The organism is Pseudomonas sp. P5_B3, assembly GCF_056400405.1.
In genome coordinates, this window is sequence record NZ_JBFULI010000028.1 from 55,922 (window position 1) to 96,941 (window position 41,020).

A 41,020-nucleotide genomic window follows, 5' to 3' on the forward strand; every position below is an offset into this window, starting at 1 on the left:
GCGGTTGCCCTTTCACTCCTCTTTGCCCGCCGTGGTGAAGTAGCCCGTCAGCGAGCGACAGATCGACTGCGCGAGGTCCTCCTGGGTGGCGATGCCATAGGGTCGATCACGATCGAACTGCGCCGACCAGCGAATCCGCCCCTGCGCCACATCCACCAGGCGCAATGACGCTCGCACCCGCGAAGGCTCGACCCGCACGCTGCCCTCCAGGCAATAGCTGTAACGCCCGCCACGCTTGAAGTCCGGTACCGGCTCGCTGTTGCGTGCCACCCGCATCAACACATGATTGGTCCCGGTCTGCGTCTGCTCGAACGACTCGAACAGTCGGCAACTCAACTCCTCGCACAAGCCCCGGGTAAAGTCATTGCCATCGCGGGTGAGGCAGGTAAACGGCTGGATCTGGACCACAGGATGGCGAGTGCCGACGCCCTTGGGCCGCAGCCGCTGATAGGTCAAGCGATAGCACCCGGGTGGAATGCACAAGCGCACCGGGTCCTGCTGGCCGTTGCCGGCGTAATGCGCTGCGAGCTTGCGCCGCAAGCGCCCCACCTGCACTCGCACCACCGGATCGTCGCCCGTGCAATACACTGCCGGGTCACGACGAAACACCTCGATGCCGATGGCGTGTTCGGTCAGCGGCGTTTTGCAAGCCTGAAGGTCGTGCTCGACCAGAAAGCGCAACAGACTGCCCATGCGCCTGGACTTGGCAAACAACGGGCTGACCAGCAACAGCGCCAGCACCCGCTCGATTTCTTCCCGATCGAGCGGCTCGGGAACCCCCGCCGCAGTCGAATCGGCCATGCTTTTGATCACCATCGCCTGCCTCCGTGCAGGTTGCCGACAGGAATGGATGTCGCACTCCGTGATAACCCTTGCAGCGTGAGCAGGAATGGAACTCGGGCACTGCAACGACCAAGCGTAGCAGCCGTGTTGATATCGGCAGGCAATTGCGATGGTAGCAACCCGCCATCCGACGAACGTTCAACCTAGACGCCTGAAAAATTTGCAGGACTTGTCGGGACAGACCCTATTAGAAGTTCGCCGGGGTGTTGGCACTGATGATTTCCGCCTCATCCGCCCCGATATTGCGAAACCGGTGCGGCAAGGTTGTCGGGAAGTAATAGCCATCCCCGGCGTTGAGCACGCTCACCTGGCCGTCCACGGTCAACTCCACCGTGCCACGGGTCACCAACCCGCACTCCTCGCCTTCGGAATGCACGATCGGCTCTTCCCCGGAACTGGCGCCCGGTGCGTATTGCTCGCGCAGCAAGCGCATCTGCCGGCTTGGCACGGACGCGCCGATCAGCAGCAGGCGCAGGCCGTGGCGGCCGAGGTCGGGCTGTTCGTTGGCGCGGAAGACGTACTGGTGTTCGCGCGGTGGCTGATCGAAGGTGAAGAAGTCGGCCAGGGACATGGGGATGCCCTCCAGCAATTTCTTCAGGGAGCTGACGGAAGGACTGACCCGATTCTGTTCGATCAGGGAGATGGTTGCATTGGTGACGCCGCTACGCCGGGCCAGCTCGCGCTGGGACATTTTGTAGCTTTCGCGTACTAATTTGAGTCGTGAGCCCGTGTCCATGACAGCCTTATGTGCCAACCCGTAGGAGCGAGCTTGATCCGGGCGGCGATCCGACGATTGCGATTTTAGCCGCAACATTGATGTCGACTGAACCAACGCCTTCGCGAGCAAGCTCGCTCCTACAGGGATAATGGAGGGGTGGAGTGCAGGCGCGGATCACGCCGTTTTCCGGTCCCGGAAACGTGAAAGGCGGCTATTAAATCACGTTTGTTCGTAATGCTCAGCAGGTTCGATAAACGGCAGAAGAAATAGCCGTTTGCCATGAAGTTACACCCCCTTGTGGGAGCGAGCTTGCTCGCGATGGCGGAGTGTCAGGCGACTTCATTTTGTCTGATATGGCCTCATCGTCGGAACGCCGCCCGGAKCAAGCTCGCTCCYACAGGGATTTGCGGTGTTGCTTATGTAAAAAACCGGCGGCACCCTTTGGGGGCGGCCGCCGGCGAGGTAAAGCTTAGATGCCGAAACGGTCGCGCAGCGAGTAGTACACGGCGCCGAGGGCGGTCAACGGTGCCGAGAAGGTGCGCCCGCCGATCATCGGCATGTGCGGCAAGGATGCAAACGCATCGAAACGCTCGGCGTCGCCACGGATCATTTCCGAGATCAGTTTGCCGGCCAGGTGCGAGCAGGTGACGCCGTGGCCGCTGTAGCCCTGCATGTAATAGGCGTTTTTCTCGATACGACCGAATTGCGGCATGCGCGACATGGTCAGCAGGAAGTTGCCGGTCCAGCGGTAGTCGATCCTCACGTCCTTCAATTGCGGGAAGGTCTTGAGGATTTTCGGGCGGATCAGTTGTTCGATGTCGTCCGGCTCGCGCGCACCATAAACCACACCGCCGCCGTACAGCAGGCGGTTGTCAGCGGTCAGGCGGTAGTAGTCGAGCAGGTAGTTGCAGTCTTCGACGCAGTAGTTGTTCTTGATCAGGCTGCGGGCCTGCTTCTCCGACAACGGCTCGGTGACGACGATCTGCGAACCGCACGGCATGCTCTTGCTGGTCACGCGGTTGTCCAGGCCCTGCGGCAGGTAGGCGTTACCGGCCATCAGCAGGTACTTGGCCTTGACCACACCTTTTGCAGTGCGCACGGTGATGGGCTCGCCGTAGGTGATTTCCACCGCCGCCGATTGCTCGTAGATCTTGCCGCCCAGGCCGATGATCGCCGAGGCTTCGCCGAGTGCCAGGTTCAGTGGGTGAATGTGGCCGCCCTGCATGTCCAGCAGGCCACCGACGTAGGCGTCGGAACCGACTTCGCGCTTGATGTCGGCCGCGTCGAGCATTTTCAGGTTCTTGTTGCCGTAGCGTTCCCAGCTCTTCTTCTGCTCGGCCAGGCCCTTGAGTTGCTTCTTGTTCATCGCCGCGAAGATACCGCCGGGACGGTAATCGCACTGGATGTCGTAGTGCTGTATGCGCTGACGAATGATGTCGGCGCCTTCGAAAATCATGCTGCCGAGGATTTCAGCAGTCTTGTCGCCATAACGCTCTTCGATGACATCGACGTCGCGGCTGTAGGAGTTGACCAGTTGCCCGCCGTTGCGACCGCTGGCGCCGAAGCCGACTTTCGCTGCTTCGAGCACAGTCACGCTGTAGCCCGCTTCAGCGAGGAACAGCGCCGAGGACAGGCCGGTGTAGCCGGCGCCGATCACGCAGACGTCGCAGTCCACCGCCCCTTCCAGTACCGGGAAATCGCCGGTGAAGTTACGGGTGGCGGCGTAGTAGCTGTTTACATGCTGTTGGTGAAAAGAGTCTTGTTTCATACATTTCTCCGATGGCCGCCGACAGAGCCGGCGACCGTCGCTTTATTGTTATCAGAGCTTGATCCAGGTCGCCTTGAGTTCGGTGTACTTGTCGAACGCGTGCAGCGATTTGTCCCGACCGTTACCCGACTGCTTGAACCCGCCGAACGGGGCGGTCATGTCGCCGCCGTCGTACTGGTTGACCCAGACGCTGCCGGCACGCAGGCCACGGGCGAAGGTGTGGGCCTTGCTCAGGTTGCTGGTCCACACGCCGGCGGCCAGGCCGAAGATGCTGTCATTGGCAATCGMCAGGGCTTCTTCAGTGGTGTCGAAGGTGATGACCGACAGCACCGGGCCGAAGATTTCTTCCCGGGCGATGGTCATGGCATTGGTCACGCCATCGAAAATCGCCGGTTCCAGGTACAGGCCACCAGTGTCTTCGAGGGTGCGGCTGCCGCCGGCGATCAGTTGACCGCCCTGCTGCTTGCCGACTTCGATGTAGCGCAATACGTTTTCCAGCTGACGCTGATCGACCACTGCGCCGACGGTGGTCGCAGGATCCAGCGCGTGGCCCGGTTTCCAGGCTTGCAGGGCTTCCACCAGCAATGGAATGAACTGCTCGCGAATCGAACGCTCCACCAGCAGACGCGAACCGGCGGTGCAGACTTCGCCCTGGTTGAACGCAATGCCGCTGGCCGCAGCCTGTGCTGCTGCGCGCAAATCCGGCGCGTCGGCGAACACCACGTTCGGGCTCTTGCCCCCGGCTTCGGCCCAAACGCGTTTCATGTTGCTCTGCCCGGCGTAGATCATCAGTTGCTTGGCGATCGCCGTGGAGCCGGTGAAGGCCAGCACATCGACGTCCATGTGCAACGCCAGCGCCTTGCCGACGGTGTGGCCATAGCCCGGCAGGACGTTGAACACGCCTTTCGGGATACCGGCATCCAGTGCCAGCTGGGCGATGCGGATCGCGGTCAGCGGGGATTTTTCCGAAGGCTTGAGGATGAACGAGTTGCCCATCGCCAGGGCCGGGGCGAATTTCCAGCTGGCCATGATCAGCGGGAAGTTCCACGGCACGATGGCCGCGACCACACCGACCGCTTCGCGGGTCACCAGGCCCAGTTGATCGTGGGGCGTGGCGGCGACTTCGTCGTAGACCTTGTCGATGGCTTCGGCAGTCCAGCGGATCGCGTTGGCGGTCGCCGGAATGTCGATGCTCATCGAATCGCTGATCGGCTTGCCCATGTCGAGGGTTTCGAGCAGGGCCAGTTCTTCCTGGTTCGCCAGGATCAGATCAGCGAAGCGGATCAGGATGCGCTTGCGCTCGGCCGGGGCCAGGTTGGCCCACACGCCGGATTCGAAGGTACGGCGTGCGACGGCGACTGCTGCATTGGCGTCGGCTTCGTCGGTGCTGGCGACGTTCGCCAGGAAACGACCGTCCACGGGGCTGATGCATTCGAACGTGGCGTCACTGGCGGCCGCGCAGTATTGGCCGTCAATGAATGCGCGACCTTCGATAGAGAGGGACTGGAAGCGTTGCTCCCAGTCGCTGCGAGTGTTTGTCATGGTTGTGACTCGACGCAGGGGAATAGGTGATCGTCGGACCGAGGTCCGTCAATTCAAGACTTGAAATGCGATCCCCTGTAGGAGCGAGCCTGCTCGCGAWGGCGGAGTGTCAGACGACATAAGTGCTGACTGATCCGCCGCCTTCGCGAGCAGGCTCGCTCCTACAGTTGATCGGTGTGGTTCGTCTTAAACGGTATGCAGGTACCAGTTGTACTCAAGGTCCGAGATGGAGTTCTCGAACTCGGCCAGCTCGCTTTCCTTGCACGCCACGAACACGTCGATGTACAGCGGGTCGATGTACTTGGCCATGACTTCGCTGTCGTCCAGCTCGCGTAGTGCATCGCGCAGGTTGTTCGGCAGGCTCTGCTCGTTTTGCTCGTAGCTGTTGCCTTCCACCGGTGCGCCCGGTTCGATCTGGTTGGTCAGGCCGTGGTGCACGCCCGCCAATACCGAAGCCATCAGCAGATACGGGTTGGCATCGGCACCCGCTACACGATGCTCGATGCGCACCGCGTCTGACGAACCGGTCGGCACACGAACAGCCACGGTGCGGTTGTCGATGCCCCAGCTCGGCGAGTTCGGCACGTAGAACTGTGCGCCGAAACGACGGTACGAGTTGACGTTCGGGCAAAGGAAGGCCATCTGCGCCGGCAGGGTCTCGAGCACACCGCCGATCGCGTGACGCAGCGCGGCGTTCTGCTCGGGATCCTCGCTGGCAAAGATGTTGTTGCCTTCTTTATCGAGAATCGAAATGTGCACGTGCAGACCATTACCCGCCTGGCCCGGATACGGCTTGGCCATGAAGGTGGTGTCCATCTCGTGGTCGTAGGCGATGTTCTTCACCAGACGCTTGAGCAGGACCGCGTAGTCGCACGCCTTGATCGGGTCAGCCACGTGATGCAGGTTGACTTCGAACTGCGCCGGGGCACTTTCCTTGACGATGGCGTCAGCCGGGATGCCCTGCTCTTTCGCGCCTTCGAGGATGTCTTGCAGGCAGTCGACGTATTCGTCGAGGTCGTCGATCAGGTACACCTGGGTCGACATCGGACGCTTGCCGGACACCGGCGAACGTGGCGATTGCGGACGACCGTTCACGTTGTCCTGGTCGATCAGGTAGAACTCCAGTTCGAACGCCGCGCAGATGGTCAGGCCCATGTCGTCGAACTTGCGCACGATATTGGCCAGCACTTCCCGCGGGTCGGCGAAGAATGGCTCGCCTTCGAGTTCGTGCATGGTCATCAGCAGTTGCGCAGTCGGGCGCTTCTGCCAGGGTTCGATGCTCAGGGTGCCCGGGATTGGGTAGCAGATCCGGTCGGAGTCGCCGATGTCCAGACCCAGGCCGGTGCTTTCCACCGTGGAGCCATTGATGTCCAGAGCAAACAGAGACGCCGGCAGGTTGATGCCTTTCTCGTAAACCTTATGAAGACTGGTGCGCTCGATGCGCTTGCCGCGCACCACACCGTTCATATCCGCAATCAGAAGGTCGACGTACAAAACCTCAGGATGTTTCTTAAGGAATGCGTTTGCTTCGTTGAGTTGAACGGCACGCAGAGGGACCGACATGATGCACCTATTTTTTACTGTTAATTATTATGTTCACCGCCCTTTCACGAGCCCAGTCAATCCGAAAGGCAAAGTGAAGTCAATAGCGAACACCTGGCCTTTCAGCGTTTATTTTCGGGCCTCTCAGAAGGACGAGAGTGCCATATACGCCCTCAAACACGCGTAAAGCCTGAAGATCGGACGCACGGCGTTTAGAATTTTTTACATGAGAGTTGTTAATTAAAATCAACAAGGCTAAGCTCCGGAAAAGCTCGTTCAAGTGTGAAACTTCGAGGTGATAAAAATGGCACTCAAGCCATTGATCGGCGTTACTGCGTGCGTCAAACAGATTGGCCTGCACCCCTACCACATCAGCGGTGACAAGTACTTGCGTGCTGTCAGCGTTGCGGCGCTGGGGCTGCCTGTCGTTATTCCTTCATTGGCTGAACTGACCGAAATCGATGACCTGCTGCCGCAGCTCGACGGTCTGTTGCTGACCGGCTCGCCGTCGAACGTGGAACCCTTCCACTATCAAGGCCCCGACAGCGCCCCCGGCACGGATCATGATCCGGCACGGGATGCCACCACCCTTCCCCTGATCCGCGCAGCCATTGCCGCCGGCGTTCCGGTCCTCGGCATCTGCCGTGGCTTCCAGGAAATGAACGTGGCGTTCGGTGGCAGCCTGCATCAGAAAGTCCATGAACTCCCCGGTTTCCTTGATCACCGTGAGGCCAACCATCCGGACCTGGCCGTGCAATACGCTCCCGCTCACGCGGTGAATGTGCAGCCCGGTGGCGTGTTCGAAGCGCTGGACCTGCCAGCGGCATTCCAGGTCAATTCGATTCACAGCCAGGGCATCGACCGCCTCGCGCCCGGCCTGCGCGCCGAAGCCGTCGCGCCCGATGGCCTGATCGAAGCGATCTCGGTCGAGCACAGCAAGGCCTTCGCCCTCGGCGTGCAATGGCACCCGGAATGGCAAGTGCTGGATAACCCTCCTTACTTGAGTATTTTCCAGGCATTCGGCGAAGCCTGCCGGCAACGGGCGGCACTGCGTCACTCGAGCTGACGACCTGACACCCACATTCAACGATTGACTGCCCACCGCGAGCGGGCAGGCGCTTGTGCGTGCCCCGCCCGCGAAAACAACACACTGCAATAACAACAAGTACTACCAGGCAGCCAGGACGGCGGCGCCGAATAAACCCGGGGTGGGAAACGCAATTCCCTGTAGGAGCGAGCCTGCTCGCGATGGATGTCCGGACACCGCGGGCATTCAGACTGCCAGCGTCATCGTTGGCGACCATCGCGAGCAGGCTCGCTCCTACAAGGGATCAGCGCGGACCGGCTTCACGGGTTTGCAATCCACTATTAAGCCGGGCCGTGTTGGCCGGGCGACTGAAACCTGTTGGGAGTTTCACATGGCAAACGCCTCCAGCATCTACAGGAAGGCTCTTGAAGGTCACYAGGCACCGAAAAAGGTATTGGTGAAAATCGATCGCGTCACCAAGAAGTTCGACGAAACCACCGCCGTGGACGATGTGTCCCTGGAAATCCACCAGGGTGAAATCTTCGCCCTGCTCGGTGGCTCCGGTTCCGGCAAATCGACCCTGCTGCGCATGCTCGCCGGCTTCGAGCGCCCGACCGAAGGCCGGATTCTGCTCGACGGTGTCGACATCACCGACATGCCGCCGTACGAACGACCGATCAACATGATGTTCCAGTCCTACGCGCTGTTCCCGCACATGACGGTGGCGCAGAACATCGCCTTCGGCCTCAAGCAGGACCGTTTGCCAGCGGCCGAAATCGAAGCCCGTGTGCAGGAGATGCTGCGCCTGGTGCACATGACCCAGTACGCCAAGCGCAAACCGCACCAACTGTCCGGCGGCCAGCGTCAGCGCGTGGCCCTGGCCCGTTCCCTGGCCAAGCGTCCGAAGCTGCTGCTGCTCGACGAACCGATGGGCGCACTGGATAAAAAGCTGCGTTCGCAGATGCAGCTTGAGCTGGTGGAGATCATCGAGCGCGTCGGCGTGACCTGCGTGATGGTGACCCACGACCAGGAAGAGGCCATGACCATGGCCGAACGCATCGCGATCATGCACCTGGGCTGGATCGCCCAGATCGGCAGCCCGGTCGACATCTATGAAGCACCGGTCAGCCGCATGGTCTGCGAGTTCATCGGCAACGTGAACGCCTTCGACGGCACCGTTGTAGAAGACCTGGAAGGTCACGCGATCATCCACAGCAAGGATTTGGAGCAGAAGATCTACGTCGGTCACGGCGTCAGCACTTCGGTGCAGGACAAGTCGGTTACCTACGCGATCCGTCCGGAAAAATTGCTGGTCAGCACCGTCAAGCCCGAGCACCGCTACAACTGGTCCAGCGGCAAGGTGCATGACATCGCCTACCTCGGCGGCCACTCGGTGTTCTACGTCGAGCTGCCCGGCGGCAAGATCGTCCAGTCGTTCATGGCCAACGCCGAACGCCGTGGTGCGCGCCCGACCTGGGACGATCAGGTCTACGTGTGGTGGGAAGACGACAGCGGCGTGGTACTGCGCGCATGAAAACCTTCAATCAGCAATTTCTGAGACTGGTCCCCAGCGGGCGCAAGCTCGTCATCGGGATTCCATTCATCTGGCTGTTCCTGTTCTTCATGCTGCCGTTCTTCCTGGTGATGAAGATCAGCTTCTCGGAAGCAGCCCTGGCCATTCCGCCGTACTCGGAGATCTACACCTTCGCCGAGCAAAAATTTCAGCTGCTGTTGAACCTCGGTAACTACAGCCTGCTGACCCAGGACGAACTGTACATCTCGGCGTACCTCGGCTCGTTGAAAGTAGCGTTGCTCAGCACGATGATGTGCCTGGTGATCGGTTTCCCGATGGCCTACGCGATTACCAAGGCCAACAAGGAAGCGCAAAACGTCCTGCTGCTGTTGATCATGATGCCTACCTGGACCGCGATCCTGATCCGCGTTTACGCGTGGATGGGCATCCTCAGCAACAACGGTTTGCTCAACGCATTCTTGATGTGGACCGGGCTGACCTCGGCGCCGATCGAGATCCTCAACACCAACACCGCCGTCTACATCGGGGTCGTTTACGCCTACCTGCCGTTCATGGTGTTGCCGCTGTACGCCAACCTGGTCAAGCACGATGGCAGCCTGCTGGAAGCCGCGTCGGACCTGGGTTCGAGCAACTTCAACAGCTTCTGGAAAATCACCGTGCCGTTGGCCAGGAACGGCATCATCGCCGGCTGCATGCTGGTGTTCATTCCGGTGGTCGGTGAGTTCGTGATTCCGGAACTGCTGGGCGGCCCGGAAACCCTGATGATCGGCCGTGTGTTGTGGCAAGAGTTCTTCAACAACCGCGACTGGCCGGTGGCGTCTGCCCTGGCGGTGGTGATGCTGTTGATCCTGATTGTGCCGATTCTGCTGTTCAACCGCAGCCAGGCCAAAGAGATGGAGGCACGGGGATGAAACGCTTCGGATTTTCAAAGTTCATGCTGATTTTCGGCCTGTCGTTTATCTACCTGCCGATGCTGATTCTGGTGATTTACTCGTTCAACGCATCCAAGTTGGTGACGGTGTGGGGTGGCTGGTCGATCAAGTGGTACGCCGGTTTGCTCGACAACAGCCAGCTGATGGGCTCGGTGGGGCGCTCGCTGGAAATCGCCTGCTACACCGCCGTCGCAGCAGTCGCACTAGGGACGTTAGCCGCGTTCGTCCTGACTCGCGTTACCCGCTTCAAGGGCCGCACGCTGTTCGGCGGCCTGGTCACCGCGCCGCTGGTGATGCCTGAGGTGATCACTGGTCTGTCGCTGTTGCTGCTGTTCGTGGCCATGGCGCAATTGATCGGCTGGCCGCAGGAACGCGGCATCGTCACCATCTGGATCGCCCACACCACCTTTTGTGCGGCCTACGTGGCGGTGGTAGTCTCCGCCCGCCTTCGCGAACTGGACCTGTCCATCGAAGAAGCGGCCATGGACCTGGGTGCGAAGCCATTCAAGGTGTTTTTCCTGATCACCATTCCGATGATCGCGCCGTCTCTGGCGGCCGGCGGCATGATGTCCTTCGCCCTGTCGCTGGATGACCTGGTGCTGGCGAGCTTCGTGTCGGGTCCGGGTTCCACGACCCTGCCGATGGAAGTGTTCTCGGCGGTGCGTCTGGGCGTGAAACCCGAGATCAACGCCGTGGCCAGCCTGATCCTGTTGGCGGTGTCCATCGTGACCTTCATGGTCTGGTTCTTCAGCCGCCGTGCCGAAGAAAGCCGCAAGCGCGCGATCCAGGAAGCCATGGACCAGACCACCAGCGAATCCTGGCAACAACCTAAAAAGCAAATGGCAGAAGCGACTGCCTAGTGCCGCCCCTGTAGGAGCGAGCTCGCGATGGACGTTAACGATAACGCGTGTTGTCTGGATGAACGCGTCGCCCTCAGGTCCATCGTCGGATCGCCGCCCGGAGCAAGCTCGCTCCTACAAAGGAGCACTCTTGCCACAAATGTTTGCCGTGTGATTTGGAATAAATAAGAAATGGAGTTGTACCGATGAAAATGTTTGGCAGGACTCTGCTGACACTGTCCTTATTGGGCGCAATCGCCACTGGCGCCCAGGCCAATGACAAGGTTCTGCGCGTCTATAACTGGTCGGATTACATTGGCCCGGATACCGTCAAGAAGTTCGAGGACGAGACCGGCATCCAGGTGACCTACGATGTCTTCGACAGCAACGAAACCCTTGAGGCACGCCTGCTGGCAGGTAAATCCGGCTACGACATCGTGGTGCCGTCCAACAGCTTCCTGGCCAAGCAGATCAAGGCCGGTGTCTATCAGGAACTGGACAAATCGAAGCTGTCGAACTGGAAAAACCTCAATCCGGTGCTGCTGAAAAACGCCTCCGCGAGCGATCCCGAAAACGCCCACGCCATCCCGTACATGTGGGGCTCGATCGGCATCGGTTTCAACCCGCAGAAGGTCAAGGAAGTGCTCGGCGCCAATGCCCCGACCAATTCCTGGGACTTGCTGTTCAAACCGGAAAACGCCGAGAAGCTCAAGGCCTGCGGCATCAGTTTCCTCGATTCGCCCACTGAAATGCTCCCGACCGCCCTGCACTATCTGGGCTACCCGGTGAACGATCAGGACAAACAGCACATCGCCCAAGCCCAGGCGCTGTTCATGAAGATTCGCCCGAACGTGGCGTACTTCCATTCGTCGAAATACATCTCGGACCTGGCCAACGGCAACATCTGCGTGGCCGTGGGTTACTCAGGCGACGTGCTGCAGGCCAAGGCCCGCGCCCAGGAAGCCGGGGACAAGGTGAAGATCGACTACAGCATCCCGAAAGAAGGCGCCGCCAGTTTCTACGACATGCTCGCCATCCCCCGCGATGCCGCCAACGTCGAGAACGCTTACCTGTTCATGAACTTCCTGATGCGCCCCGACGTGATTGCCGACATCACCAACAATATCGGCTACAGCAACGCCAACGCGGCGGCCACGCCGTTGGTGGATGAAGCCATCCGTAACGATCCGGGCTCCTACCCGCCGGAAGCGGTAATGGCCACGCTCTATGCCGTGCCGGACCAGCCGATTGCCATCCAGCGGATCATGACCCGTGGCTGGACCAAGGTGAAACTCGGCCAGTAATTCACTCAATTGATCTACTGAGTCTGACATTGCCATCGCGAGCAAGCTCGCTCCCACAGGTACCGCATGTACCTTGAAGTTCGCGCTATCCCTGTGGGAGCGAGCTTGCTCGCGATGAGGCCAGAACCTCCAGCACACATTTCAGCTTTACCCATTTCCGTTCACGCAGCGTCTTACCACCGCTGCCTCTCCTGCAAGTAGAACGGTCTCACCTGGCTCTCTCGGTTCAGGTGAAGTTTGGCGCCCATGGGCGCCTTTTTTATTGGGGATCAATCAACGGCCATTCGGCCAGCGCCCGATAGCGTCCCTTGTGGGATTCGAACAGAGTGAATCGATCAGCCCGCAGGAAGAACTCAGGCGGTGTCGCGGACTCCGGCACCGACGCCCGATACTGCCGTGCCAGGGTCAGGTGCGGACGGTATTCCCTTGGTGCTTCCTCCAGACCGAACGGCAACATCGCCTGCTCCAGGGCATACACCAGGCGCAGCAATGCCGGGGGCGCCTGCTGCGGCGCTAGCACCAACGCCCCTGCCCTGCGCCACACGTCCAGCCGATCCAGCACCACCGTCAAGCGCTCGCCCGGTGTACGGATGGACGCCGCAGCGTTGCAGAGCTCGGCGATCTGCGCCACACCCACCGCCCCCAAAAACTTCAGCGTCAGGTGAAAGTTTTCCGCCGGCACCGGCCGTCCGTTGCGCAGTTGCAGCGCACTGCGCCACTGGGCAATATCCCGGCGCAGGGCGGGGGCGCAGTTCAGCGCAAAGAACAGGCGCTTGAACGGCTCGCGGGTTTCGTCGTTCATGCCGGACACCTCCTGGGAAGACTGCCAGAGTGTACTCAACACTCGCGTACCGGCCAGCGCATTTCTGGCGCCACGGGGCATGCGAGTTATAGTTTCAGCATCCCGAAATACCGGAGGGGACCATGCGACAGATCATCAGCAAGGAACCATGGTGGGCCAGACCGCCCGAGCCAGGCCAGGATGAACTCAAGCTGGAATGGGGCTGGCTGGTGCATTACAGCGAAGGCGAGCCGCGCTTCGAGTTCATCCGCGAGCGGCCGACGGACGACGAGATCCGCCAGCGCAAGAGTTGCAGGATCACCCCGACGCCGGAGTGATCCCGCGTGCAGCGTCAGGCCTGGAGGAGCACTTCGAACCCGCCGTAGACCATGCGCTGGCCATCGAAGGGCATTGGATTGACGTCCGGTTTCATGCGCGGGTCCTGCATCATCCTGCCCATTCCGGCATTGCGGGTGGCCTTGTCAGGCCAGATGATCCAGCCAAAGGCAACGGTTTCGCCTTCCTTGAGCTTCACCGACATTGGAAACGAGGTGACCTTGCCTTCCGGGACATCCTCGCCCCAGCATTCGACCACGCTCAAGGCACCGTTTTCCTTGAAGACCAAGGCGGCGACTTTGGCGTGCATGATGTATTGCTCACGGTTGGCGGTGGGTACGGCAGCGATGAATCCATCGACGTAAGACATGCGTTTTTCTCCTTGGGTCATGGGGTGTGCTGCAGGTTAGTCGGTTGCGCTGGCGTCCGATCGACAGTGCCGGCGCTCAAACCGACCGGCGGTTGTGCGCTGCCGCCCAGGCTGCCTTCGATCTGCGCCGCCATGTAAAGCGTGGCGGCCATGACGCCGCTGGTCGGGTCCTGCACCAGTTTGAGCCAGGCCTTGTCGAAGGTATTGCCCAGGCTACGGCGAATCAGCGCCTCGCTATCGGGCCGGTCAAAGGCCTGGATGAATGCGCGAATGCCAGCCACCCCTAGCGTGATCAAGCCACCGGCCAGTTTCCCGGTCGCTGCGGCCACGGCGCTGGCGGCCCCGCGCGGGGCCATCTCGGCTTCCATCCGCCGGCTGGCGCGCCTGGCCACCGGCGCCATCGCGGTGTCGGTCGAGCCCACCCCCTTGTTGCCACCGGCCCTATGGACTTTGTCGATCAGCGCGGCGAAGGCCGGCAAGGAGTTCAGCGGTTCGGTGTGCACGATCTGGTACAACGAGGCGTCCCTCGTCGGCGGAGGCCCGAGGGCGATGGCCGGGACTTTCTGGATGCGCCCGTTGAGCTGGGGCATCGGCACGCCGTTGCGGCTGGAGATTTTCTGCAGCTCTTCCTTGAGGATGTCGACATAGAACGCCGCTGCCAGGCCGAGAATCGCATCGGGATCGAGTTCCACGGCCGCCGGGGCCAGGACCTTCTCCTGATAGGCTTCGAGCAGGTACGCCGCCAGGCGTTTTTCCACGGCGTCCTGCTCACCCTTGGCGCTGATGGTGTACCAGCTGACCTTCATCGACAGCCATTCCTGGGTCCAGTAACTGCTGAACCACGGAATGAAATTCTGCTCGGTCAATTCATAGACCCGTGTGCGCCAGTAATCCATGGCGCCGCGGGCGTAGATTTTGGCCTGCTCGGTGGCCGTCTGCGAGGCGGTGACGATCTCCCGGTCCACTTGTTGCCAGGTGCTGGCAGGAACGATGACCGGTGCCACTTCCACCGGCGCACGCACAGGCGTGGCACACCCCGCCAACACCACCAGCACGGCAATGATCAGCGAACGCAGGTTCAAGATGGCGGCTTCCTGAAGTGGGTACCGGGCGAAATGCCCGACACGCGAAACTTTGGGCATAAGTATAGGTGGCGATGTCCCGGAGCCCGTGAAAAGGCCCGCATCAACAGAGAAAAAACCACCATCACTTGCATCGATATTCACCATCGCCGCGATTGCCTTCCGCTTGATGGCCGTCAGCGTAGGATCAATCCCAAGCCAACACGAAACCCCGAATCGGAGGGGGACATCATGCTGATCCATCTGCTGACCTGCCTGGCCCTGACGGCTTTCACTTTGGGCGTATTTTCCTGGTACGTCCTGAGCGAGGAGCAAACATCATGATTCACACCGTCACCCTCGCCGTGCGTTTTCCGGTGTTCGGCAACAATTTCTACGCGCAGAAATTCGAGTCTCGTAAAGAGTTGACTCTGCTGTTCGACGAGAAGTTCGAGGCGTTGCTGATCCCGGCAGCCGATCATCACTTCAGCAACGAAGTGGTCGGGCTCAATGATCAGTTCCGTTTTTTGAATGACGTGCTGGTCGAGCATCTGCTGGATGTCGAGCTGGCAAAAGGCTCGGCCCGTTCGTTCGGGTTCTGACAGCGACCGCCGGTCGCCCGGGCTCACAACGTTCGCTGGCTATTGCCAATCCCCTTGGCAATATCGATCCCCCAATCCATCGCCGCTTCCATGTCCAGCATGTGCGGCCGTGGATCATGGTTTTCATCGATGGCCGAGCCGTCCGGCCGATAGACACCGATGAACATGCCCAACGAACCGTCCTTCAATATCTCGGCCTTAACCTTGATGTTGCATCCGTTCGATAGCGTTTCCTTGTGCTCCATATGGCGCTCGGTCATGACTGCATTGCTCCCCTGACTGAATTCAAACCCTACTGGCCATGCTAGCTCAGCCCCCGGAACTGCGCCGATTGGCAGGACCGGAGGCCTGCACTGACAGCGGCGCAATGCCACCTATACTGAAGTCCACCTCCCCTCAGGGGATCTGCATGCCCAACAATAAAAAGCAGAGGTGGAACATGGTCTGGCAGCAAGTCTACGATCCGTTCGGTAACCCGGTGCTTTCAACATTCATGGCGGCTGTGCCGGTGGTGGTGATGCTGGCGTCCCTGGCGTTCTTTCATGTCAAGGCGCACCTGGCGGCATTGCTCGCCCTGGTTTCGGCCTTGCTGATCGCGATTTTCGCCTTCGGCATGCCGGCGAACATGGCGGGTACCGCAGCGCTGTTCGGTGCAGCCAACGGTCTGCTGCCGATTGGCTGGATTGTGTTGAACATCATCTTCCTGCACCGCCTGACCACCGAGAACGGCTCGTTCAAGGTGTTGCAAGACTCCCTGGCGCGCATCACCGATGACCGACGCCTGCAATTACTCCTGATCGCCTTCTGCTTCGGTGCGTTTTTCGAAGGCGCGGCCGGCTTCGGTACGCCGGTGGCGGTGACCGGGGCGATTCTGATCGGGCTGGGCTTTTCGCCGCTTGCCGCGTCGGGGCTGGCGCTGATCGCCAACACCGCCCCCGTGGCGTTCGGTGCCCTCGGCACGCCGATCATCACCCTGGCCAGGGTGACCGGGCTGGATGAAATGGAGCTGTCGATGATGGTCGGCCGGCAGTTGCCGTTCTTCTCGGTGCTGGTGCCGTTCTGGCTGATCTGGGCCTTTGCCGGCTGGCGCAAGATGCTGGAAGTCTGGCCGGCGATCCTGGTGGCCGGGGTCAGTTTTGCCGTGCCGCAGTTCCTGGTGTCCAACTATCACGGGCCGATGCTGGTGGATGTGATCGCCGCGCTGATTTCCATGGCCTGCCTGACTGGTTTCCTCAAGGTTTGGAAACCGGCCACGGTGCACACCTCGGCTGCGCTGTCCGGCCGGGTCGATAATTCGAAGATCGACGCCGAACACGACGAAAAGCCCGTACCGACTGCAACCTTCGCCAATGAGGCGAACCCGGCAGTGATGCGCGCGTGGATGCCATGGATCATCCTCACGATCTTCGTGTTCATCTGGGGTACGCAAGGCTTCAAAAACACCTTCGACACCCGTCCGGCGATTGACCCGCAAACCAGCTCAGCCAAGCTCGACCCTCAGGGCAAACCGCTGCGCGAGGCGAACCCGGTGTTCGCGCCGGTCCTGATCTTCACCACCCTGCACTTGCAAGTCGAGAAAGTCCCGCCCGTGGTGCCTGCGCCGAAAACCGAAGAGGCGGTGTACAAGTTCACCTGGTTCACCGCCACCGGCAGCGGCATTCTGCTGGCGGCGATCGTCGGCGGCTTGCTGATGGGTTACTCGATCCCGCAATTGATTCGCCAGTACCTGCGCACCCTGTGGGTGGTGCGCTACTCGCTGACCACTATTGCGGCGATGCTCGGTCTTGGCTTCCTCACCCGCTACTCGGGCCTGGATGCGACCATGGGCCTGGCCTTCGCCGCGACGGGCATCTTCTATCCGATGTTCGGTACCTTGCTCGGCTGGCTCGGCGTGGCGTTGACCGGTTCGGACACGGCTTCCAACGTGCTGTTCGGCGGCTTGCAACGAGTGACGTCCGAGCAGTTGGGCATGAGCCCGGTGTTGATGGCCGCCGCCAACAGCTCCGGCGGGGTCATGGGCAAGATGGTCGATGCCCAGTCGATCGTGGTTGCCTCCACCGCCACCCGCTGGTACGGCCATGAAGGGGAAATCCTGCGCTACGTGTTCTTCCACTCGGTCGTGCTGGCGATTCTGGTCGGTGGCCTGGTGACGTTGCAGGCCTATGTCGCGCCGTTCAGCCACATGGTGGTGGGCGGGCATTGAATCGAATACAAGCGTAATTCTGCGTAAACCTGATCCACGCCCGGGTTAACCACCCGGGCGTGGCGTACTGCACACCCAAATCCCTGTGGGAGCGAGCTTGCTCGCGATGGCGGAGTGTCATTCAACATAGATGTCGACTGTTCTGCCGCYATCGCGAGCAAGCTCGCTCCCACATTAGTAGACGGTGGTTTATTGAATGAATCGTCCGTCGAGCAGACAACGATCCCATGGACAGCTGAGCTTTGCGGACCAATGATTAATACAGTGGACCGCGAAAACAGACCTCATGTAACAACAGAACGAGTGTCGAGCGCCGATGAACATTCTCTACGATGAACGCGTTGACGGTGCCTTGCCCGGCGTCGACAAACGGGCGCTGTTGCAGGCCCTGCAAACCCGCTTGCCGAATCTGGAAATCCTGCATCAGCAGGAGGAACTCAGGCCCTACGAATGCGACGGACTGTCGGCCTATCGCACCACGCCGATGCTGGTGGTGTTGCCCCGCTATATCGACGAAGTGCAAGGGGTGCTGCGCGTCTGCCATGAGCTGCACGTCCCCGTGGTGGCCCGTGGCGCGGGCACCGGTTTGTCCGGCGGGGCGCTGCCCCTGGAGAAAGGCGTGCTGCTGGTGATGGCGCGCTTCAACAACATCCTGGGCATCGACCCCGCCGCCCGTACCGCACGGGTTCAGCCCGGCGTGCGCAATCTGGCGATTTCCCAGGCGGCGGCACCCTTCGGCCTGTATTACGCGCCCGACCCTTCCTCGCAAATCGCCTGCTCCATCGGCGGCAACGTCGCGGAAAATGCCGGTGGCGTGCATTGCCTGAAGTACGGCCTGACCGTGCACAACGTGCTCAAGGTCGACATCCTTACCGTCGATGGCGAGCATTTGAGCCTGGGCTCCAATGCCCTCGACTCTCCCGGTTTCGACCTGCTGGCGCTGATCAACGGATCCGAAGGTTTGCTCGGGGTAATTACCGAGGTCACGGTCAAGCTGCTGCCCAAACCGCAGACCGCCAAAGTGCTGTTGGCAGCGTTCGATTCCGTGGAAAAAGCCGGGCGCGCGGTCGGCGACATCATCGCCGCCGGCATCATCCCCGGCGGCCTGGAAATGATGGACAACCTGGCCATCCGCGCCGCCGAGGATTTTATCCACGCCGGTTATCCGGTGGACGCCGAGGCCATTCTGCTGTGCGAACTCGATGGCGTCGAAGCCGATGTCTCTGATGACTGCGACCGGGTGCGCCAGGTACTGCAACAGGCCGGCGCGACTGAGTTGCGCCAGGCGAAGGACGAAGCCGAGCGCGTGCGTTTCTGGGCCGGACGCAAGAATGCCTTCCCGGCGGTGGGCCGCCTCTCGCCGGACTATTACTGCATGGACGGCACCATCCCCCGTCGTGAATTGCCCGGCGTGCTGCGCGCCATCGCCGAACTCTCGAACGAATACGGCCTGCGAGTGGCCAACGTGTTCCATGCCGGCGACGGCAACATGCATCCGCTGATTCTGTTCGACGCCAATCAACCCGGTGAACTCGATCAAGCCGAAGCCCTGGGCGGCAAGATTCTGGAGTTGTGCGTGAAAGTCGGCGGCAGTATCACCGGTGAACACGGCGTGGGGCGCGAGAAGATCAATCAGATGTGCGCGCAGTTCAACAGCGATGAGCTGACCCTGTTCCATGCCATCAAGGCCGCCTTCGACCCCGGCGGCATGCTCAACCCCGGCAAGAACATTCCGACCCTGCACCGCTGCGCGGAATTCGGTGCCATGCACGTGCATGGCGGTCAACTGCCCTTCCCTGAGCTGGAGCGTTTCTGATGCGCCGCCCTGAAGATTTCGATGACAGCCCGTCACTGCTGGCACAGGTCAATCAGGCGCTGGAAAACGCCACGCCGTTGCGCATCCAGGGCTCCAACAGCAAGGGCTTCCTCGGGCGCACCACGGCCGGGGAAATTCTCGACACCCGCGCGCACCGGGGCATCGTCAGTTACGACCCGACCGAGCTGGTGATCACCGTCCGCTGCGGCACGCCGTTGTCGGAACTGGCGCAAGTGCTGGACGCCGCGCAACAGATGCTGCCCTGCGAACCGCCGTCCTTTGGCGATGGCGCCACCGTCGGCGGTATGATCGCCTGCGGGCTGTCCGGGCCACGGCGCCCGTGGGTCGGTTCGGTGCGGGATTTCGTTCTCGGCACGCGGGTCATCACAGGGCAAGGCAAGCTGTTGCGCTTCGGTGGCGAGGTGATGAAAAACGTCGCCGGCTACGACCTGTCGCGTCTGATGGCCGGCAGTTATGGCAGCCTCGGGCTGATCGCCGAAGTTTCCCTCAAAGTGCTGCCAAGACCCCGGCAAGCCTTGAGCATCAGCCTGGAAATGGACGCCGAGCGGGCCTTGCTGCGCCTGGCGGAATGGGGCCAGCAGCCGCTGCCGATCAGCGCCGCCTGCCACGACGGTTCACGCCTGCACCTTCGGCTTGAGGGCGGTGAAGGTTCGGTGGCGGCGGCCCATGAGCGCCTCGGTGGTGAGCAGTTGGACGCTTCCTGGTGGGACGATCTCAACGAACAGCGCTTGAGTTTCTTCGATGAAGACCAGCCGCTTTGGCGCCTTTCACTGCCGCACAACACGCCTCGTCTGTCGCTGCCAGGTCGCCAGTTGATCGATTGGGGTGGCGCCCAGCGCTGGCTGAAATCCGATGCCGACGCGGCGTTCATCCGCCAGGTGGTCGACGAGGTCGGCGGCCATGCCACCTGCTTCAGCCACGGCCTGACCGACACCCCGTTCCATCCGCTGCCGCCAGCGCTGATGCGCTATCACCGCAACCTGAAACAACAACTTGATCCACGGGGCATCTTCAACCCCGGACGCCTGTACGCGGAGCTTTGAACCATGCAGACGACCTTGAGTGAAAGCGCCAGCCAACTGCCCCGCGCCGCAGAAGCCGAAAGCATCCTGCGCACCTGCGTGCACTGCGGGTTCTGCAATGCCACGTGCCCGACCTATCAATTGCTCGGCGATGAACTGGACGGACCACGAGGCCGCATCTACCTGATCAAGCAAGTGCTGGAAGGCAACGAGGTCACGCAAAAGACCCAGCAGCACCTGGATCGCTGCCTGTCGTGCCGCAACTGCGAAACCACCTGCCCGTCGGGCGTCGACTACCACAACCTGCTGGACATCGGTCGCGCGGTGGTCGATGCGGCGGTGCCGCGCCCCCTCGGTCAGCGTCTGTTGCGCGAGGGGTTGCGTCAGACCGTGCCCCATCCAGAGCTGTTCAAGAGCCTGGTCAATAGCGGTCAGGTGTTCCGCGCGTTACTGCCCGGCACCCTGCAAAGCAAGTTGCCGCGCAATGTCTACCCGGCCAAGCCGCGGCCCATGACCCTGCGTGAGCGTCAGGTGCTGATGCTCGAAGGTTGCGTGCAGCCCAGCCTGTCGCCCAACACCAATGCCGCGGCGGCGCGGGTACTGGACCGGTTGGGGATCAGCGTCATCGCGACCCGCGAAGCCGGTTGCTGCGGCGCCGTGGACTACCACCTTGGCGCCCAGGTCGCCGGCCTCGATCGCGCCCGGCGCAACATCGACGCGTGGTGGCCGGGCATCGAAAAAGGCGCCGAAGCGATTGTGCAGACGGCCAGCGGTTGCGGCGCCTTCATCAAGGATTACGGCCACCTGCTCGCCAGCGACCCGGCCTATGCCGACAAGGCAAAAAAGGTCAGCGAACTGGCCCGGGACCTGGTGGAAGTGTTGCGCGACGAGCCACTGGAAAAACTTGGCATTCACGCCTCGCAACGCCTGGCCTTCCATTGCCCCTGCACCTTGCAGCACGGACAGAAACTCGGCGGTGCCGTGGAGGCGCTGCTGACCGGCCTCGGTTTCAACCTGACGTCCGTCCCCGACGGGCATCTGTGCTGCGGCTCGGCGGGCACCTATTCGCTGACCCAGCCCGAACTGTCGCGACAACTGCGCGACAACAAGCTCAACGCCCTGGAAAGCGGCCATCCCGAGGTGATTGTCACAGCCAACATCGGCTGCCAGACGCACCTCGACGGCGCGGGCCGAACCCCGGTGCGCCACTGGATCGAACTGGTCGAAGCCGCCCTGCCTTAACCGAATCCTGGAGATACCCATGAACAGCAAAGCCGTCCTGAGCCAAGCCGAAGTCAGCCAGATCCTTGCCGCCGCCCGCGCCGAAGCACAGGCCAATCAATGGGCCGTGACCATAGTGGTGGTCGATGACGGCGGCCACCCGCTGGCCCTCGAACGCCTCGACGGCTGCGCGCCGGGCAGCGCGTACATCGCCACCGAAAAGGCCCGGACCTCAGCCCTCGGGCGGCGTGAAACGAAAAGCTATGAGGACATGGTCAACGCCGGGCGCTACGCTTTCCTGTCAGCACCGTTGCTGACTTCGCTTGAAGGTGGCGTACCGATTGTCTTCGATGGCCAGGTGATTGGCGCTGTCGGCGTGTCGGGGGTCAAGCCCGAACAGGATGCGCAAGTGGCCAAGGCCGGGGCGCAGAACCTGAAATGAACAGAATGCATACCAAACATCCACCATAGATCCCTGTGGGAGCGAGCTTGCTCGCGATGGCGGAGTGTCATTCAACATAGATGTCGAGCCGAGAGGAGTTGCAGCAATGACCCGCCTAACTGCCAAAGACTTCGCCCCTGAACTGCTGGAACTGTACGACTACTACGCCCACGGCAAGATCAACCGCCGGGAGTTTCTCGACCGCGCGGCATTATTCACCTTCGGCGGATTGACGGCTGGAGCCCTGCTCGCCGCGCTAAGCCCCAACTACGCGCTGGCCGAGCAGGTCGAGTTCACCGATCCGGACATTCTTGCCGAGTACATCACCTACCCCTCGCCCAAGGGCCACGGCGAGGTTCGCGGTTATCTGGTGCGTCCGGCCAAGGCCACCGGCAAGGTGCCGGCGGTGGTGGTCGTGCACGAAAACCGCGGGCTCAACCCCTACATCGAAGACGTGGCCCGGCGTCTGGCCAAGGCCGGTTTCATCGCCCTCGCCCCTGACGGCCTGAGTTCGGTCGGCGGTTATCCCGGCAATGACGACAAGGGCCGCGAACTGCAGGCCACGGTCGACCCGGAAAAGCTGATGAACGACTTTTTCGCCGCCGTCGAGTGGATGATGAAACACCCCGCCGCCACTGGAAAAGTCGGCATCACCGGGTTCTGCTACGGCGGTGGCGTGGCCAATGCCGCTGCCGTGGCCTATCCGGAACTGGGTGCCGCCGTGTCGTTTTATGGCCGTCAGCCAACGGCCGAGGAAGTGCCACGGATCAAGGCACCGGTGATGCTGCACTACGGCGAACTGGATACGCGGATCAACGAAGGCTGGCCGGCCTATGAGAAAGCGTTGAAGGCCGGGGGCAAGACCTATGTGGCCTACATTTATCCGGGCTGCAATCATGGCTTTCACAATGATTCGACGCCGCGTTATGACGAGGCGGCGGCGAAGCTGGCGTGGGAGCGGACGTTGGGGTGGTTTAAAAAGTATCTGGTTTGAATAAAAATTCTGGGCCAGCAGGACTGGCCCCATCGCGAGCAAGCTCGCTCCCACAGGGACCGAGTCGAAGCACATATCTGTGAACGACTCAGGAACCTGTGGGAGCGAGCTTGCTCGCGATGGCGATCTCACGGCTGGTGACTACTTCGGCTGAGCCACCGTCCGCAGATACGGCTTCAGGGTCTTGAAGCCATCCGGATACTTCTTCTTCGCGTCTTCGTCAGACACCGAGGTCGGGATGATCACGTCTTCACCCGGCCGCCAGTTCACTGGCGTGGCGACGGTGTGTTTGGCATTGAGTTGCAGGGAATCGAGCAGGCGCAGCACTTCATCGAAGTTGCGCCCGGCGCTCATCGGGTAGATCAGCATGGCCTTGACCTTCTTGTCCGGTCCGACGATGAACACCGAACGCACCGTGGCGTTGTCCACCGCCGTGCGCGCGCCGCCGCTGGCATTGGGGTGGATCATGTCGTAGAGCTTGGCCACCACCAGGTTTTCGTCGCCGATCAGCGGATAGTTGATCGCCGTGCCCTGAGTCTCGGCGATGTCACCGACCCAACGGTTATGGTCACTGACCGGGTCGACGCTGAGCCCGACAACCTTGGTGTTGCGCTTGTCGAATTCCGGCTTGAGTTTGGCCAGGTAGCCCAGTTCGGTGGTGCACACCGGGGTGAAATCCTTGGGATGGGAAAACAGGATGGCCCACCCATCGCCGATCCATTGGTGAAAGTTGAGGGTACCTTCAGTGGTGTCGGCGGTGAAATCCGGTGCTTCGTCGCCAATGCGGATAGCCATGTTCGATCTCCTTGCAGTGATGGACAGGGACGCCGTCAGGGCAGCGAATGCGCTTTCAACGGCATGGACGCGAGACATTATAGGATAGGTTCCGGCACTCGCCGGCCTGCGTTGGCTGAGTCGCTAGCCCACCAGCGCAATCAGTTGCTGGCGCTGGGCGTCGGTCAGCATCGGGCCGAAACCGGCCCGGGCATTTTCCGCCATGTAGCGCGGGTTGCCGGTGCCCGGAATCACGCAGGTCACCGCCGAATGCGACAGCAGGAACTTCAGCGCCAGTTGTGGCCAGCTCTTTACCCCGACTTGCGCCGCCCAGCCCGGCAGCGGTTTATCTTTCAGTTTGGCCAGCAAGCCGCCACCGCCAAACGGCCGGTTGCAGATCACCGCCACCCCCCGCTCGCGGCACAACGGCAGCAGGCGATTCTCGGCACCGCGATCATCCAGGGCATAGTTGATCTGCAAGAAATCCAGGGGCTCGGCCTTGAGTACCGCTTCCACTTCTTCATAGGCTGATGCGGTGTAATGGGTGATGCCGATGTAACGAATACGCCCTTTTTCCTTCCAGTGGCGCAGGGTCGGCAAGTGCGTCTGCCAGTCCAGCAAGTTGTGGATCTGCATCAGGTCGATCCGGTCGGTCTGCAACAGGGCGAAGGATTGCTCCATCTGCGCGATGCCTTCTTCGCGGCCCCGGGTCCACACTTTGGTGGCGAGGAAGGCCGGTGAGCGTGGCTCATGGATCGACAGCAACTCGCCGACGGTCTGTTCGGCACGACCGTACATCGGCGAGCTGTCGATCAACTTGCCACCCTTGTCGAACAACGCATCGAGCACCGCGGGCAAGTCTTTGTAGGCCGGTTGCGCAGGCTCGACATCGAATCCGCGATAAGTGCCCAGCCCTACGATCGGCAAGGACTCGTTGCTGGAAGGAATGGCCCGGGTCTGCATGGTCTTGCCTCCTGTTCCCATCGACGGCGCGGGTTGCGCAACCGCCAGACCGAACGTGAAGACCGCCGAAGCACCGGCAGCCAGCGTGAGTATTGCTCTACGGGTGTAACCCTCAGGATGGCTCATAAAACGCTTCTCACCAGTCGCACGGGTCCGGCCCGTTGCACCAACAACCCGGATAACCCGCGCCAAGGGTCAATTGACTACACTTTGAAAGCCTTGCGGCGCCAGCCACTTTCACTCCCAGAGCAGTCAATGCCGCCCACTAACGTTAGTCGAATGTCACGCACCCTGGTGTTACTCGTCGTCATCGTCGCTGCGTTGTACCTGGCGCTGTGCGTGGCGCTGTTCGTGTTCCAGCGGGCACTGATTTATTACCCGCAACCGCGTACCGTCGGCGGCGCCGAGACACTGCTCACCCTGCCGGCCGCCGACGCGCAGGTGCTGGTCTCCACCCGACCTCACGAGGGTCCCAACGCGCTGATTTATTTCGGCGGCAATGCCGAAGACGTCTCGCGCAACCTGCCCGGGTTCACCCAAGCGTTCCCTGACTACGCGCTGTATCTGCTGCATTACCGCGGCTACGGCGGCAGTTCCGGCTCGCCTTGCGAAGAAGCCATTGCCCGCGATGCCATGAAGTTGTTCGACCTGGTGTATGCCACCCATCCGCATGTGGCGGTGGTCGGACGCAGCCTGGGTTCCGGGGTTGCCGTGCGCCTTGCCAGCGAACGCCCGGCCGCGCGACTGGTGCTGATCACACCCTACGACAGCCTCGAAGAGCTCGCCGCCCGTCAGTTCCGCTGGTTTCCGGTGCGCTGGTTGTTGAAGGACAAATACCCGTCCTGGCAGTACGCCGCCCGCATCACGGCGCCTACTCGGCTGATTGCGGCAGAGCATGACGAGGTGATTGCGCGCCAGAGCACCGAACGTTTGTATACACACTTCGCCAAAGGCGTGGCGTCACTGCAGGTGATACCGGGGACGGGGCATAACTCGATCAGCGAAAGCCCTGAGTACCTCAAGGTGCTGGGGGGTGGGTTGTAACGGCAACACCAGTCTTTGTGACGAGGGGGGCTGTGGCCGTTCATCCGAGAATTCACCAACGCCCAATAAAAACATATTTTTATGTCTATATTGACATTGTCGAACGTTCCCACTCTCAGAGGGTACCGTCATGAACGTTGAGATTCATTAGAAATTGAATTCGGTTCATTAAAAGCTGAATTACGCCAGACCAGTTTCATTCGAGCGACGAACTTGTCGTTCATAGCTCGGTGTGCGCTGCCTCATCGCTGATCAGCTCAGTTAAGCGATTTGATGCTTTGTTTTTATTTGTCCGATTCACGGAGGTGCCATGATGAACAATAAAATCGCAATCTACCTGCTCCTCGCCTTGCTTGCCCTTCCAGCCTGGAGCCACGCAGCTCCATCGCCCGCGTCCACGGATGCCGACTCGCCTGCACTGACCACGCGCCTAGCGCTGCGGGATCTATGGGTCGAGCATATTTTCTGGATCCGCGACTATGCGCTGGCCAACCAGTCCGGCGATCAGAAACAAGCCAAGGTCGCGGCCGACCTGGTGGTCGACAACGCCACCAAAATCGCCAACAGCATTGCCCCGCTCTATGGCCAGCCGGCGGCTGATCAACTGCTCAAACTGCTGGCCGGTCATTGGGGCGCGGTGAAACACTACAGCGATGCCACCGTCGCGAAAGACGCCAAGGGCAAGCAGGCTGCCGTCACCGAGTTGACCAGCAATGCCAAGGCGATTGCGGCGTTTCTGGCCACCGCCAACCCCAATCTGCCTGAAGCCACACTGGTCAATATGTTGTCAGCCCATGGCGGTCACCACATCGCCCAGATCGACGAGTTTGCCGCGCACGATTACGCTGGCGAAGCCCGCACCTGGGCAATGATGCGTACACACATCCTGGCCCTGGCCGACGCGTTGACCGGCGCGCTGGTCAAGCAATTCCCGGACAAGTTCTGATATCGCGCGAGGGCACACCATGCTGGAAGGACTGGGCCGAACACAGCAGGACCTGCTCAATGCACTGCTGCACCATGGGGGCGGCATGAGCATTGACGAGTTGGCCGAACACCTGGCCGTCACGCGCACGGCGATCCGCCAACACCTGGCGGCGCTGGAGCGTGACGCTCTGGTGCTGCGCGGCGACACCCGGCCGACGGGTCGTCGCCCCGAGCAGCTGTATCGGCTCACCGACCACGCGCGGGAGCAGTTCCCTCGCCACTATCAGCTACTGGCCAGCGTATTGATCGATGAGGTGGCGGGCATCATCGGCCCCGAAGCCCTGGCCTCGCTGATGCGCAGCATGGGCCGCAAACTGGCTTCTGATCGTGAACAGCAGGTCGTGGATGAAGCCAGGATCGTGCAGCACATGAACCAGGCGGGCTACGAGGCCGAGGTGTTTTTTCGCTCAGGCGACACGCCGGAAATCGTCGCGCATAACTGCGTGTTCCATCGCCTGGCCGCCGAGCACCCGGTGGTCTGCGAACTCGACCTGGCCTTGATCGGCGCGTTGGGCGGCGGCGAAGTCGAGCACAGCGAGTGCATGGTGCGTGGCGGGCATGTCTGTCGCTTCAGGTTGCGACCGAGTGAAACCCCGGACCTCGCGACTGACGCTGCTCCAGCCGATACCGATCAGCCAGCCTAGCGTTTGCGTGACAGCCGTTGCTGCCAGTTTCCGGCGTTGTCCCGCTGGCAGGCTTCTTCAGAGTCGAGCATCGCTTGGGGCGACGTTCTGTGGCAGTGAGAAAATGCCACCGCCGACCATCGAACCAATCACCAAAGCGATCAGTTACCCAACCTTGAGTTTGTCTCTGGAGGCCGTGACTAGGGTTTGTTTGTCGGGCTCGAAATCTTTATCCAACTTGCCTACAGAATCGACCATTAGATCACCTTACCGAATGGGTATCGCTAAGGTAGAAAACAGACCACCCCGTAAAGTCGCTTTTGCACTGCATGACCTTTCAAGTGGTATGTGCAACGGAACGGAAAGCACCTGGGAACAGCAATCAAATGGTAATCAGTACTAAGAGCGTCGCAGAACTCGAAAATGCTCTGCGGTTCAGTACTTCTGAATCTCTGGTGGAAGAACATGAGGCGTATTTACGCGTTCTTCCAGTTTCGCCGCGCACTGCTCGGCGGAAATGTGATCGGAAAACTTCAATGTCATACCATAGGCCTCAACCAGCCAGATTGGCTTAGTCGATCCGGTGAACTCATCAGACTGCGCTCCCCCACTCCAAGCCTCAGTACCTCTTGCCTGAAGCGCCTTCTCTCCACGAGTGGCTTCTGATCAGACGGCAAGCGACTGAACCCAAATTAGCCGGAACTAATTGACCAGAACTGACATATTACTGATTCAAATGCGCAGCGTCCCTTGGCAAGGGCCGGCATGGTCCCTACCCGGCACGCGAACCGGCCATGAGTTTTCACTTCGATTGGAACTCTTTTCATTAAGAATGGAATCAACGCGAGCAGTAAGTAGGCTGGAGATGAATGAGAGGCAGGAACCCTCTCTCCAAAACGACCCAGGCATCTTGCTGATGGAAGATCACCCCTTTCAGCGCATCGCTGCCTTCCAACGACCACGTCTGACCTCCAGAGAGATTCATTAGATTTTGAACCAGGGTCATTAAAAGCTGAATCGGCCCGTAATGGCCCTACCCTTCACCGACATTTAATTTGACTGAAGCAACCATTGCAGAAGCTGCGCTTGATCGATTACAACCCTTGCCAACGGGCAGAAATCGGCCAATAGCTGACTGTCGAATAATCATCGAAAATGACTCAAATAGATAACCGTCCGGTAGACACGTCTTGACGAATTCATCTTAGGGCGACGGCGTGAGCAAGGTGCCCTTGTTGACGATTGCGGTGGGTGGTCAAGTCCATGCACTTACGCAGCTGGGATAAAGCGAGTGAGCCTCGCGACCGATGTTAGGTTGCGCGCCCTTTCCCGCTGAAGCGAGCGATTCACCTCAATCGAACCAATGCAGCCAGACCCCCCCATAAAAAAATTTACCTAACGATCGTTAGATAGGTGTTGACGTGCATCGAATCGTTCGCTAAGGTTTGTCTACCTAACGTTTGTTAGGTGGCTCAACCACCAACCTGTAGGATCGACCATGACTACTAAACTTCAGCTTTTCACTTCGCCTTCGGCCTTTCCGAACCCACAGCGTCTGCGTCTGTTCATGCACGAAAAAGGCATCGCTGACCAATTTGCCGAGACCATCTATGACATGTCCCCTGTAGGCGAACAGCGTGGCTGGCGTCATTTGAATATGAACCCGTGGGGCGAAACTCCCACCCTCCAACTGGCTGACGGTAGCTACATTTCCGAAACGGCTGCCATCGTTCGTTATCTTGACCAAGAGTATCCTGGTCGCAAGATCATGGGAGAGACCGCACTGGAACAGGGTCTGGATAACATGTGGGATAACCGGGTGTGGGTGCACATCCTGTACCGCATCGTTACAGCGTTCCACGTGTTGCACACCGGACTCGGCTTCAAGCTAGAACTGACCAAGAATGAGGCTTGGGGCGAACACTGCCGGAAGGAAGCTTTGGCTCACGCTGCACTGGTCAATCGTCATCTGTCAGACGGCCGCGAATGGCTGCTCGGCGGAGATGCCCCGACCTTCTCGGACATTACCCTGGCAACCGCGATCGCCTTCTCGAAATTCCCGGTCAATGCCACTCCACTGGACGAGCGTTTTGAGTTCCTAGATGCGTACTGGCAGCGCTGGACAAAACGTCCAAGCTTCCAGGCTGCCTACGCTGATCACAACAGCGGCATTCCTGAGCTGGATTCGCCAGCCCAGTAACAGCTTCTCAATGGAAACTCCGGTACGCCGAGATCGCCACACCCCTAGCTTTCTCGGTGACCGTAGTGATCTCGCTAGTGTCGGCTGGCGGTGCCGCTTGCTAAACCATGATGGAACGACTTCTGCCTGAGCACCCAAGTCGCATTGAACTCACTGCTCTCACTGACAATCTACCTGTCACACGGTAGGCCTTTGCTGTAAATTAGCTTTCCCTATTTAAGAGATCGTCCCAAGACGAAAGGCACCAAGATGAGCGTCAACTCCAAGGAAGCCATCCTGTTGGCGGCCAAGAAAATTGCCCAATCGCAGGGCTACAATGGTTTGAATTTCCGCGACCTTGCGCAAGATGTAGGTATCAAAGCGGCGAGCATTTACTACCATTTTCCAAGCAAAGCCGATCTGGGTATTGCCGTTGCCAAACGATATTGGGAGGACGGTGCGCTCGCGCTCGAAATGATCGAATCAGAAAGTGCGTCTCCGATTGACGCTCTGCGTCGCTTTCCTGAAATTTTCCGCCGATCACTTGAGGCCGACAATCGTCTCTGCCTGGGCAGTTTCATGGGCGCTGAAACCGATACTTTACCCATTGAAATGACGCAAGAAATTCAGACCTTTGCTGATGTCAACATTGCATGGTTAAGCAAGCTTCTATTGGCTGCGAAGTTGTGCGAATCAAGTGAGAGTGAATCTAGAGCACGTGCAATTTTCGCAGCTATTGTCGGTGCCCAGCTCTTTGCTAGAAGTCGCTCGGATATCTCGCTTTTCGATGCCCTGGTCGATTCATACCGCGCGTTCGGACCTCTGCCGACTTAGCAACTGACTGCGACTCGGTTCGGCGAACGGGCGGCTTCGGCGCATGCGCGTCCAATGCGAAGCGGCGTAGCTGTTGCGAAATTGCACTCCACCTGACCACCTGATTACATCGGTACTGACCGCTCGATTGAACTGCACTTGACCAGGCGTTTGCATTCGATCTGCCAAGCACGCTTAGTAACCATGATCGACTGAGAGCTGCTCGTTGCTGTCGGTAGCGACAGGCAGAAATCGGCCGATTCTGTTGAAAAAGTCGGTTCGCCCAAACAGCCCGGTCATCGACTGGTTAAAACGCCTTTTTTGCACACTGCTACGTGAAATCCGAGTCCGCAAGCCTCTGTCGAAAGTAAAGATTTCAATCTCGGACGCATACTTTTCTGCTGCGCAAACCATGGTCGACTTTTTCAACAGAATCGGCCAATAGCGGACGCCAACGGATGTCCTCTACCAGAGGCGATTCAGTATGTGATGAAATCTGGTTCACACTCGGAAAAATTCACCTGAGGGAATCTATGACAGACGATGAATTTGAAACACTTCTGATGATGGTGACGGATGAACTGTCACTGAAACAAGCGGAGCTAACCCGGATTTATGCGCTAGGAGAGTGGGCGCGCTGGGGGTTTGAGCAAAGCACTGGCACACTCCAATTCTTCAATAACAGTGACAGGCTGGTAGTCGAGGCAGAGGTCGTGAGGATAGGAAGCTTTTCGATCAAAACGTGTAGTTGGAAATGGGCATGGAGCAATCCCTCGATTGAACCTGCATTACGCCAAGCAGCGCTCCCACTGAAGCAACTCCAAGCCATTACGGGGATTGATCTATTTGGGAACGAACAGGCATTTTCAATTCAAGACGAAACGATGGCATGGGAGTTGGCAGCCTTGGCGGTTCATTACTTAAAGGCCGAAGGGTGCTACCTGGCACCAGCTTCATCCGAGGGCCCCAACTACTATCTGGCAATCACGTCTATAAAGGTTCTTGGCGACTGAAGTGTTTGGTTAGCCACCAATCGCCAGGGACTGCTATGGGTCGACTTAAGCCGATCGCCACCGGCTGAGACCGGCCAGAAGCGACAATCCCTCATTCTCTTCCGTGTAGGGAGCACAACCTGGACAAAAGCACTACCTACCATACACTTGGCAAACAAAGGCACGTTTTTGTTTTCTGGCTAGCTAGCCTAGGTTAGGCCTATGAACCCTCGCTATCACGAGATACACCGGGCCGAGATCAAACGACGGCTGTATCGCTACGCTGATCAACAGTGGGATGCTCTTCTTGGTGCATTCGCCACAAGCATTATCCTTGCGGGCTTTGGGGTCAGTTTCTTTTTTTCGCCCATACCAGGAAGCTGGATTATAGGGCTCGTATTCTTTTCCTTGAGTGCACTTTTTTTCGCCATGTATAGGTGGTTGCTTCGTACCCTGAGAAAGCGGGGAATAGACAGCGGATGGCTCAATACATCTGATCAATTAATTTTCATACTGCTTACTTGTCTGGCTATATTTTTATCTGGCACTAATGAATGGATATATTTTTTTGTCTTTCTTTGCGCTAGTGCATACAGTACTTGGCGTCTACGACAGAACCTGCGAACTCATTTGATGCGCTACTATTTTCGCGAAGCGCGCGAGTACATTCGAGAGGTAGAACGTTACAGCCCTCCCCCTAGACGCCCAACCGTGCTGAAAGCGCCACCATAGGGAAGGAGTACTTTGGGTCGAATAGCGACGGTCTAGCATCGACCGTCACTATGGATGCTCAGACTTCAGTCTGTTCCGCCATTTCCAGGGCATCATCGACCTCGATTCCCAGGTATCTGACGGTGCTTTCAAGCTTCGTATGACCAAGCAGGAGTTGGACAGCTCTCAGGTTTTTCGTTCTGCGATAGATCAACGATGCCTTGGTTCTCCTTAGCGTGTGAGTACCGTACATGGTTGGGTCAAGTCCAATGGCGGTCACCCAAGCTTTCACTATTCGAGCGTATTGTCTGGTCGATAGGTGTTCTGAGTCGTGCAGCCGGGTTGGAAACAAGAAGTCCTCACTTCTAAGGTGGGCCCGATGCATCCAAGCCTCTAGAACCGTTCTGGTTTGCTCAGTGATTTCAAATTGCACTGGATGCTGGGTTTTCTGCTGCATCACGATGGCCCGTGACGACACATGTTCTCCATGGGCTATATCTCGCACTCGCAGCTTGGTTAAGTCACACGCACGCAGTTTGCTGTCGATAGCCAAGTTGAAGAGTGCCAAATCCCGTGTCTTCTCCGCGAGCTGGAGTCTGACCCGAATGGCCCAGATATCTCTGACTCGAAGTGGTGCTTTCTGCCCGACAATCTTTCCCTTGTTCCAAGGCTGATGGCTGTGTGCGGCATTAGTGTTCATGGCTGATCCTCCACGTTGAGGGAGGATAAGGGTGGATCAGTCACAGTGAGTGAGGGGCGCAATCCGACCCAAGTCGGGCAGTCGGGGGCGTAGTGACAGGGGCTTAACCGTTGATGGCGATCGTGCCCAAGGATCACCGATTGAAATTGAAGCTATGCTGGAAAAAAAGACATCAGATTTGTACATGCCGGACAGCCAGTTACGCTGAAAGTCGAAACATTCTTATTTTGGTGGCGGAGAAAAGAATGGGTACTAATGCATCAAATCGTTCTAGAGATTCCTATAAAAATTATGCGATAACTAGTGCTGTTGGTTATTTCGGGTTTGTGATTATTATGTTGTGGTATCAGCTGTCATCACAGATTCCAAATACATTGAATGAGTCGTCAGGTGTGCTTTCGGAGGAATGGGTTAGCGGTAAGCTCATGACGAAAATTACCGATGGCGAGGATGTGTATTTGTTCACCTGTGCTTCGAGATTGAGAGGGTTTTCGGATTGCATCACGAAGCAAAAAAGTTCTGAGTTGTTGGGCAGGCATGCGAGTGTTTTTTGGTATGATCAGAAAGTTTTTCCTGCAATAGAGCAGAAAAAATTGGTCGTTTTGGTGGTGGAGGGGAAAGAAATTATCAGTAGGGCGATGTCGGAAGAGAGGCAGGCTACCGGTAATAGAATTAGTTTTTGGATATACGGTGTCGTTGGTTTTTTTGTGCTTAGCGTTTCTGCTTGCTTTTTAAAGAGGGCAAGGAAGAGTTAAAGTGGATCAGAAAACAGTAGATGCTATTTCCAGTGTCTTGTCTTACCTAAGTACTCCAGAGGGTTCGGCGCCAGTTATTAACTAGGGTTTATTTTGGCATAGGGTATCTAACGATTAAGCTAATAATGGGTTTAAAAGCCCGAGGATAGGGGGCTTTCGCGATAACTTGGCGCTGAGCGTTATGGGGCTTTCAACTCGCGGCAAGCACCTTGCAAGTTGATATGAGCCTCCTTAAAGAAAGAATAGAGGAGTGTAGCTAATGGCTGATTTCGCGGTGTTCTTGTTAGGTTTCATACCCGCGCTGGCATTCGCGACCCACTCATTTGTCGATTACAGAAAGGCTGCAGGAAAACATGTAGGTGAAGCATTAGTGCTTTTTAATAGGGCGCTGGCTGTTATGGTTGTAATAGAGATTATTTTATTTGCCTGGTTGTTTTTCGCTAGGCTCTAATACTGGCGATTAAGGTGGTGGCCGAGCAAAAATGTAACTTTTTGCGAGTTAAGTGAGCAAGGAGAGTATTTTGAATCGATTGTTAGAAATTTCTTCACTCGGTTCTTTTTGGTGTGGCTAGTAATGATGTGTTTATATGCATACTGGGCCCGTAGCGCAACCTAGCAATAAAATTATTGGAAGGCATGAAACGTAAAATATTGCGCCGCCGCATATTGTGTGGATAATGCGTGTAATTAGTTTTAGTTTTAATTTCGCTAGAAGAAAAGACGCTGTTGCTAGGTAGAAAGCAAGTGAAGCGAAAATAGCTACACTGATTGGATGCTTATGAATTGTTAGATGAAAAATTAGTTCTAGGGTGGTAAAGGCTAAAACAGAAACCAAGATTGCAAAGGCTATGTAGAATGGCGTCTGGTTGCTCTTTAGTGTTTTGGCAAATCTGAATGCATGAAGTGACGAGATTGATAAGGCCGCTATTATCAGCGCTGTGAGTGCTAGGATATATGGTGTAATTGGGTAATACACGTGCAACTCCTAATTCCTATTAGGCGACATCGCTGTCGCGTTCAAACGCGACGGTAATGCCCGATAACGTTTTTTGTCGTCCTGGAAGCCATTGTCTAGCCTGGAAGGAGTCGCAGTAAATGCAACATAGCCCAGAGAGAAACGCAACTGGGATGATGTCAAGCTCATCTGCGCTAAAGATTCTGCGCAGAGGGTCGAAGCTACCTATTTGAGACTCGTCTATCCACCGACCGCTGTTGGCCGGTTTTTGCCTGTTGCGACCGGCTAAAAACGACCCATTGCTGCCGGTCGCGATAGTCAAAACCGCCATTAGTGGCCGTTTGAACTTAAAAGACTTACAAAGAATTCGATCCAACCTCCCTAATTGTCTCCCAGTTACTATTCGACCTTCACAGCGCCTGAACCTAGCAAATCCGTTACCAGATTTTCCTCAGCATCCTTGCAGGTTTGGCGGCCAGTCGGGCTGATCTGTGTACTGCGCAATGTTGCTTTTTCTTGCTGAATGAAGAGGGGATTTTCGATTGCCAATGGCACCTATCGAGCTGAAATTTGATCCCTCTTAGATCTGAGTTCGTTTACCAAATGCTCTACCAAGGGATTGGCTCGTGCGGGATTCCAGGCCACGGCAGTGGTCACCACGCTGAGCTTTGGGCTTAACTGTTTTAGTACGACATTGGGTGGTGCAAGCTTTTCCAGTGACATCGGTACCAGCGCGACTCCTTGCCCGCAACTGACAAATGCAATTTGTGAAACTACTGAACCCACTTCATGGATAACGCGTGGTGAGAATCCGCTTTCGCGGCAAGCGGATATCAAGCTATCAAAATAAACAGGACTAACCTTTCTAGCAAAGAGTACAAAAGGTTCATTCGCCAGTTTGGCAAGACTTACGCGCGTTTGGCTGGCGAGTGGATGATCAACTGGTACGGCGATGGCCATCCGATCTTCTGTCAATGGCATGGAGCAAATGGTATTGCCAAGTTCGCCCTCAAGCCTGGCAAAGGCTAAATCAACATCACCTGACTCCAATGCTGGAACAGCTTCTACGCTGTCAATCTCACGTACCGAAACAGTGAGTTGTGGATGTGTGTGTTTCAGTTGTTCTATCAAGGGAGGGAGGACATCCATCATCGCGGTTGTGATCGCGCCAATAGTTAATACGCCTGAATGACCAGCTACAGCCTCGTAGACAGCAAATTCCAGACGCTCCATCTGCTCAACGAATTTTCGCACCGCTGGCAAGATCGCTTTGCCTACAGGTGTCAGTTGAGAACCTTTGCGTGAACGGTCAAAAAGCTTGACCTTCAGGAGTTGCTCTAAGGTTTGGATTTGCTCGGTGAGAGGCGGCTGGCTCATGCCCAAGCGCTTAGCGGCTCTGCCGAAATTCTGCTCTTCGGCAACGATCAGAAACAAATACAGGTGCCGGACGAGGCGGAAATTGATCATGATTTTTACCATAGGTTTGGCGTATGTTTTTGTTCCGTTAATACGAATATACCTATTGTAAATCCTCTGTGAAACTGGAGCCTCAATCACAACAGGGGCCCACCCCATGACCGCAACAATTCTGCTCCAGCGCCTGGCTGAGCTCGATACCAATACCGTCTCCGATGCGCTGGATTTTCTGCAGCTTCCGGGCGCAGCTGTCGGAATAAGGCCGCTATGGAACTGCCCAAAAATTGTCGGCAGAGCAAGCACTGTGAAGGTTGGGCCCAAAACTGAAAGTGCCCCCGCCGTGCATATGATTTCTCCCGTCATCGATGCAATTAGACATGACGATCGAGTGTTGGTGATCGCCGGTGGCATTGATGGTGTTTCCTGCTGGGGAGACATCATCGCCAACGCCGCGGTAGCCAAGAAAATTCGCGGGACGGTGATTGACGGATTTAGCCGGGATATCGATGGAAGCGAATCTATCGGCTATCCGGTTTATGGGCGCGGCGTGACCATGGTTAGCGCACGTAATCGACTTGTGCAGATTGATTCTGGTGTGACCATCAGTGTCGCCGGGATCAACGTATCAGAAGATGACTACGTCATTGCTGACAAATGCGGAACGGTGTTCATACCGGTGGCACATATTGAAAAGGTCTTGAATCTCGGTGAGCGTATCGCTCAACGCGAGGAAGGAATGGTGGCCGCGGTCCGTAGCGGACGTTCGGTAGCTGATGTGATGCACGACACCCAATTCGAAGCCATCCGCGTGGAGTCCGGTCAATGAATAACGAAGATCAAAAACTTGTGGTTCTTTTTGAAGGGCTGGATACGCCAGGCGTTTCCGATGCCATGGATAAGCTAGGTATCCCGGGCCAATGCCTTGGTGTCATGCCCTTGGATAATTACCGCACTGTGATTGTCGGCCCTGCATTCACTGTTCAATACGTTCCTGCAAGCATGCCTGCCGGTACAGTCGGTGACTTCATTGAAGATGTTAGCCCTGGTGATGTGGTGGTGATCTCAAATGAAGGGCGCACTGATTGCACCGTTTGGGGCGACATCATGACCCAATACGCTGGGGTGCGAGGCATCGCAGGTACGGTGATTGATGGCGTCTGTCGTGATGTGAGCAAAGCGCTTGGCGACGGTTATCCCATGTTCACCAAGGGTCGCTACATGCGGACCGGTAAAGATCGGGTTGAAGTGCTTTCCGTGAATGAGCCCGTGTCGGTCAGCGGTACTCGCGTATGCGCTAGGGACATTGTGGTCGCCGATGCCAATGGCGTCATTGTAGTGCCACGCGCTCGTGCGGCAGAGGTGGCTGAACGTGCCCGGCAGATCGAAGAAGTAGAAGGCCAAATACGCTCGCTGATCAATCAGGGCAAAACGCTTAAGCAAGCTCGGGCATCCCTTGGCTATCACACGCTACAGAGGAAAGAACAATGAGCCTGATTAATGATGGTATGAGCCCTGAACTACAGGCACGTATCAAGGTGCTTGGCTCTTCGACTCTTTACGAAGCTTCGAAGTTGCCGTGTGCGGTAGACCCTTCCATTCGCCCGATTTGGGAAGGATCCTTTATTGCGGCGCCTGCTTACCCGTTGGAGTGTTCACCAGGTGACAATCTATCCATTCATATTGCGATGGAGCGAGTGCCACGCGGCAGCGTTCTGGTCGTGGCGACCGGCAATCATCTGGCAGGTTATTGGGGCGAGGTGTTGACGGTGGCTGCCGAAGCCGCTGGAGTCGTAGGGCTGGTGATTGATGGTGGGGTTCGAGACATTGCTGCCCTTGTCGCTAGAAAATTCCCGGTGTTTGCTCGCGGAATTTCCATGAAAGGAACCGTGAAGGCCAGCTCTCCATCGGTTGGCCAACCTTTTCAATTCAATGGTGCTCAGGTGGCGGTCGGCGATCTTGTCGTTGCCGATGACGATGGTGTCCTCATCATTCCGCAGGGCTCAGTCGCGCAGACGATTGCCGAAGCTGAAAGGCGAGCTGCAAAAGAAGCTGAAATGATGATCGCCCTAAGCCAAGGTCGCTCGACTCTGGAATTGATGAATCTGACAAGTTGGAGAAATGGCCATGGGTCGTAATGTCCAACGGCTCAATATTCGCCTTGTCCAAGCGCAACCGTCAGCCACTTATCGCATCATGGATCGGGTTGCTGCGCGTCGAGCCGAAGGAGCGAACATCATCTCCTTGTGTGCGGGTGAACCAGATTTTGATACCCCAGAACATGTATGCCAGGCGGGTATCGAAGCCATCAGGCAAGGCCATACGCGATATACGCAGGTCGCGGGTGTTCGCTCGCTCCGCGAAGCGGTCGCAGCCAAGTTTCGAAATGAAAATGGCTTAGATATCAATTGGCAAGACACCATCGTCTGCAGTGGTGGCAAGCAGGTTATCTATAACGCCCTGGCGGCGACGCTAAATGAAGGGGATGAGGTCATCATTCCTGCGCCTTACTGGGTTAGCTACCCGGAAATGGTCGAACTGTGTAGCGGTACCTCTAAGATCCTTGCATGCACCGCTGACAATAACTTCAAGTTGTCACCGCCGGCGTTGGCCGCGGCAATCACTGACAACACCCGGTGGTTGATCCTTAATTCGCCTTCCAATCCGACCGGCGCCGTTTACAGTCAGGAGGAGTTAAGAGGGTTGGCGGATGTGTTGATGGACCATCATCATGTGCTGGTACTTGCCGATGACATCTACGAGCATCTGCTGTTTGATGGCCAAGTTTTCCATACCTTGGCGCAGGTCGAGCCGAAACTCGCTTCGCGCATTCTGACCATGAACGGCGTATCCAAGGCCTATGCCATGACCGGTTGGCGCATTGGTTTTGCCACCGGTCCACGCTGGCTGCTGGCGGCAATGGAAAAGCTACAAGGACAACAAACTTCCGGCGCATGTGCCATTTCGCAGCAAGCGGCTATCGCGGCGTTGACGGGGCCACAAGACTTCATTTCCCAATCTTGCGCGGCCTTCGAGAAGCGTCGGAATCTGGTCGTTGCGCATCTGAACGACACACCGGGTCTGGAGTGTATGAATCCTTCCGGGGCGTTTTATGCATTTGCTTCTTGTTCCGGTCTGTTGGGACGCCGAACGCCAGCCGGAAAGCTGCTCGAAACAGACGAAGATGTGGCTATCGCTCTGCTCGATGAGGCTCAAGTGGCCGTTGTACCTGGTAGCGCATTTGGTCTTGCTCCCTATATTCGAATTGCTTACGCGCTAGATGATGATTCTTTGCTACGAGCCTGCGAATCGATCAGAAAATTTTGTACATCGCTTAGATAAGACTTTGCAAAGCTAATAGAGCGAAGCAAGCGAAAGCAGAAATGCCGTGACACCTACAAATAATCGCGACTACATATTAGCGAGGAGATAGTCAAAAATAATAACGCTGCATTGATGTCTTGAAATCTGCCCCAAGTTACAGAGAACAAAAAGCTAGCGAAGTATTATGGTGTTTTTACCGTACTCGTAAGGTAGTGGTCACAAGATGACCCCATAGATAATTTGAGGATAAAACATGCGTACTTTTCCTACATTTCTCAGTACAGCCTTGTTGGTCTTGCTGTGTATCCCCGCAGCTAATGCCAATGAGTTGACGGGCACGCTGAAGAAAATAAAAGATTCTGGCGCGATCAGCGTTGGCTTTCGTGATGCTGCCATCCCATTTTCGTACTATGGGGACTCCTCCGGAAAGCCTATTGGCTATTCTCAGGATATCCAGAGGAAAATAATTGAAGCCATCGAAAAGCAACTCAACATCCCGAGCCTGACCGTAAAGTATAATTTGGTTACCTCACAAACCCGTATACCGCTAGTTCAGAACGGCACGATAGATCTGGAATGTGGTGCGACGACCAATAATATTGAGCGACAGCAGCAAGTTGCTTTCTCAATTGGCATATTTGAAAGCAATACACGGTTTTTAACAAAAAAAGCCTCACCGTATAAAGAATTCTCTGATCTTAAAGGCAAGAATGTTGTGACAACTGCCGGCACGACGTCAGAGCGATTGCTAAAGTCCATGAATTCGGACAAGCAAATGGGTATGAACGTAATCGCAGCCAAAGACCATGGGGAATCTTTCCAAATGTTGGAAACGGGTCGTGCCGTTGCCTTCATGATGGACGACGCTATGTTGGCGGGTGAGATGGCCAAGTCTAAGAAGCCAGATGAATGGGCTATCACAGGCGCCGATCAGTCTCGTGAAATCTATGGCTGCATGCTCCGCAAGGATGATCCATCGTTCAAAAAAGTGGTCGATGACGCGATTATTGCGACATTTGCTTCAGGTGAAATTGGCCAAATTTATTCTAAGTGGTTCGAACAGCCGATCCCCCCAAAAGGTTTGAGTTTAAATTTCCCAATGAGTGCAAAACTCAAAGAGCTCATTGCTAACCCTAACGACAAGCCCGCGCCCTAACAAATGCTACAGAAAACATGCAGTGTCTAACTGGGCTCGTCTAGTCGGTTAGACACTCAATTTGTGAGCAGGCCTCTGAGGAGGAGTTCGAATGAATTACAATTGGGACTGGGGGATTTTCTTTAAGTCCACCAGTATCGGCAATGAAATTTACCTGGACTGGTTTATTTCTGGCTTCGGCTGGACCATCAGTATTGCGTTAATGGCGTGGTGTATAGCTTTGCTGTTAGGGGCGCTTCTCGGTGTAATGCGCACGTTGCCCAATCGTTGGTTGTCTGGTTTTGCGACTATTTATGTGGAGATTTTCCGCAATGTCCCTTTACTGGTACAGCTTTTCATCTGGTACTTCTTGGTTCCCGATGTTTTACCTGAGGGGATTGGCAATTGGATTAAACAGGACCTCAATCCGACGACCTCCGCTTATATTTGTGTGGTGCTCTGTCTTGGTTTGTTTACGGCAGCTCGTGTCTGCGAACAAGTACGTACGGGTATCCAGGCTTTACCAAATGGACAGCTGGGAGCTGCTCGCGCTATGGGTTTTCGCTTACCCCGAATTTACCGATATGTGCTGCTACCCCAAGCTTTTCGAATCATCATCCCGCCGCTCACCAGCGAGTTCTTAAATATCTTCAAGAATTCGTCCGTGGCTTCGTTGATCGGGCTCATGGAGTTGTTGGCACAGACTAAACAAACCGCCGAATTTTCCGCCAATC

Annotated in this window: 40 protein-coding genes and 1 pseudogene; 27 read left to right on the top strand and 14 right to left on the bottom strand. The window is 57.5% G+C overall.

Annotated features, from left to right (window positions below; translation table 11 throughout):
- Window positions 1-12: 12 nt before the first annotated feature.
- The 5 genes from AC1DRN_RS17495 to AC1DRN_RS17515 all read right to left on the bottom strand — a co-directional run bounded on the left by AC1DRN_RS17495 (window position 13) and on the right by AC1DRN_RS17515 (window position 6,434).
- The gene (locus tag AC1DRN_RS17495; RefSeq protein ID WP_223457634.1) at window positions 13-816 is read right to left on the bottom strand and encodes a hypothetical protein; all 804 of its coding nucleotides are present in this window, start codon (window positions 814-816) and stop codon (window positions 13-15) included.
- 214 nt (window positions 817-1,030) lie between these two features.
- The gene (locus AC1DRN_RS17500) at window positions 1,031-1,579 is read right to left on the bottom strand and encodes a cupin domain-containing protein (protein ID WP_046042404.1); all 549 of its coding nucleotides are present in this window, start codon (window positions 1,577-1,579) and stop codon (window positions 1,031-1,033) included.
- Window positions 1,580-2,030: 451 nt separating this feature from the next.
- Window positions 2,031-3,329, bottom strand: a complete 1,299-nt coding sequence (locus AC1DRN_RS17505) for an NAD(P)/FAD-dependent oxidoreductase (RefSeq protein ID WP_223457633.1) — start codon at window positions 3,327-3,329, stop codon at window positions 2,031-2,033.
- A gap of 51 nt (window positions 3,330-3,380) precedes the next feature.
- Window positions 3,381-4,871, bottom strand: a complete 1,491-nt coding sequence (locus AC1DRN_RS17510) for an aldehyde dehydrogenase (RefSeq protein WP_477786761.1) — start codon at window positions 4,869-4,871, stop codon at window positions 3,381-3,383.
- Window positions 4,872-5,057: 186 nt separating this feature from the next.
- Window positions 5,058-6,434, bottom strand: coding sequence for a glutamine synthetase family protein (locus AC1DRN_RS17515; protein WP_223457631.1), 1,377 nt, complete (start codon window positions 6,432-6,434; stop codon window positions 5,058-5,060).
- Between the two features lie 283 nt (window positions 6,435-6,717).
- Here AC1DRN_RS17515 and AC1DRN_RS17520 point away from each other — a divergent pair, with 283 nt between their 5' ends.
- The 5 genes from AC1DRN_RS17520 (at window position 6,718) to AC1DRN_RS17540 (ending at window position 12,049) form a co-directional block, all read left to right on the top strand.
- The gene (locus AC1DRN_RS17520; protein ID WP_223457629.1) at window positions 6,718-7,479 is read left to right on the top strand and encodes a gamma-glutamyl-gamma-aminobutyrate hydrolase family protein; all 762 of its coding nucleotides are present in this window, start codon (window positions 6,718-6,720) and stop codon (window positions 7,477-7,479) included.
- A gap of 352 nt (window positions 7,480-7,831) precedes the next feature.
- A complete protein-coding gene (locus tag AC1DRN_RS17525) occupies window positions 7,832-8,974 on the top strand; it encodes an ABC transporter ATP-binding protein (protein ID WP_477786762.1) in 1,143 nt (380 codons plus the stop codon).
- Complete coding sequence (locus tag AC1DRN_RS17530) at window positions 8,971-9,885, top strand: ABC transporter permease subunit (protein ID WP_223457627.1); 915 nt, start codon at window positions 8,971-8,973, stop codon at window positions 9,883-9,885. Before AC1DRN_RS17525 ends, AC1DRN_RS17530 begins: the two co-directional genes overlap by 4 nt.
- Window positions 9,882-10,766, top strand: coding sequence for an ABC transporter permease subunit (locus tag AC1DRN_RS17535; RefSeq protein WP_223457626.1), 885 nt, complete (start codon window positions 9,882-9,884; stop codon window positions 10,764-10,766). The genes AC1DRN_RS17530 and AC1DRN_RS17535 overlap by 4 nt, the downstream gene beginning before the upstream one ends.
- 185 nt (window positions 10,767-10,951) lie before the next feature.
- The gene (locus AC1DRN_RS17540) at window positions 10,952-12,049 is read left to right on the top strand and encodes a polyamine ABC transporter substrate-binding protein (protein WP_223457625.1); all 1,098 of its coding nucleotides are present in this window, start codon (window positions 10,952-10,954) and stop codon (window positions 12,047-12,049) included.
- 259 nt (window positions 12,050-12,308) lie between these two features.
- Here AC1DRN_RS17540 and thpR read toward each other — a convergent pair whose 3' ends face one another.
- Window positions 12,309-12,851, bottom strand: a complete 543-nt coding sequence (thpR, locus tag AC1DRN_RS17545) for an RNA 2',3'-cyclic phosphodiesterase (RefSeq protein ID WP_223457623.1) — start codon at window positions 12,849-12,851, stop codon at window positions 12,309-12,311.
- A gap of 122 nt (window positions 12,852-12,973) precedes the next feature.
- Here thpR and AC1DRN_RS17550 point away from each other — a divergent pair, with 122 nt between their 5' ends.
- The gene (locus tag AC1DRN_RS17550) at window positions 12,974-13,168 is read left to right on the top strand and encodes a hypothetical protein (protein WP_056727280.1); all 195 of its coding nucleotides are present in this window, start codon (window positions 12,974-12,976) and stop codon (window positions 13,166-13,168) included.
- A gap of 14 nt (window positions 13,169-13,182) precedes the next feature.
- Here AC1DRN_RS17550 and AC1DRN_RS17555 read toward each other — a convergent pair whose 3' ends face one another.
- On the bottom strand, window positions 13,183-13,536 hold the full coding sequence (locus AC1DRN_RS17555) for a DUF1428 domain-containing protein (RefSeq protein WP_108216019.1): 354 nt from the start codon (window positions 13,534-13,536) through the stop codon (window positions 13,183-13,185).
- A gap of 17 nt (window positions 13,537-13,553) precedes the next feature.
- A complete protein-coding gene (locus AC1DRN_RS17560; RefSeq protein WP_223457621.1) occupies window positions 13,554-14,618 on the bottom strand; it encodes a hypothetical protein in 1,065 nt (354 codons plus the stop codon).
- A 320-nt stretch (window positions 14,619-14,938) separates the two neighbouring features.
- Between AC1DRN_RS17560 and AC1DRN_RS17565 the strand changes: the two genes are divergently transcribed.
- Window positions 14,939-15,199 (top strand): hypothetical protein, encoded by a 261-nt coding sequence (locus AC1DRN_RS17565; RefSeq protein ID WP_223457620.1) that lies wholly within the window; start codon window positions 14,939-14,941, stop codon window positions 15,197-15,199.
- A 23-nt stretch (window positions 15,200-15,222) separates the two neighbouring features.
- On the opposite strand, the gene AC1DRN_RS17570 is transcribed toward AC1DRN_RS17565, so the two are convergent.
- Window positions 15,223-15,459, bottom strand: a complete 237-nt coding sequence (locus AC1DRN_RS17570) for a hypothetical protein (RefSeq protein WP_090456183.1) — start codon at window positions 15,457-15,459, stop codon at window positions 15,223-15,225.
- 179 nt (window positions 15,460-15,638) lie between these two features.
- Between AC1DRN_RS17570 and AC1DRN_RS17575 the strand changes: the two genes are divergently transcribed.
- From AC1DRN_RS17575 to yghX, 6 genes are all read left to right on the top strand, one after another.
- A complete protein-coding gene (locus AC1DRN_RS17575) occupies window positions 15,639-17,402 on the top strand; it encodes an L-lactate permease (protein ID WP_223457663.1) in 1,764 nt (587 codons plus the stop codon).
- Between the two features lie 316 nt (window positions 17,403-17,718).
- Entirely contained in the window at window positions 17,719-19,218 is a 1,500-nt protein-coding gene (glcD, locus tag AC1DRN_RS17580; RefSeq protein ID WP_223457618.1) for a glycolate oxidase subunit GlcD, read from the top strand.
- Window positions 19,218-20,282: a glycolate oxidase subunit GlcE gene (gene glcE, locus AC1DRN_RS17585; RefSeq protein ID WP_223457616.1), complete on the top strand. Its 1,065-nt coding sequence runs from the start codon at window positions 19,218-19,220 to the stop codon at window positions 20,280-20,282. Before glcD ends, glcE begins: the two co-directional genes overlap by 1 nt.
- Before the next feature lie 3 nt (window positions 20,283-20,285).
- On the top strand, window positions 20,286-21,503 hold the full coding sequence (gene glcF / locus AC1DRN_RS17590; RefSeq protein ID WP_223457614.1) for a glycolate oxidase subunit GlcF: 1,218 nt from the start codon (window positions 20,286-20,288) through the stop codon (window positions 21,501-21,503).
- A gap of 19 nt (window positions 21,504-21,522) precedes the next feature.
- Entirely contained in the window at window positions 21,523-21,924 is a 402-nt protein-coding gene (locus AC1DRN_RS17595) for a heme-binding protein (protein WP_223457612.1), read from the top strand.
- 106 nt (window positions 21,925-22,030) lie between these two features.
- Window positions 22,031-22,918: a YghX family hydrolase gene (gene yghX / locus AC1DRN_RS17600; protein WP_223457610.1), complete on the top strand. Its 888-nt coding sequence runs from the start codon at window positions 22,031-22,033 to the stop codon at window positions 22,916-22,918.
- 141 nt (window positions 22,919-23,059) lie between these two features.
- Here yghX and AC1DRN_RS17605 read toward each other — a convergent pair whose 3' ends face one another.
- Together AC1DRN_RS17605 and AC1DRN_RS17610 are read right to left on the bottom strand one after the other, a co-directional pair.
- Window positions 23,060-23,713 carry a peroxiredoxin gene (locus AC1DRN_RS17605; protein ID WP_223457608.1) on the bottom strand — a complete coding sequence of 218 codons (654 nt, stop codon included), beginning with the start codon at window positions 23,711-23,713 and terminating at the stop codon, window positions 23,060-23,062.
- A gap of 123 nt (window positions 23,714-23,836) precedes the next feature.
- On the bottom strand, window positions 23,837-24,781 hold the full coding sequence (locus tag AC1DRN_RS17610) for an aldo/keto reductase (protein ID WP_223457607.1): 945 nt from the start codon (window positions 24,779-24,781) through the stop codon (window positions 23,837-23,839).
- A 129-nt stretch (window positions 24,782-24,910) separates the two neighbouring features.
- Here AC1DRN_RS17610 and AC1DRN_RS17615 point away from each other — a divergent pair, with 129 nt between their 5' ends.
- The 3 genes from AC1DRN_RS17615 (at window position 24,911) to AC1DRN_RS17625 (ending at window position 27,330) form a co-directional block, all read left to right on the top strand.
- Window positions 24,911-25,699: an alpha/beta hydrolase gene (locus tag AC1DRN_RS17615; protein WP_223457606.1), complete on the top strand. Its 789-nt coding sequence runs from the start codon at window positions 24,911-24,913 to the stop codon at window positions 25,697-25,699.
- Between the two features lie 313 nt (window positions 25,700-26,012).
- Complete coding sequence (locus AC1DRN_RS17620; RefSeq protein WP_095944709.1) at window positions 26,013-26,645, top strand: hypothetical protein; 633 nt, start codon at window positions 26,013-26,015, stop codon at window positions 26,643-26,645.
- A gap of 19 nt (window positions 26,646-26,664) precedes the next feature.
- Window positions 26,665-27,330, top strand: coding sequence for a helix-turn-helix transcriptional regulator (locus tag AC1DRN_RS17625; RefSeq protein WP_223457605.1), 666 nt, complete (start codon window positions 26,665-26,667; stop codon window positions 27,328-27,330).
- 72 nt (window positions 27,331-27,402) lie between these two features.
- Here the strand turns inward: AC1DRN_RS17625 and AC1DRN_RS17630 are convergent.
- Window positions 27,403-27,567, bottom strand: a pseudogene (locus tag AC1DRN_RS17630) (arginine-ornithine antiporter); the annotation flags it as partial.
- 1,240 nt (window positions 27,568-28,807) lie between these two features.
- Here AC1DRN_RS17630 and AC1DRN_RS17635 point away from each other — a divergent pair.
- The 3 genes from AC1DRN_RS17635 (at window position 28,808) to AC1DRN_RS17645 (ending at window position 31,314) form a co-directional block, all read left to right on the top strand.
- Window positions 28,808-29,509 (top strand): glutathione S-transferase family protein, encoded by a 702-nt coding sequence (locus AC1DRN_RS17635; protein ID WP_076030804.1) that lies wholly within the window; start codon window positions 28,808-28,810, stop codon window positions 29,507-29,509.
- A gap of 249 nt (window positions 29,510-29,758) precedes the next feature.
- Window positions 29,759-30,322: a TetR/AcrR family transcriptional regulator gene (locus tag AC1DRN_RS17640; protein ID WP_218429190.1), complete on the top strand. Its 564-nt coding sequence runs from the start codon at window positions 29,759-29,761 to the stop codon at window positions 30,320-30,322.
- A 512-nt stretch (window positions 30,323-30,834) separates the two neighbouring features.
- Entirely contained in the window at window positions 30,835-31,314 is a 480-nt protein-coding gene (locus AC1DRN_RS17645; protein WP_223457604.1) for a DUF6882 domain-containing protein, read from the top strand.
- 769 nt (window positions 31,315-32,083) lie between these two features.
- Here AC1DRN_RS17645 and AC1DRN_RS17650 read toward each other — a convergent pair.
- Entirely contained in the window at window positions 32,084-32,704 is a 621-nt protein-coding gene (locus AC1DRN_RS17650) for a tyrosine-type recombinase/integrase (RefSeq protein WP_223457603.1), read from the bottom strand.
- A gap of 245 nt (window positions 32,705-32,949) precedes the next feature.
- Here AC1DRN_RS17650 and AC1DRN_RS17655 point away from each other — a divergent pair, with 245 nt between their 5' ends.
- Window positions 32,950-33,459 carry a hypothetical protein gene (locus AC1DRN_RS17655; protein ID WP_223457602.1) on the top strand — a complete coding sequence of 170 codons (510 nt, stop codon included), beginning with the start codon at window positions 32,950-32,952 and terminating at the stop codon, window positions 33,457-33,459.
- 259 nt (window positions 33,460-33,718) lie between these two features.
- Window positions 33,719-33,910, top strand: a complete 192-nt coding sequence (locus AC1DRN_RS17660) for a hypothetical protein (RefSeq protein ID WP_223457600.1) — start codon at window positions 33,719-33,721, stop codon at window positions 33,908-33,910.
- Window positions 33,911-34,969: 1,059 nt separating this feature from the next.
- On the opposite strand, the gene AC1DRN_RS17665 is transcribed toward AC1DRN_RS17660, so the two are convergent.
- A complete protein-coding gene (locus tag AC1DRN_RS17665) occupies window positions 34,970-35,881 on the bottom strand; it encodes a LysR family transcriptional regulator (RefSeq protein ID WP_223457598.1) in 912 nt (303 codons plus the stop codon).
- Window positions 35,882-35,987: 106 nt separating this feature from the next.
- Between AC1DRN_RS17665 and AC1DRN_RS17670 the strand changes: the two genes are divergently transcribed.
- The 6 genes from AC1DRN_RS17670 to AC1DRN_RS17695 form a co-directional block, all read left to right on the top strand.
- Entirely contained in the window at window positions 35,988-36,656 is a 669-nt protein-coding gene (locus tag AC1DRN_RS17670) for an RraA family protein (RefSeq protein WP_223457596.1), read from the top strand.
- Window positions 36,653-37,318 (top strand): RraA family protein, encoded by a 666-nt coding sequence (locus AC1DRN_RS17675; protein ID WP_223457594.1) that lies wholly within the window; start codon window positions 36,653-36,655, stop codon window positions 37,316-37,318. The genes AC1DRN_RS17670 and AC1DRN_RS17675 overlap by 4 nt, the downstream gene beginning before the upstream one ends.
- The gene (locus AC1DRN_RS17680; RefSeq protein ID WP_223457591.1) at window positions 37,315-37,965 is read left to right on the top strand and encodes an RraA family protein; all 651 of its coding nucleotides are present in this window, start codon (window positions 37,315-37,317) and stop codon (window positions 37,963-37,965) included. The genes AC1DRN_RS17675 and AC1DRN_RS17680 overlap by 4 nt, the downstream gene beginning before the upstream one ends.
- Window positions 37,955-39,169: a pyridoxal phosphate-dependent aminotransferase gene (locus AC1DRN_RS17685; RefSeq protein ID WP_223457589.1), complete on the top strand. Its 1,215-nt coding sequence runs from the start codon at window positions 37,955-37,957 to the stop codon at window positions 39,167-39,169. The genes AC1DRN_RS17680 and AC1DRN_RS17685 overlap by 11 nt, the downstream gene beginning before the upstream one ends.
- A gap of 235 nt (window positions 39,170-39,404) precedes the next feature.
- Entirely contained in the window at window positions 39,405-40,307 is a 903-nt protein-coding gene (locus tag AC1DRN_RS17690; RefSeq protein WP_223457587.1) for a glutamate/aspartate ABC transporter substrate-binding protein, read from the top strand.
- Window positions 40,308-40,398: 91 nt separating this feature from the next.
- The coding region (locus AC1DRN_RS17695) for an amino acid ABC transporter permease (RefSeq protein WP_477786763.1) at window positions 40,399-41,020 on the top strand (622 nt) is incomplete at its 3' end.

Excerpts from the sequence above, each read along its gene's own strand:
- AC1DRN_RS17495 (WP_223457634.1), bottom strand. The coding sequence starts at position 816 with ATGGTGATCAAAAGCATGGCCGATTCGACTGCGGCGGGGGTTCCCGAG.
- AC1DRN_RS17500 (WP_046042404.1), bottom strand. The coding sequence starts at position 1,579 with ATGGACACGGGCTCACGACTCAAATTAGTACGCGAAAGCTACAAAATG.
- AC1DRN_RS17505 (WP_223457633.1), bottom strand. The coding sequence starts at position 3,329 with ATGAAACAAGACTCTTTTCACCAACAGCATGTAAACAGCTACTACGCC.
- AC1DRN_RS17515 (WP_223457631.1), bottom strand. The coding sequence starts at position 6,434 with ATGTCGGTCCCTCTGCGTGCCGTTCAACTCAACGAAGCAAACGCATTC.
- AC1DRN_RS17520 (WP_223457629.1), top strand. The coding sequence starts at position 6,718 with ATGGCACTCAAGCCATTGATCGGCGTTACTGCGTGCGTCAAACAGATT.
- AC1DRN_RS17530 (WP_223457627.1), top strand. The coding sequence starts at position 8,971 with ATGAAAACCTTCAATCAGCAATTTCTGAGACTGGTCCCCAGCGGGCGC.
- AC1DRN_RS17535 (WP_223457626.1), top strand. The coding sequence starts at position 9,882 with ATGAAACGCTTCGGATTTTCAAAGTTCATGCTGATTTTCGGCCTGTCG.
- AC1DRN_RS17540 (WP_223457625.1), top strand. The coding sequence starts at position 10,952 with ATGAAAATGTTTGGCAGGACTCTGCTGACACTGTCCTTATTGGGCGCA.
- thpR (WP_223457623.1), bottom strand. The coding sequence starts at position 12,851 with ATGAACGACGAAACCCGCGAGCCGTTCAAGCGCCTGTTCTTTGCGCTG.
- AC1DRN_RS17550 (WP_056727280.1), top strand. The coding sequence starts at position 12,974 with ATGCGACAGATCATCAGCAAGGAACCATGGTGGGCCAGACCGCCCGAG.
- AC1DRN_RS17555 (WP_108216019.1), bottom strand. The coding sequence starts at position 13,536 with ATGTCTTACGTCGATGGATTCATCGCTGCCGTACCCACCGCCAACCGT.
- AC1DRN_RS17565 (WP_223457620.1), top strand. The coding sequence starts at position 14,939 with ATGATTCACACCGTCACCCTCGCCGTGCGTTTTCCGGTGTTCGGCAAC.
- AC1DRN_RS17570 (WP_090456183.1), bottom strand. The coding sequence starts at position 15,459 with ATGACCGAGCGCCATATGGAGCACAAGGAAACGCTATCGAACGGATGC.
- AC1DRN_RS17575 (WP_223457663.1), top strand. The coding sequence starts at position 15,639 with ATGGTCTGGCAGCAAGTCTACGATCCGTTCGGTAACCCGGTGCTTTCA.
- glcD (WP_223457618.1), top strand. The coding sequence starts at position 17,719 with ATGAACATTCTCTACGATGAACGCGTTGACGGTGCCTTGCCCGGCGTC.
- glcE (WP_223457616.1), top strand. The coding sequence starts at position 19,218 with ATGCGCCGCCCTGAAGATTTCGATGACAGCCCGTCACTGCTGGCACAG.
- glcF (WP_223457614.1), top strand. The coding sequence starts at position 20,286 with ATGCAGACGACCTTGAGTGAAAGCGCCAGCCAACTGCCCCGCGCCGCA.
- AC1DRN_RS17595 (WP_223457612.1), top strand. The coding sequence starts at position 21,523 with ATGAACAGCAAAGCCGTCCTGAGCCAAGCCGAAGTCAGCCAGATCCTT.
- yghX (WP_223457610.1), top strand. The coding sequence starts at position 22,031 with ATGACCCGCCTAACTGCCAAAGACTTCGCCCCTGAACTGCTGGAACTG.
- AC1DRN_RS17605 (WP_223457608.1), bottom strand. The coding sequence starts at position 23,713 with ATGGCTATCCGCATTGGCGACGAAGCACCGGATTTCACCGCCGACACC.
- AC1DRN_RS17610 (WP_223457607.1), bottom strand. The coding sequence starts at position 24,781 with ATGAGCCATCCTGAGGGTTACACCCGTAGAGCAATACTCACGCTGGCT.
- AC1DRN_RS17615 (WP_223457606.1), top strand. The coding sequence starts at position 24,911 with ATGCCGCCCACTAACGTTAGTCGAATGTCACGCACCCTGGTGTTACTC.
- AC1DRN_RS17620 (WP_095944709.1), top strand. The coding sequence starts at position 26,013 with ATGAACAATAAAATCGCAATCTACCTGCTCCTCGCCTTGCTTGCCCTT.
- AC1DRN_RS17625 (WP_223457605.1), top strand. The coding sequence starts at position 26,665 with ATGCTGGAAGGACTGGGCCGAACACAGCAGGACCTGCTCAATGCACTG.
- AC1DRN_RS17635 (WP_076030804.1), top strand. The coding sequence starts at position 28,808 with ATGACTACTAAACTTCAGCTTTTCACTTCGCCTTCGGCCTTTCCGAAC.
- AC1DRN_RS17640 (WP_218429190.1), top strand. The coding sequence starts at position 29,759 with ATGAGCGTCAACTCCAAGGAAGCCATCCTGTTGGCGGCCAAGAAAATT.
- AC1DRN_RS17645 (WP_223457604.1), top strand. The coding sequence starts at position 30,835 with ATGACAGACGATGAATTTGAAACACTTCTGATGATGGTGACGGATGAA.
- AC1DRN_RS17650 (WP_223457603.1), bottom strand. The coding sequence starts at position 32,704 with ATGAACACTAATGCCGCACACAGCCATCAGCCTTGGAACAAGGGAAAG.
- AC1DRN_RS17655 (WP_223457602.1), top strand. The coding sequence starts at position 32,950 with ATGGGTACTAATGCATCAAATCGTTCTAGAGATTCCTATAAAAATTAT.
- AC1DRN_RS17660 (WP_223457600.1), top strand. The coding sequence starts at position 33,719 with ATGGCTGATTTCGCGGTGTTCTTGTTAGGTTTCATACCCGCGCTGGCA.
- AC1DRN_RS17665 (WP_223457598.1), bottom strand. The coding sequence starts at position 35,881 with ATGATCAATTTCCGCCTCGTCCGGCACCTGTATTTGTTTCTGATCGTT.
- AC1DRN_RS17670 (WP_223457596.1), top strand. The coding sequence starts at position 35,988 with ATGACCGCAACAATTCTGCTCCAGCGCCTGGCTGAGCTCGATACCAAT.
- AC1DRN_RS17675 (WP_223457594.1), top strand. The coding sequence starts at position 36,653 with ATGAATAACGAAGATCAAAAACTTGTGGTTCTTTTTGAAGGGCTGGAT.
- AC1DRN_RS17680 (WP_223457591.1), top strand. The coding sequence starts at position 37,315 with ATGAGCCTGATTAATGATGGTATGAGCCCTGAACTACAGGCACGTATC.
- AC1DRN_RS17685 (WP_223457589.1), top strand. The coding sequence starts at position 37,955 with ATGGGTCGTAATGTCCAACGGCTCAATATTCGCCTTGTCCAAGCGCAA.
- AC1DRN_RS17690 (WP_223457587.1), top strand. The coding sequence starts at position 39,405 with ATGCGTACTTTTCCTACATTTCTCAGTACAGCCTTGTTGGTCTTGCTG.